Below are 57267 nucleotides of genomic sequence, written 5' to 3' on the forward strand. Positions count from 1 at the left end.
CATCAAGGAGGAACTCGGCGACCGCTCCGGCATCGCCAGCAGCTACCACCAACTCGGCATGATCGCGGAGCTTCGAAGCGACTACCAGCAAGCCGAGAACCACTACCGCGCCTCCCTCGCCATCGACGAGGAACTCGGCGACCGCTCCGGCATCGCCACCAGCTTTGGCCAGCTAGGCGTACTCCGTACCGTGCAGGAACGCCCAGCCGAAGGCGTGCCCTACCTGGTGAAATCTCTGAGCCTGCAACTGGAGATCGGAGTCCCACACGGGACGGTTCTCGCTTGGCTCAGCCAGCAAAGAGCCCTCCTCGGCGACAACACCTTCCGGTCCATCCTCGAAGACTTGCTGCCGGACGGCCCGGTGACCGCGATCATGAACGCCACAGAACCCGAACCCACCCCCGACCCTCCCCGCCCCCACCCCTGACCCCGCCCCAACGCCCGGCGCGCACCCCCTCGCCCCGCTTCACGCCTTCCCAACCCGGCGACACCGCGCCACCCTCCTCAGTGCTCCGAACCCCGCCCATCGCACAACTCGGACAAGGGAGAGGCCATGGCGAAGTGCGGTGCGCGCACGAAGACGGGAGGCCGGTGTCAGCGGCAGGTCGTGACAGGTACCGGCCGCTGCCCGATCCACCAGGGCTCATTCACGTCGTACGGCATAGCCCAGCGCAAGGAAAAGGAAGCCAAGGAGAAGAAGCGCAAGATACGCCGGAAGCGCTGACCCGAAGCCCACCCACCCCGACATCGCTCACACCATCGGCCACCCCTCAGCCACCCCTCGGCCGCCCTCCCCCCCCGTGCCGTATCCTCACCCCACCTGTCGCGCCCATGACCTGGGGGTTCCATGGTCGGCGGCGGACGCGAAGCAAAGTGGTGGGGATTCATGCGTGCAGCAGTCACGGGCACCGTTCTCAGCGGTGCCCTCATCCTTTCCGGCTCTCTTCTCACCGCACCGGCCGCGTACGCCGCGGAGACCGGTGTGACGATCGAGAAGGTGTCGGTGAACAGCGGTAAGTCCATCGTCTTCGGTACGTCGAGGACGGAGTCGTTCACGATCGCGGTGACCGTGTCCGACGACTCGGGGATCGGCAAGGACCTCGCGTTCCTGCAACTGGACCGCGAGAAGGGGGACGACTACTGGTCGTTCCACGGTGAGCCCTCGTGCACCGCCGTCAGCTCGACCACCTCCAGCTGCAAGCTCACGGTGAGGCTGGAGAAGGACATCGACCTGCCCCGCAACACCCTCGCGGGCCCCTGGGACGTGTACGTCCAGTTCCAGGCCAAGGACGGTGACTACTACGGCGGCGTCTACGGCACCCACCCCGTCAAGCGGCGGGCCACGCTCGGTGTCGACGCCTCGCCCGAGCCGGTCACCAAGGGCAAGAGCATCACGGTCACGGGCAAGCTCGCCCGCGCCAACTGGGACAAGTACGTCTACGCCGGCTACACCGGCCAGCCCGTGCGGCTGCAGTTCCGCCCGAAGGGCAGCAGCACCTACTCCACGGTCAAGACGGTGAACAGCGACAGCACGGGCAAGCTGAGGACGACCGTAACGGCCACCCGGGACGGTTACTGGCGGTGGAACTTCGCCGGTACCACCACGACCGCCGCGGTGAAGGCGACGGGCGACTTCGTCGACGTGCGCTGACGCGGGACGGCGCGGACACCGGCAGGGGCCGGTTCGAGAGGCGCACGCCTCTCGAACCGGCCCCTGGCCCTTACCCGGCTAACAGCCCATCGCCCACACATGCGCGTCACCCCGGTCATTGGCCGTCGCGTTGTACGCGACCTCGTCACCAGGCCGCAGACAGATCGTCATCGCACCGCCCGTGGACGGGAATTGGATCGCGGACTCGTACACCTTCACGTGGTCCTTGACTCCGGGTCCCGAGATCCCGTGGTTGGCCCAGGAGGAGTCCTCGTCGGCGATCCAGCTCTCCCACCACTCGTCGTCGCCGGAGGCGTTCATGCGCTGGCCGCCGTAGTTGGCGTCGGTCCAGGCACAGAAGTTGCCGCTGGGGCACTCGGCGGCGGAGGCCGGGGAGGCGGTGGTGAGGGCCGCGGCGGTGGCGAGGAGGGCGGCGGCCAGGAGGGCGGCGGGGTGCTTCATCAAGGGTGCCTTTCAGTCGTTGCGCAGGGGTGAGAGGGAAGAGAGGGATGAACTCTTGTTACGAAGGGTTCTTGTGCGCGTACTCCGAGGCCAGCAGCGTTCGCGCCTCCGTCAGGCCGTGTGCGCGGAGGCTTCGGTACGTCGCCCGGTCAGCCGGCGGTGCCTCGGACTTGAGGTTGTTCACCAGCGTCACCGCCCGGAACCAGCGGCCCTGGTCGCCGTAGAGCCGGCGTTCCGCCGCGGCGAGGCAGCCGTCGGTGTGGTGGGCGATGACGGGGCCGCTGGGGAGCTTCACCGTCAGTTCGGCGTGGCCCGTGCCGAAGAGGGCGCGGTCCACGCGAGGGCCCGGGGCCGGGCCGCCGGGGCGGGGCGGGGTGAGGCCCTGGCGGGCCAGGCAGCGGTCGGTGAGCAGTTGCTGGGCCGCCTTGAGGGTGTCGGCCGGGGTGAGGGACAGCGCGGGTTCGCGCGGCGCTCCGCAGGCCGTCAGGGCGGCGAGGCAGCACACGGCGGCCAGGACGCGTGCCCTCACGCCCACCCCGGCGCTCACCCTCATCCCGCCTCGCGACCCCACCCCGCCTCGCGACCCCACCCCGGCTCCGATCCTCACCCCGGCTCGCAGTCGCTGTGCGGGTTGGTGTCGACGCCGTCGAACTTGTTCCACCACTCCTGCCAGTCCTCGGAGTAGTCGCCGCCGTAGATCGTGCGCTGGAGACAGCGGCCCCCGGAGGGGAAGTGGAGGGCGTAGACCGTCCTGTTGACCTGTGAGCTGAAGGACTTGGCGTGCCGGAGCACCCGGGCCTCGGGTTCGGCGAAGCCGCCGCGCGCGGGGTCGTAGCACCAGGCGCCGCCCGCGCCCGTCTCGCCGACCTCGGGCCAGAAGCAGACGTAGCCGGGGAGGGCCGCGGCGGGCGGCGGTGCCGTGGTGAGGGTGAGCGCCACGCAGAAGAGCACGACGGCGGTGAAGCGTCTCAAGGGGACCTCTGGGGACAGGGGTTGGACAGTGCACGCGCTGCCTTCCCCGCCACCACCGCCGCTACGCACCGTGAGCTTCAGCACCACCCGTTACGGTGAGTAGTCGTATCGCGGTCATCGTCAGAGATGTCAGAGATGCCAGAGACGTGAGAGACGTGAGAGATGCCAGAGACATCAGAGACGTAGGAACGCCATCTCCACGGACGACGCGAAGGACTCGACCGCCGTGCACTTCCAGCCCACCGCCTCCACCGCCGCGATGAGTTCGGCCACCGCGCCGCGCAGGCCGGGTGCGGGGACCCGGGCGCGCGGGTCCATGTCGATGGCCGCCTCGAAGGTCGGGTCGCCCCGGTCGTGGGCGAACACCGCCTCGGTGACGACCTGGTTGACGCGGCGGCGTTGCAGTACGGCCATGTACGGCTCCCGGTAAGGCAGTTGGGGGTGCGCCGGCGGTGTCCGCTCCCCTCCGGTGGCCGCCGCCGGCGCTTGCAAAGGTTCACCGGAGGCGCTGCAATGCTCATGAAATTTCGATGATGCGCGGCGGAGCGGAGGCTTCGGTGGACGGGGGGTCTGCGCACGGGCTGCGGCTCGCGGTGCTGGGGCCGGTGCGGGCGTGGCGCGGTCGTACGGCTCTGGAGCTCGGGCCCGTCCGGCGGCAGGCGGTGCTCGTGGCGCTGGCGCTGCGGCCCGGTGTCCTCGTCACCCATGAGCAACTGATGGACGGGATATGGGGAGTTCAGCCTCCTAACTCCGGGAGCCGGGTGCTGCCGAGTTATGTGTATGCCCTGCGCAAGGCCCTCGATCCGGCGGGCGGCGAGGCGTCCGTCATCCGGGGCGGGCAGGGCGGGTACCGGTTCGTCGCGGACGGCTTACGGACCGATGTCGCCGAGCTCGATGAGGCCGTCGACGCGGGGCGGCGGGCGACGGCCGCGGGTGATCCCGGCTCCGCGCTGGCCCGGTTCTCCGGGGCGCTGGACCTGTTTCACGGGGAGCCGCTGGCGGGGTTGCCGGGGCCGTTCGCCGACGTCGAACGGCAGCGGCTGCTGGAACGGCTGCGGGCGGTACGGACGGGGCGGCTGGAGTGTCTGGTGCTGCTCGGCCGGTACACCGAGGCGCTGGACGAACTCGCCGCGCTGTCGGCGGCCGGACCGTACGACGAGTCGCTGGCGGCGCTGCGGATGCGGGCCCTGTACGGCGGTGGGCGGCAGGCGGAGGCGCTGCGGGTCTACCGGGAGATGAGCGAGCGGCTGCGGGACGAGCTCGGGGTGGATCCCGGGGCGGAGCTGCGGCGCGTCCACGAGGCCGTGTTGCGGCGGGAGGACGTACGGCTCCTCGACGCCGGACCCGTGCGCCGGCGCCGTATGGTCAACGAACTCCCGGGTGACGCCGGACGGTTGGTCGGGCGGGACGGGGAGCTGGCGCGGCTGGTCGCGCCTGCGGCGCCCGGGTCCGTGTCGGTGGCGACCGTCGACGGGCCCGCCGGGGTCGGGAAGTCCGCGTTGGTCGTGCGGGCGGCCCGGGAGCTCAGTGCCGAGCATCCGGACGGCTGTCTGTTCGTGGATCTGCGGGCGCACAGTACTCAGCGGCGGCAGTCGCCGGAGCGGGCGTTGCAGCGGATGCTGCGGTCGCTGGGCGCGGCGAACGGTGAACTGCCCAATGATCTCGACGGGTTGACGGCGGCGTGGCGGGCGGCGACCAGCGGGTTGCGGCTGCTGCTCGTGCTGGATGACGCGCTGGACGCCGAGCAGATACGGCCGTTGCTGCCCGCGGGGGCGGGGAGCCGGGTGCTGGTGGCCGGGCGGCGCCGGCTGGCCGGCTTGGACGCCGATCTGCGGGTCACGCTGGAGCCGCTGGGGAGCGGGGACGCCGTCTCGCTGCTGACGCACATCATCGGCGCCGAGCGGGCGGAGCGGGAGCCGGAGGCGGCGCTGCGGCTGGCGGGGCTGTGCGACGGGTTGCCGTTGGCATTGCGGATCGCCGGGTCGCGGTTGCAGAACCGGGGGGCCTGGACGGTGGAGTACCTGGTGGGGCGGATGGCGGGCGACGAGCGGCGACTGGGGGAACTGAGCGTCGGGGACCGGAGTGTGGAGGCCGCCTTTCGGATGTCGTACGACCAGCTGTCGGGCGAACAGCGCGCCGGGTTCCGGGTGTTGGGGCTGGTGCCGACGGTGGAGTTCGATGTGCTGGTGCCGGCGACGATGCTGGGGTGGCCGGTGCGGGACACCGAGCGGGTCCTGGAGAGCCTGGTCGACGCGAGTCTGTTGCAGGAGCCGCGGCCGGGGCGGTACCGGCTGCACGATCTGGTGCGGGTGCATGCGCGGCGGCTCGCGGAGGAGGTGCCGGAGGGGGCGGGGGCTGCTCGTAGGGCTGCGCTGCGGCTGTTTCTGGAGGCGGCGCGCATGGCCAGCGACTGGAGTCCGGTGGCTTTCGCCAGTGGGCCGGGGCCGTCCGCCGACGTGCCGTTCGCGGACTGGCGGGAGGCGGAGAGCTGGCTGGACTCGGCGGGTGGGGAGCTCGCCGATGTGGTGGGGCACGCGGTGGCGCACGGGGAGATGGACTTCGCTTGCTGGATCGCGCAGGCGCTGTGCGACAGCTTCGTACGGCAGGGGCGGTACCACGAGTCGCAGACGGCGCTGGAGATCGCGTTCGCGCATGTGGGTGAGGCCTCGGACCGGCGGATGGACATCGCCCTGCGGACACATCTGGCGTACACGGCCGTGCACCAGCGCCGGTACCGGGAGGCCCGCGTGCTGTTCGAGGAGGCGCTGGAGCTGAGCCGGAGCCATGGGGATCGGGTCCAGGAGGCACATGCGCTCACCGGGCTGGCGGCTGTCGACCTGAGTGTGGGCCAGGGCGACCTGGCGGTTCCCCGGCTCCTCGCGTCATTGGAGCTGGGCCGGCCGCTGGGCGACGACTGGCTCGCCTGGATCGCCCTCGTCGTCCTCGGTCTCGTCCACCAGTTCGCGCGGCGGAACGAGGAGGCGCTGGCCTGCTTCGCCGAGGCGCGGGTGCATGCCGAGCGGCGGGGTGGCCGGCCTCGGATGCTGGGCAGGGTGCTGAGCTGTGCCGCCGATGTGCATCTCCGGCTCGGCGCGTACGGGGAGGCCAAGAGCCTTCTGAGCCAGGCGGTCAGACTCGCCGGGCAGGTCGGGGACGTCTTCCTGTGCGCCCGCAGTCTGACCCGCCTCGGCACGGCGGAGGAGGCCGAGGGGAACGCGACCGCTGCCCTCACCCTCCACCATCAGGCCCTCCTCCAGCACCAGTTGCTCTCCCCGGTCACGACTCCCGGCTACGACTGGCTGGAGATGGACATCCGAACCCGCCTCGCCCAGACCTACCTCGCGCTGGGCCAAGCCCAGGAGGCCCAACGGCAGTTCCAGGCCGTACTCGCCGTCCGCGACGCCCGTACGACCTCGTAGGCCGCCGCCCGTGGTTCTTGCGACGGTCCGCGAATGGCGCGACGAGGATGGCTGGGGCGTCCTCGACTCCCCCGAGACCCCCGGCTTCAAGCAGGACGGCTACGACTACCGCGCGGTGAAGATCGTCCCCCGTCCTGTCTGACGCTCACTGCCCGAGCGGGGCCGGTGGAGTCGTGTTCGGGATCGCGGATGGGGTCGGGGGCGTCGCCGTCAGAGGGTGGGCTGTCTTGGTGTGTTCCCTGGTCAGGGACTTCGCCACCTTGCGGGCCAGCAGCGGGTCTGCCGGGAGGACGTGGGAGGCGAACCAGCGGGCCGGGGACGGGTCCGGGGAGGGGTCTGCGAAGTCCGGGCCCGCGTAGTCGTCGAGGGGTGGGTCGTAGAGGTAGCCCGTAACCAGGCCGTGGGTGACCAGGCGGTCCACCAGGGCGTCTCGGTTCTCCACCAGCAGGGGGACTCTGAAGAGGGGGAGAGGGCCATCGTGGGCGGCTCGGTCCCGTAGAGCCGGGGAGGCCCAGGGGGTGGCGGACAACAGGGTTACGCCCTCTCTGCGGTGGGCGAGGTTTTCGTCGAGGAGGTTCAGGCGGAGGTTGAGGCCGGCTCGGACCAGGCGGCCGTGGCGGGAGCGGTAGTCGTGGAGGTCGACGCGGATCCAGGGGTCGTAGGCCGGGAGGCTGGGGGCTTCCTTGGCGGACTGGGACAGGCGCTGGGCGTGCAGGGTCATGCGGTACGAATCGGGGTCGCGTTCCAGGAGGCCCAGGCGTTGCATCGTCCGCCAGGTGGGGCGTACCAGGTGCAGGGCGCGGATCGTCGAGCGGGCCAGCGGGCGTAGGGCCGTCGACAGGTCTGCCCTCAGTCTTGCCGGGGTCAGGAGGTCGTCCCGGAGCCGCTCCAGTTCGCGTCTTGTTGTCGCGTCCTCCACCGCCAGGAAGCCGCCCGCCATCCCCGCCACGTGCTTGGACAGGCTGAAGGCCGCCGCCTTGCCGAAGGTTCCGATGGGCTGGCCGTCCACGTGTGTGCCGATCGCGTGTGCCGCGTCCTCCAGTAGCGGGATGCCCAACTGCTCGCAGCGGTCGCGTAGTTCGACTATTCGGTCCGGCATGCCGTACAGGCTCGTAGTCAGCACCGCGTCCACGTTGCGCCAGGTGGATTCCGGTACCGCTGGCGGGTCGATGTTGCCGTCCCAGGGAGACACTGGGGCCATGACCGGGCGCAGGCCCGCCGCGAGGACGACGAAGAGGATCACGTCGTCGTTCACCGGGGACATCAGGATCCGGGCGCCCGGGCGGCACCAGCGCCGTAGGGCGAGGTACAGGGCCAGTCGCGCCGAGGGCGTGTAGACGCACTCCCGTCCCAGCCGCCGTGTCATCGTCGCGGCGAGCCGCGATCCGTACGGCATCGTCACCTCTTCCAGCAAAAGGGAATGAAGGATCAAACGAAGGGCCAAACGAAGGACCGAGTGAAGTTGCGAGTGAAGGAGCAGGGGTGCGGTGGGGCGCCGTTCAGCGTGCCCTCGCCCGGATCCCGCCCACCGTCTTCAGCAGCCGGTCCGCCGGGTCCCGTAGGTGTGGGTGGGCCAGGACCGTGTTCCGTAGGCCCCTCACCGGTCTGCGCCACAGGCGGTGTGCCGCCGACACCGGGTGCGGGCGGTAGGCGAAGCCTTCGCCGACGCGCAGTTCACGGGTCTTGAGCCAGTCCTTGTACTCCTTGTCGCCGCGTCCCAGGTCCATCACGCTCACGCCCTGCCGGCCGGCTGCCTCCGCCATGCGCAGGTGCATGATCAAGCCCGGGGAGTAGTAGCGGAGTTCGGGGTCGTACGCCGTGAACCAGGCCGCGAATACGGTGCGGGAGGTGGGGCCGAAGTGGGCGGCTACGGGGGTGTCGCCGGCGTAGACGACCGAGAGGACGCCGGTGAAGTGTTCCTCGCGGACGTGGAAGAGGTGGTCGGTGAGGGCGACGATCCAGGGGCGGGCGAAGCGGTCCATGCGGCCCGTGCGGCGGTACTGGGCCGACTTCCAACTCATCAGCTGGCGCAGCGCCTTGGGGTCGCGTTCGTCGAAGACGAACCTCAGCTCGCCGTGGTCGCGGGCCAGTCGGCGTTCCTTCTTCAGGACCGTCTTGGCGAGGCCGGGGTAGGCGCCGCGCAGCCACTCGGGGTAGGTGTCCTCGGCGGCCTTGAGGTCGACGACCGGGGAGGCGAAGGTCCCGGTGACGTAGCGGCCGAGAGGTTTCTGCTCGTCGACCAGATGGTCGAACTCGAAGACCGACATGCCGCAGGCCTTCAGCAACTCCCCCATGTCCCAGGTGACTCCGGGGCGATGGACGAGGGCTTGGCAGTCGGAGAGGCCGAGGCCGATGGCCCTGCCCACGCCGAGCGCGTTGCGTTCGTACGGGAAGAAGCCGACGGCCTCTCCGTGCTCGTGCAGGACCGCCACCCGGGCCCCGCCGCGGTACTTGCCCACTCCGGCCGCGAACTCCGGGGCCAGAAACGGGTTTCCGAAGTCGGGCGACTCGTCCATCACCCGGTGCCAGGCCTCGCGGAGCCCGCTGCCGAGTTCGTCCGGTCTGTGGATCGTGATCTGGTTGCTCATGGAGTTGCTCATGGATCGCATGGGCGACCGCTCCCCCCAGTTCCCCCCATGACGCGCCGGCCGCGTCCTGCCACGCGCACATTGTGCGGTGAGGCTCAAACGTCGCGAAACAGTACGCAGACTGTCAAGAGTGCCTGTCGTAACGGAACCGTACGGAGTGGGTGGTTCCGCTCCTTGCCCGCGGGAGCGGCTCTACATTGGCCTTTCTATGGATGACGATGACGGGCGTGTGCTCATCTCGTACTCGCACGACAGCGAGGAGCACCGGATCGCGGTGCGGAACCTCACCCAACGGCTGCGGGACGCGGGTGTGGGCGCCTGGATCGACCAGTTCGACGAGCACCGGCCGCCCGAGTCGTGGTGGCAGTGGATGCGGCAGCGGCTGGAGAAGGCCGAGTTCGTGCTCGTCGTGGTGACGGCCACCTATGTGGAGCGGTTCAACGGGGAGTCGCCGGCGGGCGTCGGGTCCGGGGTCCGGTGGGAGGGCGGCTGGATCACGGCGGACCTGTACCACGGGCGGCGGGACCGGGCGAAGTTCCTGCCGGTCGTCCTGCGCCGGGAGGACCTGGCGCTCATCCCGTATCCGCTGAACGGCACCGCCTCCTACGTCGTCGGTGACGGCGAGGACACCGACTTCCACAAGCTCGTCCGCACCCTCCACCGGACCCCCCTCGCCGTCCCCGCCGCCCTGGGCACCCCCGACTCCGCCGCGCGGTTCGACGGCGACACCTCGGTCCCGGAGGTGGCGGCGGCCCTGGCCGAGGCACGCGCGGGACGCATCGAGGAGGCGCTCGGGCGGCTCCGCGACGCCGGTGCGCGGCTGAGCGGCGAACCGCTGGCCCAGGCCGCCTACCTCTTCGGTGTCCTCAGTCATCGACGCGGCGACGTCGAACTGGCGATGAAGGCCCTCCAGTCGGCGCTCGACGGCACGAACCAACTCGACCTGCACCAGCGCGCCCAGGGCATGCTGGACATCGTCGCCTCGGACTGGAACACGCATCACGGCGAGCAGGGTTCCGGGAGCGCCGCCCGCGACTGGCTGACCCTTCTGCGCCGGAAGTGGAAGACGGGCGAGGTCTGGAAGAGACTCGACGACAACCTCCGGCTGGCCCTCGCCCAGGACTGGATCCTCGCCAACGCGTCACACCCCTGGATTCAAGGGGAGGACCGGGATCTGCTGGTGCGGGTCCTGGCGGAGCCGAAACCGAACCTCCAGGTCTCCAAAACGATGCTGGACGGCCGGGTCGAGGCCCTGCGCGATCACTACGCCGCGTGGGATCCGGGCACCTGGACCATCCCCGAGTTGCCGCGCCGCATCGGCCTCGACTACGAGATCGTCGGCTTCGCCCCACCCGGCGCCGACCCCCCGCAGGGGTTCTCCCTGCTGATGAGAAGGGTGGGCGCCAAATGGCTCGTCGCCAACTTCCAGCCCGCGTACGTGATTCCGGGTTGGCCGCCTCGCCAAGAGGAGATACCGGGGCTGTGAGGACACCGTGCGGGTGGGGGTGATGTGACATGGCGGACGCCGAGTTCGTACAAGGGATGACGCCGTTTCTGAAGGAGTCGCTGGGGGTGTACGGCAACGACGTGCTCACCGGCGGGGCGCGCGCCTCGGAGAGTCCTGCGGCCGGTGTCGGGCGTGGGTTGCTTCAGGCGACGTACCGCCGTGTCGGTCAGCGGGGTCGGGAGGGGCTGGCCGACGCCGTGCGGGAGGCTGTGGCCGAGCCGGGGAACGAGGACGCGGTGGGGGTGTTGCGGCAGGAGATTCGGCGGGCGTTGCGTCAACATCCTGAGCTGGAGGGTGAGTTGGCCGCGCTGCTGCCGGGTGGCGGTGGCCCCACGACGGTCGTTGTCGCGTCCGGGGAGCGGTCGGTCGCGGCGGGCGGCGGTATCGGCATCGCCATCACCGGCGACGGACATGGGCACGGTCCCGGGCACGGACCCGGACCCGGACACGGCACTCCGGCGCCATGAGCGGGATGCGTACCGTCTACCTTCAGAAGTCGCTGAGCATGAACGGCAGGGGCGCGCTCGGCGGCCGGGTCCTGGTGGACCGGCTCCGCGCCGAGTCCGAGGACCTGTTGCTCGGCCATGTCGTGTTCCGGGAGGAGAACGTGCCCCCGGTGGACTCGCCCATCCGACGGGACGTCATCTCCGAGACGGAGTTCCTCGGATTCGCCCCGAACGTCGTGGTGATGGAGGGCGGCCTGCTCACCGGGCGGGATGGCACCTGGCGACTCGTGCGGCCCCTGGCTGAGGAGTTCGTGGAGGACGGGGGGACGCTGATCGTGGCGGACGCCGACTTCAGCGTTCTCCACGGGCAGCAGGCCGGATACCTTGAGGCGGCGGATTTCCTCGGGGCTCGGGCCACTTACCGGGCTGGCTCATGGCCGCTGGTCGGCCAGGACAACATGCGGAATTCGGGCTCCCAGAAGGTGATCCGCTGCCTGCCCGATCGCATGTACGTCAGCGACTGGCTCCGCCCTGTCTATGACGGCATCCCCGAGATCCTCTGCAGCTGGCCGGTGCGGCTGCACTCCTTCAAGGGCCTTCTCGCCTCGTGCAACAGGGACTCCACGACCGTATACGCCGATGGAGGCCCGGAATCCGACCACGTGCCCTGGGCGTCGGTGTGTCAGACCGGGGCCGGGTTCGTCGTGCTGATGGCCGGCCGGGTGACCAATGATGTGTGGCAGGAACGCTGCCCCCACAACACCGCTTGGATGGTGAACGTATGCCGGTTCCTCACCGACGCGGCCGACGTCGAGCGCCGCCGGAACCAGGCGGCGACCAGGTCCCCGGAGTCGCTCTTCCTGAGCCACGCGCACCGGGACAAGGACCTCGTGTCCGCCACGTATCGGCTGTTGAGGGCCGAGCATGCCGTCGGCACCTGGATCGACGCAGAGGAGCTGCTTCCGGGGGACTCCCTGACCGAGCACGTCACCGGGGCCGTCAGCCGGGCTACCGCGTTCGTCCTCTTCTGGTCCGAAGCCGCCGCCACCTCCTCCTGGGTCCGGCGCGAACTCGACATCGCCCTGGATACGCCGACCCCGACCCTGCTCGTCGTACGGCTGGACCACACGCCTCTCCCCGACCGACTGGCCGAGCTCGTGCGAATCGAGGCGGCGGACATATCACCCCTGGAGATCGCCGGAAAGCTGGCGGAGACGATCCGGAAGCGGCGGCGCCGGGAGCGTATCGAGGAGGCACGGCGGCGTGGACACTGACCCGTACAAAATCTTTGTACGGGTGGCAAAGGGTGAACGTACGCCCCTTTATGGGGAGTTCCTCCGCATGAGCAACAAGAGCCGCAGCTCGCGGCAGCGGAAGAACGCGTCCGCCATGAAGATGGTCGGGAGTCTCGTCGGTACGTTCCGGCGGGCGGCGGGGCTGACTCAGGTGGCCCTCGCCGAGCGGGTGGGAGTGGACGAGGAGACGATCGCGTCCATCGAGCAGGGGCGGCGGACCCTGAAGGAGGATCTGGCGGCTCTGCTGGACGAGCTCCTCGACACGAAGGGGGCGTTGGTGGTCGCGCTGGCGCACATGCCCGAGATCGACCTGTTCCCCCGGTGGGCGGAGGAGTACATCGACCTGGAGCAGGAGGCGCTTGCGCTGTCGTCGTTCGAGAACCAGGCCCTGCCGGGCCTTCTCCAGACCCCGGCCTATGCCCGCGCGGTCTTTCTGAACGAGGTGCCCGCCCTGACCGAGGACGAGATCGAACCGCGAGTCGCAGCCCGCATCCAGCGTCAGGAGATCCTGAGTCGCAAGGTTCCGCCGACCGCCACCTTCATCATCTCCGAGATGACTCTGGTAGACCGACTGGGCGGGGACGAGGTGTACTACGAGCAACTGCGGCAGCTCCGGGAGTGGGCCGTCCCGCCCGGGATCACCCTCCAAGTCATGCCCATGGGGCGAGACTTCCACGCGGGGCTGTCCGGACCCTTCGTCCTCGTCGAGACCGTCGACCACCAGCGCCTCGCCTACGTCGAGGGGCAGCGCAAAGGCTGGATGATCGCCGATCCCGACGAGGTCTCCGTGTTGGAACGCAAGTATGCGATGCTGCGGACACAGGCTCTCAACCCCAAGGAGTCCAGAGGCCTGTTGGACCGTTTGCTAGGAGAGCGATGAGCACCGCACCGAAATGGTTCAAGTCCAGCTACAGCACCGAGCAGGGCGGTAACTGCCTCGAAGTCGCCACCTCACCCCGCACCATCCACATCCGCGACTCGAAGAACACCGACGGCCCCAGCCTCACCGTCACCCGCGACACCTGGACGGCGTTCCTCACGCTTACCCGCGACCGCTAGAGCCACCGTCACCGTCACCGACGCGGTGGCCATCGTCGCCATGCCCGTTGCCGGGGACGTCAGTTGGGCCACCGTGCCCGCGAGCGCCGCCGCCACGCCCTGCATCGTGAGCATTCCGGCGGAGCGGAGGCCGAGGGCGTGGCCCGCCATGTCGTCCGGGGTGAGGGACATCAGGCGTTCCTGCTGGACGAGGCTCGCGGCGAAGCCGACGTTGGAGAGGCAGACGGCCATCGCGGCCAGGACCACCCCCGGTCGCAGCGCGAAGAGCAGGTACGGCGTCGCCAGGAGCAGGAGCAGCGGGGTGGCCAGGCGGGGGCGCAGGGCCGGGCTCACGAAGCGGCCGACCAATACGTCGCCCACGAACATGCCCAACGCCCCGCTCGCGAACAGCGCGCCCGCCGCCTTCGGGGCGTAGGAGACGTACAGGGAATCGCAGCCGACCACCAGGCCGTTCGGGAGCCACAGGCCCAAGTACGTCAGACGCCGGCCCCTCGACGACCACAGGAACGCGTTGTTGCGCCAGGTCGCCCTCACCGAGAGGCGGCCCGAGGCGCGGGGTGGGCGGGCGGTCAGGCCGAAGCGGTAGCCGAGGGCCTCCGCCGCGTACAGGGCCGCCGCGAGGAGGAGGCAGGTGCGGGGGGACAGCAGGGTCAGGAGCGCGCCGCCGGTCGCGAAGCCCAGGACCTGCATCAGGCCGGATGCCATGTTGAAGACCGAACGGCCCAGTACGAAGCCGGACTTGGGGAGGATCTCGTTCAGGAGGCCGCCCGTCACTCCGCCGCCCAGCGAGGCGATCAGGCCCTGCGCCACCACGACCACGAAGACTCCCCAGACCGGCAGGTCCGGCAGCGCCAGCACCGCCGTCAGCAGCGCGAAGGCCAGGCCCGTCCAGGCCAGCGTCGCCCTCGGCGGCAGGCGGTCCGCGCCTGAGAGTAAGAAGGTCGCGCCCAGTACCTGTGCCAGTTGTGGGCCGAACATGCTCAGCGCCGCCAGGAGCGGGGAATCCGTGGCCTGGTAGACCATCGTGGCGAGGGAGAGTCCGCCGATCGTCAGGGCCGCGTTGAAGGCGGTGTAGGAGAGGAAGAACGGGGTGAACTCCGGGACGCGGAAGAGCTCGCGGTAGCTGCGCATGGAGGGAGTCTCGGAGCTGGTGGCGGGAAATCGTTAGTGTTTCGCGCGTCAGCGAAAGGTCGGGGGTGCTCATGGGGTGGTGGCAGCTCAACGCCGACACGCTCGCGCGCAGCCGGTTCGCGCTGTCCCCGTTCGCCGAGACCTTCGCGAGCCTGAAGCTCCTGCACGCCGGGACCGGCGCCCATCCGGGCGAGGACGCCTGGCTCCGCGATCATCTGCCCGGCTACCGCGCCCTTCTGGCCGCCGATCCGGTGACCGCGCAGCTCGTGCACGCCGGGCTGGGCAAGTCCTGGATCGCGGACTTCCTGGCGCCCCTCCCCTGCGACGGGGAGCCCCTGGAGGAGACCCTGGCCCAGGTGCGGGCGACCGACCCGGCGGAGGCCCGCGCCAACCTGCGGGTCTCCCTTCCCGGCCCGCTGCCCACCGCCCTGGAGCGCGACGACCTGCCCGAGCGGGCGGCCGCCCTCCTGGAATACGTCTGGACGCGGACGGTACGGCCCTACTGGGACCGTCGGCGGCAGGTGCTGGAGGCAGACGTCGTCGCCCGGACCGCGATGGTGAGCCGGGGCGGCTGGGCGGCGGTGCTGGACTCGCTGAAACCGGGGCAGACGCGCTGGCTGGGCGGCAACCGGCTCCAGGTGAACGTGCACGAATACCCGCCCCGGGACATCTCCGGCGCCGAGCTCGTCCTTGTGCCGGTCACTCCCGGGCACGGCTGGGTGTACTGGGAGATCCCGACCCGCTACGCCATCGTCTACGGCTGCTCAGGCACCCTCGCCGACCCCGGCGCCCGCACCGTCCCCGCAAGCCTCGGCGCCCTGCTCGGCACGACCCGGGCCGGCGTCCTCGTCCTCCTCGGCTCCCCCATGAGCACCAGCCAGCTGGTCGCCGTCACCGGATACGCCCTCGGCTCGGTCGGCCGCCATCTGCGGGTGCTGCTGGACGCGGGGCTGGTGGAGCGGCGGCGGGCGGGGCGGTCGGTGCTGTACCGGCGGACGGCGGCCGGCACCGTACTCGTCGAGGCCTCACACCGGCCCGACACTTACCGGAGTTAGCATCCGGTTATGACCTCTGCTGACAGCACCTCTCCCCTCGCCGTTTCGATCAACACCCTCCAGGGCGGCGCCGCCGACCTCTCCCAGTACGCCGGCCAGGCCGTTCTCATCGTGAACGTGGCCTCGAAGTGCGGGCTGACCCCGCAGTACACCGGCCTGGAGACCCTCCAGAAGGAGTACGCCGACAAGGGCTTCACCGTCCTCGGCGTGCCCTGCAACCAGTTCCTCGGGCAGGAGCCCGGCAGCGCCGAGGAGATCGCGGAGTTCTGCTCGGCGACGTACGGCGTGACCTTCCCGCTGACCGAGAAGGTGGACGTCAACGGGGAGGACCGGCACCCGCTCTACGAGCGGCTCGTCCCCTTCGCCGACGCCGAGGGGCACACCGGCGACATCCGCTGGAACTTCGAGAAGTTCCTCATCGGCCGCGACGGCCAGGTCGTCGCCCGGTTCTCGCCGCAGACCGAGCCGGGGTCGGCGGAGCTGGTGGCCGCGGTGGAGTCCGCGATCAAGTAAGTCGCCCAGCGGCTGACTTCCCGGTCCGTAACTCCCTTGGCGTGTACGGCGGTTGCCCGGCCCTTCTCGGGCCCTCTCGGGCAACCGCCGTCCCCTTCTCAGTCCCTCGCCTCCGCCAGCAGCTTCTGGATGCGCGTCACGCCCTCGACGAGGTCCTCGTCGCCCAGCGCGTACGACAGCCGCAGATAGCCCGGTGTACCGAAGGCCTCGCCAGGTACGACCGCCACCTCCGCCTCCTCCAGGATGAGTTCGGCCAGTTCGACCGAGCTCCGCGGGCGCTTGCCGCGGATCTCCTTGCCGAGGACGCCCTTGACCGAGGGGTAGGCGTAGAAGGCGCCCTCCGGGGTCGGGCAGACCACGCCCTCGATCTCGTTCAGCATCGGGACGATCAGGCCGCGGCGCCGGTCGAAGGCCTCGCGCATGGCGGCCACGGCGGAGAGGTCGCCGGTGAGGGCGGTGATCGCGGCGGCCTGGGCGACGTTGTTGACGTTCGAGGTGGCGTGCGACTGGTGGTTGGTCGCGGCCTTGACGACGTCCTCGGGGGCGATGATCCAGCCGACCCGCCAGCCGGTCATGGCGTAGGTCTTCGCGAGGCCGTTGACGACGATGCACTTGTCGCGCAGCTCGGGGACGAGGACCGGGAGGGACGTGAACTCGGCGTCCCCGTACACCAGATGCTCGTAGATCTCGTCCGTCAGCACCCACAGGCCGTGCTCGACGGCCCAGCGGCCGATCGCCTCGGTCTCGGCGGCGGTGTAGACGGCGCCGGTCGGGTTGGACGGGGAGACGAAGAGGAGGGCCTTGGTGCGTTCCGTGCGGGCCGCCTCCAGCTGCTCGACGGTGACCTTGTAGCCGGCCGTCTCGTCGGCGACGACGTCGACCGGGACACCGCCGGCGAGGCGGACCGACTCCGGGTACGTCGTCCAGTACGGGGCGGGGACGATGACCTCGTCGCCGGGGTTCAGGATCGCGGCGAAGGCGTTGTAGATGGCCTGCTTGCCGCCGTTGGTGACCAGGACCTGCGACGGGGCGACCTCGTAGTCCGAGTCGCGGAGCGTCTTCGCCGCGATGGCCTGGCGCAGCGCGGGCAGGCCCGCCGAGGGCGTGTAGCGGTGGTTGGCGGTGTCGCGGCAGGCGGCGACGGCGGCCTCGACGATGTAGTCCGGGGTGGGGAAGTCGGGCTCGCCCGCGCCGAAGACGATCACGGGACGCCCCTCGGCCCTGAGGGCCTTGGCCTTGGCGTCCACGGCGAGGGTGACGGACTCGGAGATGGCGGCGACGCGGGTGGAGATACGGGCGGAGGTGCCGGTGGAGGTGCGGCTCTGGGGCTCGGGGGTTGCAGCGGTCATGGGCGGCAGCATCGCACCGGGCCGAGAGGGGCGGCAATGGACTGGCACCCCTATTCATCCGCATCCATACCTTTTGCCGGTAACGCCCCTGTGTCGCGTTACGACAGACGCAATCAGGACGGTCGCCGGGCATTGATCTTGGCGCTCCACGGACCGGAACATGAGTGACGTCCGAGCCGGTCGCACATTCCCGCCCCGGGCACTTCCACCCAGTCCTTCCGGGATTTCGCCGTCCCGGTGTCCGCCGTGCCAGAAAGCGAAACACCGCCATGCTCAGCCGTGCCCGTATCACCGCTTTCCTCTCGCTCGCCCTGTCCGCCGTCACGCTCTCCGCGGGGCTGTACGCCTCCTCCGCCGAACTCCAGGACCAGCGGTCCACGCAGGTCAACGTGTCGGCCACGGTGTCCACGAGCGACACCGGCTGGGGCTGAGCCGTATCCCGGAATTACCTATTCCCTTTCTTCCCTGCTCCAGGAATTTCTCCAGGAAAGCGAATCGATGCAGAGCGACGAGACCGGAACAGAAGCACCGGTGGCCGCCACGACTTTCGCGCAGCGCCTCCAGGAACACCGCCGCAATGACGAGTGGAAAAAGGCGCCGCGCCGTATCGAGCAGGCCGAGTGCATCGGCTGCGACTCGTGCATGCGGGCCTGCCCGCCGCAGTTCAGCGCGATCTACAACCACGGCCTCGACGTCGTGATCATCCCCGAGCTGTGCAACGGCTGCGCCAAGTGCGTGCAGGCCTGCCCCGTCGACTGCATCTACCCGGACGACGACTGGCAGCCCACCAGCCAGGCCATGTGGACCTACGTCGAGGGACAGGAGGCGTTCCGTGCAGTCGGCAGCTGAGACCCGGCCGAGCAGGCCCAGGACGGACACCCACAGCAAGCAGCCCGCGCCGGAGAAGAGCCTCAGGCACACAGGGGCCGTGGTCACGGGGACCGCCGCCGCCCCCTCCCCCGAGCCCTCGGCCCGCCCCAAGAGTGCCCGGCGGCTCGCCATGGAGGAGGCCCGGCGCAGCAAGCGGCCCAGTCGGGCGGACCGGCAGGCCGGGAGCACCCCGCAGCCCGACCGGACGCTCGACGACGCCGGGTTCCCGCGGCTGCTCCAGCAGACCCTCACCGCCGCCCGCTCCGCCGCGAGCACCCGCGACATGGTCGACACCCTCGTCACCCTCGGCGGCCGGCTCGACGCCGACACCGCCTGGCGGTCGCTGACCCGCGCGGAGACGGCGGCGGTGCGGATGCTCACCGCGCCCGGTCGCGCGCCCGGCGCCGGTGAACCCGGCGGGCCCGAACAGCCGCCCGCCGACGCCGCGTTCACCAGCACCCTCGCCCTCTCCCCCCAGGGCCGGCTCGTGGTGACCGTGCCGCAGCGCCGGTCGCTGCCCGCCGAGGCCGCCGCGACCGGCGTGGCCGCCCGGATCTCCTGGAGCCCGGAGGATCTCGCCGCGTACGCCGGGCTGTTCACGGACGTCCGGCGGCGCACCGAGCACGAGGTCGCCGAGTGCCGGGCGCTGCTCGCGGAACTCGGGCAGGAGGGCCGTACGACCGCTGTCGACGCGATCCGCGGGGCCGTGTTCCTCGTACCGCCGGTCATGCTCTACAAGGACGACTCGGTCTTCTCCAACCTGAAGGACGAGAAGAACCTCACCGGCAAGAGCCTGCTGCCCACCCACCCCGACTGCTTCTTCCACCATCTCGACCGGCTGCCGCTGGAGTTGTGGACGGACGAGGAGGCCGTGGTCGTCACGTGCCTGTGGCTGGCGTACTCCTCGGGCGGCCCCAACCGCGTCGAGAGCTTCAACGGGGTGCAGCTGACCCTGGAGAATGTCGCCGACAACTTCCGTACGACCAGGGCCGTTTACCTGGAGGCGGCTCCCGAGCTGTCGATCGACGAGATCCCGGTCGCGGAACTCCCCTCCGTCCACAGCCTGTTGACGGCCGCCGCGCAGATCGCCGCCGCACGGGCCGTGCTGGTCGCCGAACGCCGCATCCACTACGACATCAACGCCACCATCCGTCGCAAGTCGGAGCGGGCCCTGCCGCGCGCCGAACGCCCCGGCCGTCATGAACTCGGCGTCTGCGAGCGGCTGTCCGACCTGCTGCCCGGGGCCGGACGGGACTTCGCCGCCGTACTGGATGTCCTGGACGACCCCTGGCTGCGGGCCCCGCGGGGCGAGTTCGCGACCGGCTTCGAGGCGCTCGTGCACGCCACCGTGGACGCCTCCGTCGACCTCTTCGGCGCCGACTTCGCGATGAGCCGCGGGATCCGCTCGCTGCCGAAGCTCATCGACGCGCTCGGGCGGCGGGACTGGGCGGAGATCGTCTCCTGGGAACTGCCCGACTTCTACTGCTGTGTCGTGCCGTCCGCCCGCGCCTTCGAGCTGCACGGCGGTGACCGGGTGAAGGTCGCGGACTCGGCGTGGGCGATGTCGGCGCGCATGCAGTACAACACCTGGCACGTCATGCCGGGCAACCTGCCCAAGGACCCCGCCGTGCAGGCCCGGGACTTCCTCGCCCCGCATGTGCTGCCGGACCTCGCCGTCCACTCCGATCTGCACCACCGCGGCCATGTCGCCAACCTGATCCGCTTCTCCGCGCGCAGCCCCGAACCGGTGCGCGTCACCGACGAGATCACCTTCAAGAGCCTCACCGACCTGCGCGTGCTGCGCTGCACCGGGGAGCCCTTCGACCAGGCCGACCTCATCGGGGTCACCCATGTCGCCCGGTTCCTGGCCCAGTTGTCCGAGCGGGTCGCCGCGGCCGCCGTCGCCGGGCGGCCGATCGAGGTCACCTCCTTCGACCACCGCTGGCACCGCACCTCCATCGCCGGTCCCGTCCCCTCCCTGGAGAGCCATGTCTGAGCCGCAGCAGGTCCTCGTCTACATCAACCTCCGCCGCACCCCGCTGGAGCAGCGCTCCGCCCTCTACGCCGCCCACCGCCTCGGCTACGGCGTCGCCCTGATCGCCGACGCGCCCCCGGCGGGGCTGCCGGCGGACATCGTCCGTACGGTCCACCAGGTCGACACCTACGACGCCGCCGCGGTGGACGCCGCGGTCGCCGCCATCACCGCCGAGTTCGACGTCGTGGGTGTCGTCACCTGGTCCGACCCGGCCGTCGAGACCGTAAGCCGTGTCGCCCTCGGGCTCGGCCTCCCGGCCGCGTCGCCGGAGACGGCACGCATCGCCCGCGACAAGTTCCTGATGCGGCAGGCGCTGTCCTCCGTACGCCCCGACCTCTCGCCGCGCTTCGCCCGTGTCATCACCTGGGACGAGACCGCGAAGGCCGCCGCCGACCTCGGCTACCCGCTGGTCCTCAAGCCCGCCACCGGCAACGGCAGCAAGGGCATCTACCAGGTGCACGGCGAGGACGAACTCCGGCCCGCCTTCGAGCAGTTGACGGCGTACGTCCGTCCGGACGTGGACCGCGTCTTCACCGGGCACGCGGGCGAGATCGTCATCGAGCAGTTCCTCGCCGGTACCGAGCACAGCATCGAGGGCTGGGTGCAGGGCGGGCAGGTGCACATCGCGGGCATCACCGACAAGACGACGACCGAGCCGTACCGCCTGGAGGTCGGGCACGCCTTCCCGACGTCCCTTCCGGCGGACGCGGTGGCGGCGGTGCACGAGCTGACGCACGCCGTCGCCGAGGCCTTCGGCATGGACGACTGCACCTTCCACCTGGAGGCGATGGTCGGGCCCGACGGCAAGGCGCGGATGGTGGAGTGCGCGGCACGCGTCGGCGGCGACTTCATCACCTCGCACCTGGTGGGGCTCGCCACGGGCGTCTCCTTCTGCGAGAACACCGTACGGGTCGCGACCGGGCAGCCTCCGCGCGCGGCCGAGGGCCCCTCCCTCCACTCCGGTCTGCGCAAGCTGCTCGCCCCCGCCGACGGTGTCCTCACCGGCATCGAGGGCGTGGCGGACGCGCTGCGGGTGGCGGGCGTCGAGCACATCGCCGTGGAACGGGCGGTGGGGGCGAAGGTGCAGCTGCCGCCCGCCGACTACATGACCGGCACCATCGGCGTCATCCTCGCGACGGGTGACAGTGCGGCGGCGGTGCAGGCCTCGCTGGACGCGGCCGAGGCCGCGATCACGATCAGGGTGTCGGATGCCGACGCCCGCTGACAGCGACGCCGTCCTCGTCGTCGGCTCCACCACCCCCTCCCCCCACGGCCAGGACCAGCTGACCCGGCTCGCCGCCCAGGCCCGCTCCCGTGGGCTGCGGCTCATCGGGGCGGACACGCCCCGGGCGCTGGAGTCCGGCGTGTGGCGGATGCCCGCCGAGGTGACCCTGCCTCTGGAGTACGGCGACCTCGACGCCTGCCGGGACTTCGCCGCCGCGCATCCCGATGTCGCCGCCGTGGTGACCGTCAAGGAGGGCTGTGTGCTCGCCGTGTCCCACCTCGCGCGGGCGCTGGGGGTCGCGGGGAACGAGCCGGAGGCCGTTCGGACCGTACGGACGAAGGACCTTTGCCGGGCGGTGCTCGCGGAGGCGGGGTTCGTGCAGCCCGCCTTCGCCGTGGCGGCCGATCGGGAGGAGGCGGCGCGGTTCCTGGCCGCCACCGAGGGGCCCTGGATCGTCAAGCCGAGGGACGGCATGGGCAGTGCCGGTGTCGCCCTTGTGCGGGACCCCGGCGAGCTGGACGCGGCCACCCGAGGCCTCGAACTCCCCTTCCTCGTCGAGCAGTTCGTCGAGGGGCCGGAGTACTCCGCCGAGGGTGTCATGGTCGGCGGCAAGCCCCGGATCCTCGCCCTCACCGCCAAGCGCACCGGCGCCGGTTTCGTGGAGACCGGGCACCGTACCCCCGCCCCGCTGGACCCGGCCACGGCCGCCGCCGCACGGGACGCGGTGGCCGGCGCGGTCACGGCGACCGGGCTCACCCACGGGGTGCTGCACGCGGAGTTCTGGGTCACGCCGGCCGGGGACATCGTGCTGGGCGAGATCCACGCCCGGCCGGGCGGCGACTTCATCCACGCCCTCGTGGAGGAGACCCACCCCGGCTTCGAGCTCTACGGCACCCTCCTGGACGACCTCCTGGGCCGCCCGGTCCCCGAACCGCCCGCCGCGAGCGGCGCCGCCGGGGCCGACTTCCTGGTCCTGGGCCCCGGCGAGGTCACCTCGGTCACCGGCTGGGACACGGTCACCTCGGACCCCGCCCTGGTCGCCGCGCACCTGTCCGTCCGCGCGGGCGACGTCCTCACGGAGGTCACCAGCTCCGCCGACCGGCACGGGCTGCTCGTCGCCAAGGGGACCGACCTCGCGGCCGTCGACGCCACGCTCACGGCGGCACGGGCGCGGCTGGACGTACGGCTGACGACCGACGTAGGAGAGACCCGATGACGACCACAGCCGACAAGCCGTCCGTCGCCCCAGCCCCCGCCTCCGCCTCCGCTCCCGCCCCCGTCCGCCGCGTCCTCGCCACCATCACCCTCGACTACCTCCTCTCCCACCTCGGTTACTTCACCCTCCTCCCGGTCCTCCCCCTCCTCGTCCCGCGTCTCGACCCCGGCGCGGGGGCCTGGTGGGTCGGTACGGCGCTGCTGTCACTGACGGTCGCCGTGCGGGCGGGGTCGCTGACCTGTGGGGGGCTGTTGCAGCGGATGCCGGTGCGGGCGGCGATGGTCGGCGGGCTGCTGCTCGCGGCCGGGGCGTTCGCCGTGCTGCCGGTGGTGCCAGGGACGTGGGCGGTGGTGCTGTGTCTCGTCGTCGCGGGGTTCGGGATCAGCGTCAACGCGCTCACCGCACGGGCCTATGTGGCCGTCACGCTGGACGCGGACGCCGACCGGTCGACCGTCTTCTCGGCGATCCAGGTCGCCGTGAACATCTCCGCCGCGCTCGGCCCGGTCGCCGCCAACCTGCTGCTCGGCGGCGCCCGTTACGGACTCCTGCTCGGACTGGTCGGCGCGCTGTACGCGGCCGCCGCCGTGGCCGTGGCGTTCACCGTGCCGCGCGGGCTCCGGCTCTCCGACGGCGACACCCGGCCCCCGCTGAAGCTGGGCCTGCTGAAGGTCGTCGTCACCGACCCCGCCGTACGCCGGGTGTCGCTGCTGGCCGCCGCCGGAAGCCTGCTGTACGCGCAGTTCTTCTCGGCGCTGGCCCTCAGGATCGCGGACCTCAGCGACAGCACGGCCGTGCGCGCCGGGTACTTCACGCTCAACGCGGTCCTGGTCGTCGTCCTCCAGATCCCGGTCACCGTGTGGATGAACCGCGAGCTGGCGCGTGGGGTGTCGCCGATGCGCCATCTCCGGCTCGGCACGGCCGTGTTCGCCGTCTCCTTCGTGCTGCTGGGCGCGGACGGCGACGGCCTGGTGACCGCGTTCGCCGCACTCGTCGTCTTCACACTCGCCGAGACCGTGTTCACGCCGACCGTCTCCACCGCGTTCGCCGGGCTCGACGGCGACCGGCCGGTCGTCGAGGTGTTCAACCTGCGCCAAGTCGCCACCGCCACCGGTGAGTCGGCGGGCTCCTTCGCGGGCGGCTCGCTCTTCCTGCTCGCCACCGCGCACGGCCTCGCCGCCGGTTACTGGTTCACCCTCGCCGCCCTCGGCCTGCTGGCCGCCGCCCTCGTCCGTACGGCCCCGAAGGGAGCCCACTGACATGACCACCGAACAGAGTCCTGACCTGCGTCTGCTGCTCATCGGCTACAACGACGGCGTCCTCGCCGCGCTCGACGGCACCCGCCCCGCCGGCAGTGTCACCCTGATCGAGGAGGCCGACCTGTGGGAGGCGAAGGGCCTCGCCGCCCGCGCCGCCGCCCACCCCTGCCTCGGCGAGATCCGCTTCGGCCGCTACCAGCAGGACGAGCAGTTCCTGGACGCCGTACGGGACTTGGTACGGGACTCCGGCCCCGTCCACGCCGTGTTCGCCGGACTGGAGTACGCCGTCGAGGCCGCCGCCCGCGCCGCCGAGGAACTCGGGCTGCCCGGACCGGGGCCCAAGGCCGCCGTCGTCCTGCGCGACAAGCTGCTGCTGCGCGAGACGACGAACGCGGCCGGACTGCCCACCCCGGCGTTCCGCGAGGTCAACTCCCCCGCCGACATCGCCGCGTTCGCGTCCGGCGGCCCCTGTGTCGTCAAGCCCGCCGGCCGTCAGGCCAGCCTCGGCGTCCTCCTCCTCGACGCGGGCGCCGACCCCGAGGCGGCCTGGCGCCACTGCACCGGCGCCAACGAGGGACGCCAGCTCGCCAACCGGCCCATGACCTGGCGCTATCTCGTCGAGGAACGCCTCTACGGACCGGAGTTCTCCACCGAGGGCCTCGTCGACGCCGGGCGGGTCGTCTTCTGCAACGTCACCCGCAAGTACACCCTCGACGGCCCCAACCCGGTCGAGACCGGCCACACCGTCCACACCCAGGAACCCTTCTGGGCACGGGAGTTGCAGGCTCTCGTCGACGCCGTCGGCTACGGCAGCGGCATCCTCCACGCCGAGTGGGTGCTCACCGCCGACGGGCCCCGGCTCATCGAGTGCGCAGGGCGTCCCCCGGGCGACCGGATCATGGATCTGATCGACCTGGCGTACGACGTCGATCTCCACGACCGCTGGATCGCCGGCCTGCTGGGCGAGGAGACGGGCCCGGCACCAACTCCCGTACGGGCGGCCGCGATCCGTTTCCTCACCGCGCCCCGCCCCGGCACGATCGCCGCCCTCGACGGCGCCGACGCGGTGCGTGCCCGGCCCGGTGTGGTCCGCGTGGACCTCACCCGGGGGCCCGGCGACACCGTCACCGACGTCCGCTCCTCCTGGGACCGGCTCGGCTCCGTGATCACCACGGGCACCGACGCCCGGGACGCCGAGCGCGCCGCACAGCAGGCGGCGGACCTGATCACCGTAACCCTGTACGAAGCCCAGGAGCCCGACAGTCATGAACGGTAAGCGACTTGAGATCTGTGTCGTCGGTGCCGGGCCGCGCGGGCTGTCCGTGCTGGAGCGGCTGTGTGCCAACGCGCGTGGCCGGCGGCAGGGCGGGCCGGTCGTCGTGCATGTCGTCGACCCGGACCGGCCCGGCGCGGGGCGGGTGTGGCGCACGGACCAGTCCCGGCATCTGCTGATGAACACCGTGGCCTCGCAGATCACCCTGTTCACCGACGCCAGCGTGCGCATCGAGGGACCCGACGAGCCCGGCCCGAGCCTGTACGAGTGGGCCCGTTTCCGTACCCTCATGGGCCCGTTCGAGGGCACCGAGGACCTGGACGACACCACCGTCGCCGAGGCCCGTGACCTCGGCCCCGACAGCTACCCCTCGCGCGCGCTGTACGGGCACTACCTGGAGTGGGCCTTCGAGCGGGTGGTGCGGCGGGCTCCGGAGCGGGTGAGTGTGCGGGTGCACCGGGCGCGGGCCGTCGCCGTGGACGATGACCCGACCGAACCGCCCTACCAGGACGTCCTGTTGGACGACGGTACGCGGCTCACGCGCCTCGCCGCCGTCGTACTCACCCAGGGCCATGTTCCCGCCCGTATGTCCTCCGCCGAGGAGGAACTCGCCCTCCACGCCATCGACCGCGACCTCACCTACGTACCGCCCGCCAACCCCGCCGACCTCGCCCTGGACCGGCTCGTCGCGCCCGGCGAGACCGTGCTGCTGCGCGGGCTCGGGCTCAACTTCTTCGACCACATGGCCCTGTTCACGGAGGGGCGCGGCGGCACGTACGAGCGGACCGCCGACGGGGCCCTGGCCTACCGCCCCTCCGGGCGCGAGCCGCTGATCCGCGCCGGCTCCCGGCGCGGGGTGCCGTACCAGGCGCGCGGCGAGAACGAGAAGGGCGCGCACGGCCGTCATCTGCCCCGGCTGCTGACGCCGGAGCGGATCGAGCGGCTGCGGGACGGGGACGGGCTGCGGCACGGGGACCGGCTGGACTTCCGTGCCGACCTGTGGCCGCTGATCGCGAAGGAGGTCGAGACGGTCTACTACGAGACGCTGCTGGCCACCCGCGTGCACCGCGCCGAGGCCGAGGCCTTCGCCGCACGGTTCTTGACCGCCGCTCGCGGTGATGAGGAGCGGCTGCTGGCGGAGGCGGGTGTCACGGACGCCGAGCGCTGGGACTGGGACCTGATCCACCAGCCCTACGGCAAACGGGAGTTCACCTCCCACGACGACTTCACCGCATGGCTGCTCGGGCATCTGCGGGCCGATGTGCGCGCCGCGCGGCTCGGCAACCTCAGCGGGCCGTTGAAGGCCGCGCTCGATGTGCTTCGCGATCTGCGCAACGAGATCCGGCTCGCCGTGGACCACGGTGGGCTCGACGGGCGCTCGCACCGCGACGACCTCGACCGCTGGTACACGCCGCTCAACGCGTTTCTGTCCATCGGGCCGCCCGCGCATCGGATCGAGCAAATGGCGGCGCTGATCGAGGCGGGGGTGCTGTGGATCGCGGGGCCGGGGACTCGAGTCACCGCCTCGGCGGAGGGGTTCGTGCTGGAGTCCGATGTTCCCGGGGTGCGGTTCAGCGGGCGGGTGTTGATCGAGGCGCGGCTTCCCGAGCCGGATGTGCGGCGCACGGCTGATCCGCTGCTGCGGCATCTGCTGGCGGGGGGTGCGGGGCGGCCGTTCCGGGTGCGGGCGGCGGACGGTACGTCGTACGAGACCGGCGGGTTGGAGGTCACCGGGCGGCCGTATCACGTGGTCGATGCCACCGGGCGTCCTCATCCTCGTCGGTTCGCTCATGGGGTGCCTACCGAGGCTGTGCATTGGGTGACGGCTGCGGGGATTCGGCCGGGCGTGGACTCGGTGACCTTGGGGGACAGTGACGCGGTGGCCAGGGCGGTACTGGGGCTGGACGTGTACGAAGCACCGGCAACCGATCTCGCGGGAGCAGTCGCATGACCGCCACCGCCGACCACCGCACGCTCACTCCGTCCCCCGAAGCCGACCTCGGGCTCCTCTCCCCCGTTCGTGTCGGCACCCCCGTTGCCGCCGCCGTCGGGGATCTCGCCTGGCTGCAAGCCATGCTGGATGCCGAGGCCGGGCTGGCGCGGGCTCAGGCCCGGCTCGGGACCGTGCCCGCGGAGGCCGCGCGGGTCATCAGTGAGGCCGCTCGGGCCGAAGTCATCGACGCCGTTGCTGTCGCTCGGGCCGCTCGGGAGACCGCCAATCCCGTGGTCGGGCTGGTCGCGGCGTTCACGGACGTCGTCGCCCGGCGGGATGCCGGCGCCGCCGAGTATGTGCACCGGGGGTCCACCAGCCAGGACGTGCTCGACACCGGGACCATGCTGGTGTGCCGGACGGCGCTCGGGCTCATCAGCGACGACCTCGGTCGTGTGGCACGTGCCCTGGGGCGGCTCGCCGTCGCTCATCAGGACACCGCCATGACCGGGCGGACGCTCGCCCTGCACGCCGTACCGACGACGTTCGGGCTGAAGGCGGCGGGGTGGCGGCAGGGCGTGCTCGATGCGCGGGGCCGGGTCGAGCGGATCCTCGGCGAAGGGCTTCCCGTCTCCCTCGGCGGGGCCGCAGGGACGCTCGCCGGGTATCTGGAGTACGCCGGTGCCGGACGGGCCGAGGACTACGACGTCCGGCTCGCCGCCGCGTACGCCGACGAACTCGGGCTGCACACACCGGCGTTGCCCTGGCACAGTCTCCGTGCTCCGGTCGCCGAGATCGCCGCCGCGCTCGCTCTGACGACCGGGGCGCTCGGCAAGATCGCCGTGGATGTGCAGTCGCTGGCGCGTACCGAGGTCGCCGAGGTGTCCGAGCCGCCCGTCGCCGGGCGGGGTGCCTCCTCGGCGATGCCGCACAAGCGCAATCCGGTGCTGTCCACGCTGATCCGTTCGGCGGCGCTCCAAGTGCCCGCGCTCGCCTCGGTGGTGCAGCAGTGCATGCTCGCCGAGGACGAGCGGTCGGCCGGGGCCTGGCACGCGGAGTGGCAGCCGTTGCGGGAGGCCCTGCGGTTGACCGGGGGCGCGGCGGGCTGCGCGGCCGAACTGGTCGAGGGGCTCGTCGTACGGCCCGAGCGGATGCGCCGCAATCTCGAACTCACCGGCAGCCAGGTGGTGTCGGAGCGGCTCGCGGCCGTTCTCACGCCCCGGCTCGGCCGGGCCGCCGCCAAGGCGCTGCTCACCCGGGCCGCCCTGGAGGCCGACCTCACGGGACGGCCGCTGGGCGAGGTGCTCGCCCCCGACCTTCCCGTTCCCCTGTCGGCCGCCGAACTGGCCGACCTGCTCGACCCGACGCGCTACACCGGCGCGGCCGGCCCGCTCGTACGGCGGGAGTTCGGCCCGGCGCCGCAGGAGGAGAACCGATGACCGTCGTGTCCGACCTCACCGTCCCGGACGTCACCGTCCCGGACGTCACCGTCCCGGACGTCACCGTCCCGGACCTCGCCTCGCCCCTCACGCCACCCGGCGTCGATCCCGTCCGCGAGTCCATGCGGCGGCTGCCCCGCGCCCTCCAGTACCCGCTCACCCTCCTGACCGGCAGACCGCTCGCCGGGCAGGCCCCGCTGCGGTGGTGGACGCCCGCTTTCCATCTCTTCTCGGCGCTGTTCTCGATGGCCGCCGGTGTGGTCGTGTCGGTGACCGGCTGGACGCTGGGCGGGAGTTGGCTGCTTCTGCTGCTGCCGGGCTGGGCGATGACCCTGCACGGCATGCGCAATCTGCGGATGATGATCTACCACCAGTGCTCGCACCGGAACATGTTCCGCCGCAAGAAGCTGGACGCGGCGATCGGGCGGGCCGTCTCCAGTCTGCTGATCGTGCAGCACTTCTCCCGCTACAGCGAGGAGCATGTCGCCGACCACCACGCCGCGCACCACATGACGTTGCGCGACCCCACCGTGCAGGCCTTCCTGATCAGCCTCGACCTGCACCCGGGCATGACCCGCCGGCAGATGTGGCGGCGCATGCTGGGCAAGCTGTTCTCGCCGGTCTTCCACACGACGTTCGCGGTGGCGCGGGTGCGGTCCTTCTGGCACGAGGGCTCGCGCGCCGAGCGGATCACCGCGGGTGCGCTGTACGGCGGTTCGCTGCTCGCCGGTGTGCTGACCGGGACCTGGGCGGCGCTGCTGGTCGTGTGGTTCGTGCCGCTCGTGCCGCTGTTCCAGGTCAGCAACACGCTGCGGCTGTGCGTGAAGCACACGTTCCCCGACCCGTCGCTGACCGAGCGGCGCGGCAAGGCGTACTTCGGTTCGCTGACCAACGCGATCTTCATCGGGGAGGCGTTGCCCGCGGCCGGGGGGCGACTGCGCTGGGGTGCGCGGATGCTGTTCGTGCATCTGCCGTCGCGGTATCTGGTGCTCACCGGGGACACCGTCGTGCATGACTTCCATCACCGGCTTCCGGCCGCGCGGAACTGGGCGGACTATCTCTTCGCGCGCCAGGCCGATGCGGAGCGTGGGGGCGGGGGTGGGTGGCCGCCGTACCACCACGTGTGGGGGCTGGTGGCCGCGATCAACCTGGTCTTCGACTCGTTGTCCGTCGCGGACCCGGTGGAGTTCGATGTGCGGCGGATCCGGGATGTCAGTCGACGGGAGTTGTTCGCCGCGTTCGATGACTAGTTCTTCGTCTGCTGGTCCGCTGTGGCTGGTCGCGCAGTTCCCCGCGCCCCTAGAGGGGGGCTGCGCCCCCCTCCACCCCCGCAATCTCATCGGAGCCGCCCCCTATGCACACCCGCACCGTCATCCTCGGCGTCGCCGCCAGTGACAGTCACGCCGTCGCCAATCACCTCATCGCGCACACCCTTCGCGCCCGTGGGTTCCATGTGGTCAACCTCGGTACCTGCACCACCGTCGACGAGTTCGCCGCCGCCCACCGGGCCCACCCGGACGCCGAGGCCGTGCTCGTCGGCAGTCTCAACGGGCATGCGTATGAGGATCTGCGGGACCTTCCCTCGGCCCGTGCCCGGGGTCTGCTGAACTGCCCTGTGATCGTGGGCGGCAATCTCTCCGTGGGGAGTCACAAGCAGTCCGCCGACATCGAGCGGCTGTACACGCTCGGCGTGCACCGGGTGCTGGGCGATGCGTCCGAACTGCCCGCCGTGCTGGATGAGTTGGCGGACCGGGCCACGGCGGGCGCCGTATGACGACCGCCACCGAGCTGCCGACGCTCGATGAATCCGTCGCCTATGTCCGGGAGTTGGGGAAGCCGACCGCCGCCGACGTACTCCGCGAGGCGCGTGCGGCGGGGCGGCTCGCGCTCCAGCCCCGGTGCGGGGTCGGCTCGCACCCCCAAATGGCCACCCTGCTCAGGGACATCGAGCACCACGCCGCGCCCGACGTGCTGTCGCTCACCATCGACGCGCACACCCGGCTCGGCCGCTTCGATCACGCCCGGGCCGCCCTCGACCGCAACCCGGCCGATCTGAACGGCTATCCGCTGGTCACCCACGGCTGGCGGCGCGGCCGGGAGCTCAACGAGGCGGTACGGGCGCCACTGGAGATCCGGCACGGGTCGCCCGACGCGCGCGTGCTGTTCCGCACGGCCGTCGCCGCCGGGATCACGTCCTTCGAGGGCGGGGGGATCTCGTACAACCTCCCGTACTCCAAGGACGTACCGCTGGAACGCTCTCTGGCCGCCTGGCGGGAGGTCGACGCGGCCTGCGGGCAGCTCGCGGAGCTCGGGCTGGTCGTGGACCGGGAGCTGTTCGGCACCCTCACCGCCGTCCTCATGCCGCCCTCGGTCAGTCTCGCCGTCAGCGTCCTGGAGGCCGTCGCCGCCGCCCGCGAGGGCGTGCGCTGCGTCTCGGTCGCCTACCCGCAGGGCGGTCACGCCGAGCAGGACGTCGCCGCGCTGCGCGCCATCCCGCTGCTCGCCGCCCGCCATCTGCCGCCCGGCGTCGAAGTCCACGCCGTGCTGCATGAGTTCATGGGCGTCTACCCGCGCGAACGCGCCCACGCCGAGGACCTCATCCTCTACGGCGCGCTCGTCGCCCGGTACGGCGGCGCGACCAAGCTGATCACCAAGACGTACCAGGAGGCGTACGGCATCCCCGACACCCGCGCCATCATCGACGGCCTGCACCTCGCCGCCCGCGCCAACTCACCCCTGCTGGCGGGCTGGCGGCTCGACGAGGCCCGGATCGCCGAGGAACTGGACTGGATCCTCGCCGAGGTCGACGCCCTGGTCACGCCGGTGCTGGAGAGCCGCCTCGACCTGTACGAGGCCATCGCCGCCGCGTTCGCCGACGGCACCCTGGACATCCCGTTCAGCGCCAGCCGGCACGCCCGCTCGGCGGTGATCCCGGGGCGCGCGGAGGACGGGGCGATCCGCATCCTGTCGGCGGGCGGGCTGCCGTTGCCCCGGGAGCTGCGGGACCGGAACACCGACGCGCTGCGGACCCGGCCGACGGACGTGTACGAGGCGCTGACGAAGGACATCGACCACTTTCCCCGCCTGTTCGGAGAGCCGACCGGGCCGACCGGGCCGACCGGCCCCCGCTGAGCCTCACTTGCTCGGCTCGGCCAGCAGTCCGTGCTTGTGGATGAGATAGCCCGCCTGGAAGCGGCTGCGGGCGCCGAGGCTGTCGAGGATGCGGGAGACCCGGCGCTGGCAGGTGCGCGGCGAGACGCCGAGGCGGCGGGCGATGGCCGCGTCGTCCATGCCGCTGGCCAGCAGCCGCAGCAGCGCCTTGTCGACGTCCTCCGACAGCGACTCGATGTGCTCGCGTGAGGTGTCGACCTCGAACGGATCGGCGTTGAACCACACGTGCTCGAAGGCCTGCACGGCGAAGTGGACGACACTCGGCTCCTCGATGAGCACCGCGCCCAGGCTGTTGCCCGCGTGCGAGATCACCGCGACCCGGCGGTCGAACACGATGAGCCGCATGAACTCGGCGGACGCGGTGCGCACTTCGCCGCCCTGGTGGGTGATCCGCTCGACGTAGGCGGCGGTCGGCAGGCTGAAGCGGGCGCTGTGCTGGTACAGGGTGCGCATCCGTACGCCCCGGCGCAGCATCGCCTCGTCCCGCTCGATCGCCTCCTCCAGGACCTCGGTACGGCGGCCGCCGCCGGGCTGCGCGGTGAGGACCTCCTCCTGGCAGTTGGCGGCGCGCTCGGCCAGGACGTTGCGCACGTCCTGGAGTTCGCTGAGCACCTCGACGCCCTTGGCGCGCTGCCGCCAGGCCAGGCTGTTGTGGTAGACGGGCACCAGGCTCTCCAGGTCCCGGCGCGCGTGCGCGATCAGCTCGGTCTGCTTGCGCAGCTCCGTCTCCAGCGGCAGCAGGGTCAGCAGCGCCGCGGACTCCGGGCCGACCGGGGTGTAGCGGGGGGTGTCCGGGTCCTCCTGGTGCAGCAGGCCGAGGCCCACGAGCCGCTCCAGCGACTCGGTCAGCTCGGCCTCGGTGAGACCCAGTTCACCGGCGAGCGACAGCACGTCCACGGGCGTGCCGTCGAGGACCCGCCCGTATACACGCGCGTCTCCCGGTTGAAGCCTCAGATCGGTCAGCCTGTCCCACACCAAGCGGCCCATGGTGTCCCACGTCCCCGTTCCACCGCACTGCAAAGAACCAGAGGACGGCGCCCTTGCCGTAACCCGGCCGGAACCGTAACAGGCTTGTTAAGCGACCGACCAGTAGGTGCCCACAGGGTGGAACGCCGCCCGGGTCCGACCGCGCGTTTGACCTTGCCCCTGGGGCAGAGCCGAGCGTTCTGCTCACCGGGCGGAGGAAGCCGTCCGGTGACGGAGGATGAACCGGTGACCGACGAACTGCTCACCATCGGCGCGTTCGCCGCGCGGGCCCGCCTCTCGGCCAAGGCCCTGCGGCTGTACGACCGCCTCGGCCTGCTGACCCCGGACCGGGTGGACGAGGCCAGCGGCTACCGCTACTACCGCGCCGCCCAGGTGGAACGCGCCCGGCTCGTGGCGATGCTCCGCCAGCTCGACATGCCGCTCGCGCGGATCGCCGAGGTGGTCGAGGCGGGCGGCGCGGCGGGCGCGGACGTGCTGGCCGCGTACTGGGCGGACGTCGAGGCGCGGGTGGCGGGGCAGCGGACGCTCGCCGAGTACCTCCGTGGACGACTGTCGGGGAGGAGCTCCGAGATGTACGGAAAGTTCGTGGTGGAGACGGTGGACCTGCCGGAGCAGGTGGTGATCACCGAGAAGCGGCACACCCTGGCCGACGAGCTGCCGGCCTGGATCGGCGCGTCCCTGGGACGCCTGGAGGAAGCCGCACGGCAGTGCGGGGGCGTGACGGCTCCGCCGTTCGTCCTCTACCACTCCGAGGTCTCCATGGAGAGCGACGGCCCCGCCGAGTCCTGCGTACCGGTCACCGACGAGACGGCGGCACGGGCGTGGGCGACGGAACACGGTCGGGCCTGGGAGACGAACGTCCGCGTCGACCCGGCCCAGCGGTTCGCGTACACGCGCGTCACCAAGGCGCAAGTGGCCCATCCCCAGCTGATGGCCGCGTTCGAGGCGGTGGAGGAGTGGATGCGCCGGGAGGGTCTGGAGCAGGCGGGCCCGTGCCGGGAGATCTACTTCGCGGACTGGGACGCGGCGGGGCCGGACGACGCGGTGTGCGACGTGGCGTTTCCGGTGAAGTAAGCCTCGCGCCGTCTGCGGGCAGGCGTGCCGCTAGGGGCGGCTCCCGACCCAAAGCGAGGCGGCACCCCGCCAGCGCGGGCAAGCGCACCCACCCGGCCTCAGCCCCGACGTACGGTCACTTCAACTCATCGGGACACGGAGTCCCCCGCGGCAACTGATAAGGCGCCGCCAGCCGGTACGTCCCCGCCTTCGGCGCGAGCAGCTCCGTCCACTTGTCGCCGTGGACGTCCTCCTCCGTCTCCATCAGGCACCCGTTGACGTTGTCGTACGTCTTCGGCTCCCCGTCGGCCCGGTCCTTGGACGCCTCCGTCTCCTGGGGCCCCTTGAGGCTCTTGCCGTCCGCGTCCACGATGCTCAGCCACGGCGAGTAGGGGATGCGGATGAGGATCCGCCCCGGCTTCCTCACCTGGAGCGTCCACTCGCCCTGCTCGGCGCGCTCGACGACCGCGTTGGGCTCGGCGAGCGGGGCGGGGTCGGTCACCTCGAAGAGCTGCCAGTTGGCGTCGCCCCAGACCTGCTTGAGGTACGGCATCCCGCGCTGCACGAGCTTGCGCTCGCGTTCGCCGCCGTCGCCGTCGGGCGCGTCCTTGGGGAGGACGACGAAGTGGACGGCCCAGCGCTCCAGCCACTCGTGGTAGTTCGCGGAGTTGAGGGTGTCGTCGTAGAAGAGGGGGTTGCGCTCCATGTCGGCCTGCCGGTTCCAGCCCCGGGCCAGATTGACGTAGGGGGCGAGCGCGGAGGCCTCGCGGTGGGAGCGCGCGGGCACGACTTCGACGCGCCCCTTCTCCGCACCGACCTCCTGGAGCTCGTTGACGAGCGGGGCCAGTTCACGGGCCCAGGAGGCGGCCGGGGTGGTGTGCACGACGTCGTCGACGGACTTGAACCCGATCCACCCGGCGAACACGGCGATCGACAGGACGATCGCGTACCACTTGCGGGAGCGCGGCACCGCGAACGGCAGCGCCGCCACCAGCGCGACCCCCGCGAACAGCATCGGCAGCCGCGAGATGTTGGTGCCGATCTGCGAGCTGATCAGCCAGACGAGCACGACCCCGAGCGCGTACACCCCGGCCGTCAGCCGGACCGTCTTCCACTCCTTGGGGACGAGGACGCACACCAGGACGCCGTACGAGAACGGCAGGATCACCGAGCCGAACCCCATCGGCTGGGTCCCCGAGAACGGGAACAGCCAGGCCGACACCGCGACGACCGCGGTCGGCGCGAGGCCCAGCGCCCACGCGCCCGGCCGCCGCTTCTGAAGGAACAGCGCGGCGGCCACGATCCCCACGAACAGTCCGGCCACCGGCGAGGACATCGTGGCGAGCGCGGCCAGCGGCGCCGCGCACAGCGCCTTCGCCCACCGCTTGTAGCGCCAGCGGTGGGGCCAGCAGAACACGACCGCGACCGCGCCCAGCGCGAACATCGTGCCCAGCCCGAAGGTGACCCGCCCGGAGGCGGCGTTGCAGAGAAAGGCCACCACACCCGCGAGCGCCGCCCACAGCGGGTTCTTCACCGACCGGCTGCGGAGGAGGATCAGGGTCAGCAGCCCGGCGGAGACCGTACCGGCGATCATCATCGTCGTACGGACACCGAGCACCGACATCAGATACGGCGACACCACGCTGTACGACACCGGGTGCATCCCGCCGTACCAGGCCAGGTTGTACGCCGAGTCGGGGTGCCGGCCGACGAACTCCGCCCACGCGTCCTGCGCGGCGAGGTCGCCGCCGCTGTTGGCGAAGGTGAAGAACCAGACGATGTGGAGGACACCGGACAGCGCGGTGAGGGAGAGCACCGGGTGCCTCAGGAGACGCTCACGCAGAGCGAGAAAGCCGGAGCGGACGGCCGACGGCGTTACCTCCGTAACCTCCGTACGACCGCTCTCGTGCTCCCCGCTGTCACGCGGCGCGGGCACGCGTATTCGCGGGCCGCTTCCTGGGCCCGGATCGGCGTCGTCGGCGCGTGTCGGCTCGGCTGTGGCCACCTTCAGGCACTCCCCGTGTCCCGTCTTCTGTTCTCGGCCGCGTCCCGTTCCGGCCATGTTCACGACCGCGTCCCCGGGACCGGCGACCTGCCCCGATTCGCGACGCTAGCACGCTCCCCCACTCTCGGCTTCGCTCGAGCGGGAGGGACCCCCATCGCCGACGGGCGCCCCGGCGGGTACCCGGCCGGTGGGATGCGTACGGCTACGTCGCCCCGGTTTTCCCTTCTGGCCTGACCTACGGCTCAGGCGATGCGGGTCAGCTTGTCCGTGAAGCCTGGTTCGACGAGGTCCTTCTGGAGGGCGACGGGCACCTTGACGGCACCGGCGGAGTCGTCACCGACGGTGAGCGTGCCCACCTGGGTGCCGGCCTTCGCGGTGTGCGGTACGTCGTCGCCGGCGAACGTCAGCTTCACGGTGAGGCCCGACCAGCCGACGGCGGTGACGTCCTTGGTGGCGACGACGGGGGTGTGGCCCCCGAGGCCGTCGTCCACGTACCCGACGACATCGCCCTTCTTGATGATCGTCGCGGACTCCAGCGCGCCCTGCGCGGCCCGGATCAGCGCGTCGCCTCCGGAGAGGGCGGCGCTGAGGATGGTGTTCTCCGGGCCGCCCGCGGGCTGGCGGATGATCGCGCCGACGATGGTGCGGGTCTCGCCGCCGACCTCCTTCTTCGCCGCGAAGACGAGGTTGCCGAGGGCGGAGGTGGTGGTGCCGGTCTTGATGCCGACGACGTTGTTCTTGCCGACGAGCTGGTTCCAGTTGGAGTGGTTCGTGCCCTTGTAGTCGTCGTACGACATCATCGCGGCGACCTCGCGGAACGCCGGGTACTCCATCGCCTTCTTCGCGAGCTTCACCTGGTCCACGGCGGTGGAGACGGTGGTGTCGTTCAGTCCCGAGGGGTCGGTGTACGTCGTGTTCGTCATCCCGAGGTCCTCGGCGGCGGCGTTCATCTTCTCGACGAACCCCTTCTCGGACCCGGCGTCCCAGCGGGCGAGAAGCCGCGCGACATTGTTCGCGGAAGCGATCAAGATACTTTCGAGCGCCTCCCGCTGGCTGATCTTGTCACCGGCGGTCACGTCGACGGTCGACTCCTGACCGGCCTTCGACTGGTCCTCGGCGGTCTGGTCGATCGTGATGTCCGGACCCTTGGCGCCGCTCTTCAGCGAGTGGTCGCGGAGAATGACGTACGCCGTCATGACCTTGGCGACACTGGCGATCGGTACGGGCTTCTGCTCACCGGACGACCCGAACGAGCCGATGCCCTGAACGTCGAGGGCGGCCTGTCCGTCGGCGGGCCACGGGATGTCGACCTTGCTGCCGTCGAAGGAGTAGGAGTCGCTGGCGGTGAGCTGGAGCGCCGGGGTCGGCAGCGGCCGTACGGCCTGCACAACCGCAAACACGACCGCGAGCAGCAGCACCAGCGGCGTCCAGATCTTCACCCGGCGGACGGTCGTCCTGAGCGCGGTCTCCGGGGGCGGCGGGGTGTTCGTCAGCTCGGCCAGCAGATCGAGCGGCGGCTTCGGCGGCAGCGGCTGCTGCGTCGTGCGCTCGGGGCCGACCTGGGGGACGGGGGTGGTGACGTCGGGCTTGAGCGCGACGAACTTGCTGGTGCGCTCGGGGGCGGTTTCGGGCTTGGCGGCGGCGGGCTTCGGCAGCTTGAGCATGGCGGTGGGCTGATCGACCCCCGACGCCTCGGCTCCGCCTTCGGCCTTGTTTTTCCCACCCGCACCACCCGTGCGGCTCTCGTCGTCGGCTGCGGGTGGCCCTTGTGGGGCGTCCTCGCCGTCGGCGGCTGCGGGGGCGGGGGTGGCGGACTTGCGGCTCTCGTCGCCGGGCGCGGACTGCCCCTGCGGGCCGCCCTTGCCGTCCGCGGCTGCGGGGGTGGCGGGCTCACGGCTCTCGCCGCCGGGTGCGGGGCGAGCCTGCGAGGCGTCCCTGCCGTCGGCGGCTGCCGGAGCGGCGGCACGCTTGTCGCCTTCGGTGCCGGGTGCGGGGCTAGCCTGCGAGGCGTCCTCGCCATCGGCGGCCTCGTCGGCGGTCTCGGGCCGGCCCTTCCTCGCCGCCGCGACGTCCGCGGCGCGCAGGGTGCGCGTGGGCTGGTCGGGCTGGCGGGCGGGCTTCGGAGCCGGTGCGTCGGGCTCGGGCTCGGCGTCCTCGGCGTCCTTCGCGGGCGGTACGGCAGGACTGTCGGTGCCCTCCTCCGCGGCGTCGGCGTCGGCCTCGGTGCTCGTACCCGGGGTGCTCTCGACAGCGGCACCCTCCTCGGTCCCGGCGTCAGCCTCCTCGGCACTGTCCTCGACCCCGGCCTCAGCCTCCGGCTCGGCGTCCGCCTTCCCGGCACCGTCCGTCCGGTCCTCCGGCTCGGTCGCCTCGGCGGTCCCGTTCTCGGCCTCGGCGTCAGCCTCCGGATCGCCGTCCGCCTTCCCCGCAGCATCCGTGCCGTCCTCGGGTTCCGTCGCCTCGGCGGTCCCGTCCTCCGTCACCGCGCTCTCCGACGGCTCCTCCGACTCGGTGCGGCTGTCGTCCCGCGCCGCCGTCTCCCCGTCCCCGGAGTCCGTCGTACCCGCCGCGTCCCCGGTCCGCACCCAGGCCGACACCGCGGCGCGCAGCCTGGCGTCGTCCGCGGGGTCGGTCTTGGCGCCCTCGGCGCCCTCGGCGTCGCCGGACGCGTCCGTGCCGCCCTCCGAGACGGACTCGGAGTCATCCGCTCCGGAACCCTCGGAGCCCTCGGCAGCAGCCTCAGCGGCGTCCTCAGGAGCGTCCTCAGCGCCTTCCCGGCCCTCGCCCGCCCCCGAAGCATCCGCACCCGCACCCGACGAACCCTCGGCCCCGGAACCCTCGGCCTCCGCCACCGCGGCCCGTACCTTCGCCACGTCCCGCGCCGAGAACACCCGCGTCGCCGTGTCCACGCCACCACGCCCCGCCGGCGGCTCCGCGTCCCGTGTCACCGCCAGGCGGGGGTCCCGGGCCTCGGGAACCGGACCCGTGCTCCCCGACGTCGGTTCTGCCGACGACTCGCGCTGATTCGACCTGTCGGGGAACTCGCCCGCCACCGATGCCTCCTAAACCCGTGAACCCGTCTGACCGCCCGCCCTGACACCGCTCCCCCGCGCTGTCCGAACCATGTACCAGTGTCCTGTGTGAGGGCTTGGCTCCTGCGGTAGACGAGAACGACATACCTACTGGTTCCACTACAAACAGGTCACGCACCCTCGACAGACCAATGTGAGAGGGGTCACCCTGTCTTTCATCCACGCGGGGAGGCATGGATGGGCAGGAGCCGCAGAACACTTCCGGAGGAGCTTCTGCTGCTGGCGTTGGACCCGGCCACGGGTACCACCGCACAGCCGCAGTCGCTCGACCTTGGTCTGGCCGGAGCACAGCTAGTGGAGCTGGCGCTGGCCGGACGGATAGCCCCAGACGGGGATCGTATCGCCGTGGTGTCCCCACGGCCGACTGGAGATCCGACACTGGATTGCGCGTTGGAGTTGCTGCGAAGGCGTGGCGCTCCGGTACGCGCCGTCCACTGGATCGGCGGACCCCGCCTGGGGCTCCGCCAGACCTACCTCTCGCATCTGGAGCGGTGCGGCATGGTGCATGCCGTGGCGGGCCAGATGTGCGGAGTGCTGCCGACGACTCGCTACCAGGCGAGTCAGACCGAGATCAGCCGGGAGATCAGAGCCCGACTGGACTCCGCGATCCGCACCGGCGTACCGCCGGACCCGCGGACCGCGGCGCTCGCCGCCCTGGCGCACGCGGTCGGCCTCGGCAAGCACCTGTATCCGGGCAATGAGGGACGTTCGTCCCGCTCCCGGCTGCGGGACCTGATCAGGCACGACCCCATGGGCGGTCTCGTCGCGCACGCCGTGATGGACGTCCAGAACGGCGTGGCGGCCCAGCCACGCCGCAGCCCGGCCCCACCGGCCGGCCGTCCGGCCGGACCAGGAGCCAGGCAGGCAGCGGAACCCGCTCGCGGCGTTCCGGTGCAACCGCGCCGCGGTTCCATGGCGCGTGTCGTGGCCCACTGAGCCGCAGTCCCACGACACGACCGACCACAGAACCGCAGTACGGCAGTACCGCGCAACGCCCGCAGGACCGCACCACAGGCACCACGCACCACACGCACCTCCGGCGCAATCCCAGACCCGGTATCCGGGAGCCGCTGGTCCGCGCGGGGCGACGAGACCGTGTGTCCGGACGACACCACGGCTTCGCCGCCCCGCGCGGCCGTTTTCACCGCCACCTGTTCGGCCACCGGTTCGGCCAACGATTCGCCGTCATCGGCCGAACTGGCGCCTGCCCAGCGCATATCCGCTGTTTCCCAGCGGTAGAAACCACCTTGGTGGCAGTCTGCTCAACAGCAGATACGCAAAGTGGCAATTTCAGAAGGCACGCAGCCGGAGGTGCACGTTCTCGTGGCGTCCAATGTCAATCCCACCGTCAGGCGACGCCGGCTCGGCCAGGAGTTGCGCCGGCTCCGTGAACTCAAGGGCATGACGGCCGAAGAAGTGGCCGAGCGGCTACTCGTGTCGCAGTCCAAGATCAGCCGGCTGGAGAACGGCCGGCGCAGCATCAGCCAGCGCGACGTCCGTGACCTGTGCGGGGTGTACGAGGTCGAGGACCACCGGATCGTCGACTCCCTGATGCAGATGGCCAAGGACAGCCGCCAGCAAGGGTGGTGGCACTCCTTCGGCGACATCCCCTACAGCGTCTACATCGGACTGGAGACGGACGCGGCCAGCCTGCGCGTGTACGACCCCCAGGTCGTCCCCGGTCTCCTCCAGACCCGCACTTACGCCGAGTCCCTCATCTCCGGCGCGCTTCCCGAGGCGACGCCCACCGACATCGACAAGCGCGTCCAGGTGCGGCTGCGCCGACAGGAACGTATCTCTGCCGCCGAGAACCCGCTGCGGCTGTGGGCGGTCCTGGACGAGGCGACGCTGCGCCGCGAGGTCGGCAATCGGCAGGTGATGATCGAGCAGCTGGAGCACCTGGTCGAGATGTCCCAGCTGCCGCATGTCACGGTCCAGTTGATCCCGTTCACGATGGGCGCCCACCCCGGGGTCAGCGGACAGTACGCGATCCTCGAGTTCCCCGACGCCGCCGACTCCAGCGTGGTCTACATCGAGGGCGTGACAAGCGACCTCTATCTGGAGAAGGCGCAGGATGTGCAGAAATACAGCGTCATGTACGAGCACCTGCGGGCACAGGCCCTGAACGCGGACCAAAGCAGGGATTTCATCTCGAAGGTCGCGAAGGAGTACGCACGCTGACCCACTTTGTAAGGCAGGGCGCCGTAAGGTACACCAAAGCCCGGCCGCGATGGAAGACCCCACTGGTATATGCCACCCGGCCGGGTGAATGCACCCCCCGCACTCCGACGTCGGCGAGTAGCGTCGATCACGCCATCGGATAACAACGTTGGCGCAAACTCAGCAACTGGCTACCGGAGTGAAAATGGCAATCAAGCAGGGCGCCGCGGACAAGTGGGTCAAGTCTTCCTACTCCCAGGGCAACGGCGCGTGCGTCGAGATCAAGTCTCCTGTCGTGTCGGCGATGGCCGTCCGGGACTCGAAGGTCGACAACGGCCCGACGCTGGCCTTCCCCTCGGACGCGTGGAACGCCTTCGTCGGCTCGGTCAAGGCGTAAATGCACGAGTGATCAGGCAGTACTACACAACTACACAAGCACCACCGAAGAGCCCTCTCGTCTAGTTCGCCGTCCTTGCCGAGGGGGCTCGGCTTGTGTCCGGAACCAGATCGGGATCCAGATCGGGATCCCCTTCCGACTCCGGTGCACAGGGCGATCGCAGGCGGGCCGCGACCCCCCACCCCGTCGTGAGCACCGCCGCCGTCGTCAGCACCGCCAGCAGCACCGTCGTACGGGATCCCGCGCTGTCCGCCACACGGGCCACGGAGTTGGGCAGGCCGAGGCGGTCGGCCAGCCAGCCGAGGGCCGCGACGCCGGTGAGCACGGCGCCCGTCAGGCGCAGGGCCGGCTGGGCGCGCAGCCGGGCCAGGGCCAGCAGGGACGGCAGGGCGAGGCAGACCAGCAGGAGCTGGACCAGTTCGATGCCGAGGTTGAAGGCGAGGAGGCTGGTCACCAGCTGGCCCGTCGTCAGGTGCATCTCCGCCAGTACGAAGGAGAACGCCATGCCGTGGCCGAGCCCGAAGACACCGGCCACGAGGGCCTCGCGGCCCGGGAACAGCGGGCGGATCGCGTGGACGGCGCCGACGAGGATGCTGGCCGCGATGAACGCCTCCACCGGCCAGGCGGGGATCTCCAGGCGGCCGAGCGCGGAGGCGGCCAGGGCGAGGGAGTGCCCGGCGGTGAAGGCGAGGGTGATCCGGCCGATGCGGGCCAGCGCCGAGCGCGCGCCCACCAGTCCGGTCCAGCGGCCGCCCGTCGCCGACAGGGGCGCCGGGAGCAGGAGGATGAGCAGGAACAGCAAGTGGTCGGTGCCGGTGAGGATGTGCTCGCCGCCGAGTTCGAGCATCGCGACGAAGCCGCGCCAGGCGCTGCCCTCGCCGAGGTCGACCTTCAGGGGGGCGACGGTCATGTGCCGGGTGTCGAGCGCGATCGTGCCGACCTGGGTGGTGCCCTCGCCGTCGACCTGCCCGGCGGCCCAGTCCTGGCGGACCGTCACCAGGGCCGTGTGCGTGACGACTTGGTGGACGATCACGTCGTAGTCGAAGGTGAAGCGTCGTACGTCCGCACCGGCGGGTGGCGTGAGGACGGCCTTCACGACCAGCTCGCGGTAGACACCGGTCGAGGTCTGCTCGGCGCTGCTGAGGCTGAGCGCGCCGATACCGACCCGCCAGGCCTTGCCCGCCTGGCCCGCCTTTCCTGCCGTCGTCGTCGGGTGGATGTGGGCGGTCAGGTAGGCGCGAACGGCCTTGGCCTGAGCGGCTGTTACCGCCTTCCCGCTGGTGTCGGTCAGGTCGATGCCGCTGGCCCGGGCGAGTTCACCCGTGGGCAGTTCCAGGCGGGCGGCGACGGAGTGCTCGTACACGTCGAGTTGTACGACCGAGTGCGGCATCGGGTGCGCGGCGGCCGGCGACGCCCCGAGGAGGAACGTCGCCGGTACCACGATCGCGATCCCGGCCACCAGGCGGAGCAGCAGCACGGTCAGCCAGTTTCGCGGTCCGGTCATGAGAAGGAGAACTCGTTCCCGTAGTCGCGGGTGTGGTCGCGGTAGACCGTGTGGTAGTGGATCTTGTCGCGGTAGACCACGCCGGTCTGGCAGATGAACTCGACCCACACGCTGGGACCGTCGATGCGGACGTAGTCACCGTTGGTGTCCAGGCCGGTGCCGCCGGAGTAGCTGATGTAGGTGTCCTTCAGCTCCTTGGCGTACGTCTTGAGCAGCTGCTTCGCGGTGGCGTCGTCGACGTTGGCGATCCAGGGGTGGATGGCCGCGAGGACGAGCTTCTGCTGCTTGGGCGACAGCTCGCTGACCTTCAGGCCCTCCTTGGTCTCCGGGAACTCGCCGTCGGAGCCGGGGCCGAGGAGGACGTCGCCGAAGGACTCGGAGAGCTTGGCCTCGGCGAGCTGCTCGGTGCTGAGGCTGCCGGTCAGCTTGAGCAGGCCGCTGCGGAACTTCTCCATCGGCGCGTACTCGGTGCCGTCGTCGGCGGTCCAGCTGGTGGGCTCGATGCCGGAGAAGAAGGGGCTGGCGCCGGCGACCTTGCCGTCCTTGTAGGTGAGGTTCACGGCGAGGTGGTGGCCGCCGAAGTGCAGCTGCCAGGTGCCGTCGGCGGAGGGGGTGCCGAGGAACGCCAGGTAGTAGTAGCCGCTGCCGTACGAGAAGCCGCCGCCTCCGCCGCCGGTGCCGCCGGAGGGCGGGGCGCCGGTCGGGACGTCGGTGGGGGTCGCCGAGTCGGTCGCGGTGGCCGTACTGGTGGCGGTGGCTGTGGCGCTGTCGGTGGCCGTCGCGCTCGGGGCCGGTGCGGCGGAGCTGGTGGACTCCGCCGAGGCGAGCACGTCGTCGGCGAGGATCGTCTGCATGACGTGGTCGTAGCCGGTGTCCTTGCCGGACCCGAGGGCGACCTTCAACACGTTCTCGGCGGCGGCGAGTTGCTCCTCGCTCAGCGAGCCGAAGTCGATGCCGGGGCGGCAGGTGCCGGCGCACGGGAGGTTCGACCAGGCGGTCGCGTTCTCCTCGGAGAAGTCGAGCACGGTCTCCGACTGCTGGTCGGAGTCCAGGGTGTTGAGGAACGCGTTGGCGGCGCTGACGACGGCCGCGACACCCTTGGCGTTCTTGTCGACGGGCCGCTTGGCGACCGCCGAGGCCTTGGTCCCACCGGTCGATGTCGATGCATTCGCTACCGCGAATCCACCACCGATGAGCGCCAGGGCCACGGCGGCACCGGCTATGTTCCGCCGGGTCCGCCGGGCACGTACCTGGCGAGTTCTGTCCTTGCTCACGAACCACTCCTCTTACGGGAATCAGGCGTGGGAAGAGGGCACACGTGGGCCTTTGGCCGCTGTCCGTGTGATTGTCACGGACATTACCAGCGGAATTGTTGACAACTCAAGGCGCCAATTGAATTAATTCACTAAGGCAATTGACAGCCTATTCTTGTGTGGATTTCAGTGAGGCCGCGAAAGGCACGTCACACACCTCACCGCAGCCGGTCCACGTACTTGTCCGTCCCCGGCACGGTCGGAATGAAGGGCGCCACCAGCTCGACCCGCCCCAGCCCCGCCTCACCGACGGCCGCGTCCAGCCCGGTGAAGTACTCCTCCCAGCACTCCCGCGGATCCACCTCCAGGAACCACAGCAGCGTCAGCCGGGTGTCGACCCCCTCGACCTGCTTCACGTACGTCATCCGGTCCCCCGGCAGCGGCGTCGGCCGGAAGACGGTCACCATCGCCACCGGCGACCCCGCGACCCGCTTCGGCAGATGCCGGGAGCGCAGCCACTCCAGCAACTCGGCCCGCTGCTCGGTCGATTCGGCGTCGATGACCTCCACCACCAGTCCCGCGTAGGGGTGGTCGAGGGCATGGAAGTCGCGCGGCCCGGCGGCCCCGTCCCGGTACACGGTCGCCTCGTGGTCCTGGAACGCCGTGAAGACGTGGGTCCGCTGCTGGAAGACACGACCGTCCCGATTGAGTCGTTTGTTGATCCCGACGGTCCACCTCATGTGCTCTTCATAGCGACCGGAGGTCATCCAGTAGACCGTGATGTAACAGCCTGCCGCGACCGGCTGGGCAACGGCCGAATCACTCGGGTATCGCAGAAGCTGAAGGTCGCGCGTGGCCACCCAGCGGCGCCCCGCATACATCCAGGGCATGGCCATCGCTCCCGCGATGAAGTGATCGTCTTCGTACCATCTGTGGTAGGCGCGCTCGTAACCCGGATGAGGTTCGACCATCGTGATCAGCGCATGCCCGACCTCCACTCCGTAGGGCCCGACCGAGGCCAGTTCGCCGTACAGATCCGGATGGGTTGCTTCGCGTCCGGCGTCCCGCATCAACGCTCCCCGCCTCTCCCGAAGTCGCCTCCAAAACGATTCTGACGATACGTCAGATCCAGAACGGCGGGAATGAGTGTGCGACAGATCGCCCGAACAAGTGATCGGCATCCAATGCACCGAAACGTCCCCTGGAAGTAACTACGTTCAGGGGTGCATCGCACCGCTTCGGGAGGACACATGGCCACACCCAGTACCGCGGCAACGGAAGGAGCCGATGTCAGGTCATGGGATGAAGTGACCATCCCGGAGCGGGTGCGCAACCGGACTTCGATCGCACTCGCGGTCGGAGGGCCGCTGGGCGCCTACAGTCCACGGCGACCCGGCTGCTACCTGCGCACTTCTCGTGACCGTCAAGGCGACGAGAAGAGTATCGGCCTTCAGCTCGACGATGCCGAGGCGAGGCGCATCACCCTGCGCTGGGCACCATTTGCCGAGATCTACCGGGAGAACGACACCAGCGCGTTCACGAAGAAGCGGACGACGCGGACGAACGGCTCAATCGACTGGATCGTCGTCCGCCCGGAGTTCAGGCGCATGCTCGACGACCTCCTGGCGGGGCGGATCGACGGCGTCGTCTTCCACGACACCGATCGACTGGCCCGTCAGCCAAGGGATCTCGAAGACCTGATCGACGTCATCGAGTACACGAAGCGCCCTGCCGTAGGTGTCACGGGCGACCTCAACCTCATCTCTGACGCGGACAGGCACATGGCGCGAATGCTGTGCGTCATGGCGCTCAAGTCGTCACAGGACACATCGCGGCGCGTCGCACGAAACCATCTGGCCGACGCGGCAGCGGGTGAACTCACCGGCAGGACGCCCTACGCATGGAACTCGGACGGCACCCTCAGGCCCGACCGCGCACGCGTCGCCCGACGCATATACGAACGGTTCACGGAGGGCGCATCCATCACAGGTATCGCCCGCGAACTCAACCGCGACAAGATCCCGTCACCGCGAGGCGGGAAATGGGCTCAACCGACCGTGAAGGCCATCCTGACCAACCCCCGCTATTGCGGCTTCGTCTCGTACGAGGGGAAGCACCGTACCGAGAACCAACGTCAGCGAGATGGCTGGGGGCGCGTACTCATCGGGCAGGACGGCCTGCCTGTCGTCGGCAAGTGGGAACCGGTCGTCTCCCGGAAGCTGTGGGCGGACACACAGCTTGAGCTGGACCGCCGCAGGGTGGTCAGCGCAGAGAAGGGGATCCTCCGCAACGACGAGGGGGTGAACCGCCGCAAGTACCTGTTCACGGGATACCTGCGGTGCGGACTCTGCAAGGCCCCGATGAGCGCGAAACGGGTCGCGCAGCGCGGGCACGTCATCTACTACTGCCCGGGCCGAGCCCGCAACGCCTGTGGCAAGGTCAGCCGCCGCGCGGAGCCGGTGGATCAGCATCTCGAGAAACTGGTCGCCGAGTGGGTGCGCGGGCGTACGGAACCCGGCCTCGGCGACAGCGCCGCAGGCCCGGAGGACCCGCAGGACACACAGGCCCGGATCTCGGCGATCAGTGCCCGCAAGCGCACCCTCATCACCGCATGGGCCACAGGGGACGAGTCAGTATCCGACCTGCGTCCGGACGACTACTACCAGACGCTCTCCGCCATGAACGCCGAACTCGACCTACTGGAACGGAAAGCCGCTGAGCAAGCGCTGGCGACAGAGGCAACTCGGCAGCGCGACTACGCGGCCAAGTGGAGAGACGGTGGCTTCGAGCAGCGCCGCGCACTGATCAGCGAGATCTTCGCGGCCGTTCATGTCATGCCGTCCGGCAAAGGGCGAGCCCCGTTCGACCCGGCTCACATCTGTCCCGTCTACGCGAACTGAGCAACGCGCGCAAGCCGCTGGCCTTCTCCTTCGGCCCCCCATACTCTGACGCTCCGTCAGATGACGCGCCAGGGTCAGGAGGGGCATCGATGTCACTGCTCGCAGGGAAGACCGTCGTGGTGTCGGGTGTCGGGGCCGGCCTCGGACATCAGGTCGCCGCAGCCGTCATACGGGATGGCGGGAACGCCGTGCTCGGGGCGCGCACGGAGGCGAATCTGGCGAAGTCCGCCTCCGACATCGATCCGGACGGCGCGCACACCGCGTACCTCTCCACGGACATCACCGACGAGCAACAGTGCGTGGCGCTCGCGGAGTTGGGCCTTGAGCGGTTCGGGCGGATCGACGCGGTGGTCCATGTGGCCGCCTGGGACAGCTACTTCGGCGGTCTGGAGGACGCGGACTTCGCCACCTGGCAGTCGGTGATCGACGTGAATCTGCTGGGGTCGCTGCGGATGACGCGGGCGTGCCTTCCGGGGCTCAAGTCCCGTGGCGGATCAGTGGTGTTCATCGGTACGCAGTCGTCGGTGGCCGCTCCCTCGCAGGTGCGGCAGGCGGCGTACGCGGCGTCCAAGGGGGCGCTGACGAGCGCGATGTACTCGTTGGCGCGGGAGCTCGGGCCGCACCGGATCCGGGTCAACACCGTGCTGCCGGGGTGGATGTGGGGGCCGCCGGTGCAGGCGTATGTGCAGTTCACGGCGCACACGGAGGGGGTGGAGGAGTCGGAGGTGCTGGGGCGGCTGACAGAGCGGATGGCGCTGCCCGATCTCGCCACGGACGCGGACGTGGCGGACGCGGCGGTGTTTCTGGCCTCGGACCGGGCACGATCCATCACGGGACAGTCGCTGCTGGTCAACGCGGGGGAGTTGATGCGGTGAGGGGCGTGGAGCCGATGCGGTGATGTTCATGTAGATGAACGAAGGCCATCATGCCGAATGAATTTACCTCCCCTTGACCTTACGCCCGCTTGTCGTGTTCACGCGAGAGCGCCCACGATGAGCGCCGGGTCGACCCCTGGGAGGACGCACATGAACGGTCTCGACTGGGCCGTGCTCATCGGCTACTTCGGCGTGATGGTCGCGATCGGCGTGTGGTCGCACAAACGCGTCGACAACGTCAGCGACTTCTTCACGGCCGGCGGCAAGATGCCCTGGTGGCTCTCCGGCATCTCGCACCACATGTCGGGCTACAGCGCGGTGATGTTCACCGGGTACGCGGGCATCGCCTACACCTGGGGTGTCACCTCCTTCGTGACCTGGTCCTTCCCCATCGCCCTCGGCATCGCGATCGGCTCGAAACTCTTCGCGCCCCGCATCAACCGCCTGCGCTCCCGGCTCCACGTGGCCTCCCCGCTGGAGTACCTGAAGAACCGCTACGACCTCAAGACGCAACAGGCGCTGGCCTGGTCCGGCATGCTGCTGAAGATCGTGGACGTTGGCGCCAAGTGGGCCGCGATCGCGACCCTGTTGTCCGTCTTCACCGGCATCTCGCTCAACCAGGGCATCCTCATCACCGGCTCCATCACCGCCGTCTACTGCACGATCGGCGGCCTGTGGGCAGACGCGCTGACCGAACTCGGCCAGTTCGTCATCCAGTTGCTCGCCGGTGTGGCCATGCTGATCGCCGTGGTCCTGGAGCTGAACGACAAAGGCATCGGCTTCTGGGGTGCCTGGGACGAGCCGCAACTGAAGGGCCACGGCGAGCCGTTGGTCGGCCCGTACGGCACGGTCTTCCTCCTCGCCTTCCTCTTCATCAAGCTCTTCGAGTACAACGGCGGCATGCTCAACCAGGCCCAGCGCTACATGGCCACGGGCAGCGCCCACGAGGCGGAACGCTCGGCACGCCTGTCGGCGGCCCTGTGGCTGATCTGGCCGGTGGTCCTCTTCATCCCGATGTGGCTCTCCCCGCTGCTGGTGCAGTCCCAGAAGCCGGACGGCTCCGACGCGTACGGCCTGATGACCGAACAGCTGCTCCCGCACGGCCTGTTGGGCCTGGTCATCGTCGGCTTCTTCTCCCACACCATGGCGATGTGCTCCTCCGACGCCAACGCGATCGCGGCGGTCTTCACGCGGGACTGCGCACCGGTGATCTGGCGCAGGGCCCGGGCGTGGAGCGAGGGCCAGGGTCTGAGGGTCGCCCGGGTGACGACGGTGGTCTTCCTCGGCCTGTCGATGGCGGCGGCGACCCAGGTCAACTCCCCCACCTTCAAGGACATCATCACGGTCGTCATCAAGTGGGTGGCGGGTCTGATGGGCCCGATGGCCATCCCGATGATGCTCGGCCTGCTCCGCCCGTTCCGCCGCTCGGGCCCCACGGCGGCCCTGACGAGCTGGTCGATGGGCCTGCTGGCCTTCTGGCTGGTCAACTACCCGATCAACTGGAACGTCGAGGGTGGGGTCCCGCTCCAGTACCAGGTGTCGATCCCGCTGGCGGTCTCGCTGGTCCTGTACATCCTCATCGGCTTCATCAAGCCGGAGGACACCCCGGAGCGGCTGGCGATCATCGAGAAGATCAACACGGACGGAGATGGAGCGGGAGCGGCGGCGATCCCGACACCGGCGGGCCCGGTGGACCGTACGCCGGTGAAGGACTGACCACTCGCGGGACTTGGGACTTCAGCCCCGGGGATAGCGGGCGAGCCACCCGGGTGCGGATCCCGCGGGGCCGTGAAGGGCGGGCCCCTGGGTCATCTCCATGGCGAAGTCGTCCGCGAGTTCCAGGAGTGTGGGACGGCCCTCCAGTTCGGCCAGCCAGGCCGGCGGGAGGGCCGTTTCGCCGTGCAGGGCGCCGAGGAGACCGCCGGTGAGCGCGCCGGCGGCGGCGGAGGGCCCGTCGTGATTGACGGCGAGGCAGAGCCCGTGCCGTACGTCCTCCCCGACGAGCGCGCAGTAGACGGCGACGGCGAGCAGCCCTTCCGCGGTCCCCGCCCCCATGAGCTCCCCGACCCGCTCGGGCGTGGGCATCCCCTGCCGTACGGCCCCGAGGGCCCGCTGCAACGCGTCGGAGACGGCCTGATGCCCCGGCCGCACGGCCAGCAGCGCCAGCGCCCGCTGCACGGCCCCGTCGAGACTCTCGCCCCGGGCGAGCGCGTGCACGATGACGGCGTACGCCCCGGCGGACAGGTAAGCGACGGGATGCCCGTGCGTCTGCGCCGCGCACTCCACCGCCAGCTGTACGACGAGCTGCGGCTCCCACCCGACGAGCAGCCCGAACGGCGCGGACCGCGCGGCGGCCTCCGGCCCGGCCTCGCCGGGATTCTTGGGCGAGTCGAGGGTGCCCATGCTGTCGTCCCCGAACCCGAGGAGGAGCGACCGGGAGGGATCCCGCCGGGCGTACAGCCACTCCTCCCTGGCCAGCCACCCGTCGTCCTTGCGCCGCTCGTCGGGCCCCCAGTCCCGCTGGGTGGCGGCCCACCGGAGATACGCCCGGTGCAGATCGGTGGGCGGATGCCAGGCGCCGATGTCCCGCCGGACCTGGGCCCGTATGAGCCCGTCGACGGAGAAGAGGGTGAGCTGGGTGAGATGGGTGACGGCCCCGCGCCGCCCGTAGGAGGCGCCGAGGTCGACGACCCCTTCGGCGCCGTAGGCCTCCCGTATCCGCTCCAGGTCGAGCGGGTCGACGGGCGCCCCGAGCGCATCCCCCACGGCCGCCCCGAGCAGCGTCCCCCGCACCCGGCTCCGAAAGTCCTGCTGTTCGACCCGTCCCCAGACGGCCCCGGCTGTCGCACCCACCAAGACCTCCCCAAGAGCACCGCCCGGACACACGACCACTCGGCACTGTAATCGACCGGGAACGGTCGGTTCTGGGGGTGGATCGGTATGCGGGATGTGCGGAGAGTGGTCGGAAATGGGCGCGAGTGGTCAGCTATCGGCCGTCCCAGGTGACGTCGGTCTCCCTCTCGGCCATCGTCCTCTCGGCCATCGTCCGGATCCCCTGGATCTCACCGATGGCTGCCGCGGGGTCCTGCTCTCCGGCGTCCACGATCCGCTCCAGTTCCCGCAGTCGCGCGGCGCGCTCCGGATGCCGCTCGATCGCTACGAAAACGGCCCATGAGTGCACGAACGCTCTCAGCGGAGCCAGGCTCTGTGTCTGCTGGGCGTTCGTCGTGGCCTCGAAGAGATGCTGGGTGAGGGCCGGGATCCTGCTCGGCGCGATACGCGCGACCGCTGCCCGCAGCGCGTCCGGGGTGAGTTCGGGCATGGGGATCAGCGGTCCGTACGGGCCGTCGGTCTGGGCGCTCACGATGACCTCCGGTGCGGGTGACGGGGCTTGTCACGGCGGTTCCTCCCCGCTCTAAGCGCTCCGCTGGATGTGCGGCGACGTGTCGGCGTTCGTCTGCGGCGCCGTCGTGGCTGGTCGCGCAGTTCCCCGCGCCCCTTAGCGGCGCTGCCGTACCGCAGCCGACTTCACCGGGTCCGCTTAGGCCGCCGCCGCGGCCGTACGGCAGTCGCGGCACCGGCCCGGCTGTGGGGAGCGGAAGCCACGGTCGCAGCCGTCGCAGTTCCGGAGCGGGTCCGGGCGGACGGGGACCGGGGGGCTTGCCGGGTCCGGGGCCGGGTGAGGTGCCGAGAACGGGAGCGCCGGAGGCAGCAGCTCTCGGAGGCGGTGCGCCAGGAACGCCGCCGGGTGCTTGATCGGGTCCTGGGGCAGGCCGCTCGTCAGGGCCCGCTCCACGACCGTGGCGGACACCCCGCGCTCAAGCCACGCCGACACGTCCGGGATCAGCCGTCGGACGTCCCGCTCGGACAGCAGCAGGCGGGAGTCGTAGGTGCGCAGGCGGGTCAGGAGATCGGCGGCCGGTGTCTTCTTCGGTGCCGCGGGACGCGACGCGGCCTGTTTCGGCTCGGGTTGCGGCGCTGGTTCCGCCGCCGCGCGGAGCACCGTGAGGCGCGAGCTGTTGCGTGAGGTCGTCCGGGTGATCACTCGCCCCGATTGAAGACGCTCCCTGGCACGCGTGAGATAGCCGTGTTGCTCCAACTCCCGCAAGGCGGCGGCGATACGGATCTCGCCCTCGGGGAACTTTGCCGTCAGCGCCTTGATGCCGACGGGGCTACCGGCGGGCAGCGACTGGATGTGGACCGCCAGTCCGATCGCCGTCAGGGACAGCTCGGGGTGCTGGGCGAGCTGATTGCCGACCACCGTGAAGTTTTCGGTGATCGGTTCATTCTCGTGGATGACACCGGAGTGGGAACGCCGGGTCTTCGCGGGCGTGGGCGCGCTAGGCTGCTTGTCAGTCATCGGAAAGCCGCTGCTTTCTTCCAGTCATCGGGAAGCAGTGCTTCCTCGATGATCAGGCCCTCGCACTGGGATGCCAGTCCCGGCGAGGGCCGAAGCATGTCTGGGGTTGTTGTCGCAGACGCTGCACCACAACCACCCCGCCGCGCCAGCTGAGTTGGGCATATTCACTCCGGAGAGTGATCGACGGGGACGGCAGGGGTGGGTTCGGTTCTTTCCCCGGTTCTTTGGTCTTTGGTGTCGGGACCGACCGGGTCACGTATCCCCACGATCCGGTGCCACCTCGGCCCACACCGTCTTCCCGCCCGCCGGAGCCTCCGCCACGCCCCAACTCTCCGCGTACGCCTCGACGATGCGCAGCCCCCGGCCCGATTCCGCGTCGCCCGCCACCGGGTCGCGGGTCTGCGGGATCCGGTCGCCCCGGGCGTCGGTCACCTCGATACGGAGGGTGTGGCGGTCGGCGTACAGCTTCAGTCTCAGCCGGAAGTCCCGTCCGGGGACGCGGCCGTGGAGCACGGCGTTCGACGCCAGCTCGGCCACGACCTGCTGCGCGGCTTCGGACGGCACACCCCAGGCCCCGAGCTGACGCACCGTGTGCTCGCGGGCACGTCGAGCACCTCTTCGATTAGCGGACAACAACACCGTGAAGTAGTGCGTCGGAGCGGTGACTTGGGGGAGGTAATTCGCATTCATGTCACCCAGAGTGGTCGCCCGTACCTACGCTGAACAGCAGTGACTCCGGTACGGAGCGGATCTGTCCGGGTGCGGGGCGCAGTCGTACCGCTCGTACGTGAGGAGGGGTGAGGTGGAGGACGAGGAAGCGGCGGCCGTGCTCAAGACGGTCGGGCGGCAGATCAAGATGTGGCGCGAGGCCGCTGGGCTGACCCAGCCGGAGCTGGGGGAAGCGATCGGGTATGGCGGGGAGATGGTCTCGTCGGTGGAGCGGGGGCGGCGGAGTCCCAAGCCGGATTTTCTCGACAGGAGCGATGAGGTGCTCGGCGCGGGCGGGAAGAGCTCCGCGATGAAGAAGGACCTGGAGGAGGCGCGCTATCCGAAGAAGGTTCGGGATCTGGCCAAGTTGGAGGGCGAGGCCGTCGAGCTGGGGGCCTACGCCAATCACTACGTACATGGCCTGTTGCAGACACCGGAGTACACAAGAGCGCTGTTCACCATGCGGCGCCCCTCGTACACGGAGGACGAAATCGACAGCCACGTCAACGCGCGTATGGCACGCCAGAGCATCTTCGAGCGGGTGCCCCGTCCAACGCTGACCTTTGTCCAGGAAGAGGTGACGCTGTCGCGCCCCATCGGGGGCAGACTGGTACTGCGCCAACAACTCGAACGTCTCCTGGAGATCGGCAGCTTGAGGCACGTGGAGATCCAGGTGATGCCGACGGATCGTGAGGACCATGCCGGTATGGGCGGGCCGATCCGGCTGCTGAAGCTCCAGAAGGGCCAGACGGTGGCTCACGAGGAGGGGCAGACCTTCAACCGCCTCATCAGCGATCCCAGAGAAGTTCAGCCCCTTGAATTGCGCTATGGGATCATCCGATCCCAGGCTCTCCCCCCTCGGGAGTCGCTGGCCTTCATCGAGAAAGTACTGGGAGAGACATGACCGCCCATGCCTGGTTCAAGAGCAGCTACAGCAGTAATGAGGGGCCTGATTGCGTTGAGGTCGCCATATCCCCCGCCGCCCCCAACACCACCACCGTCCACGTCCGTGACTCCAAGGACAAGGACGGTGCCCGGCTGACGTTCGCCGACGACGCCTGGTCGACGTTCATCGGCAGCTACTCCGCATAACGCCTCTGGAAGGCGTCCCGTGCCGCCGTCGCGCGGGCCAGGCGGGGGCCGAAGAACGCCGGGTCCGCGTCGGGGGAGCGTGCCAGGAGCGTGAGGCTCGCCACCGCGTCGGCCAAATCCCCCCAGCCGTGGGGCGCGGAGAGAATCCCGGAGAGCAACCGGTCGGCTTCGCTGTGGTCACCCCGCGCGTAGGCGATCAGCATCCGGTCGTTGGCCGTGGTTCTCCCGTCCGGCGTGAAGCCGCGCCACATGGGCTCGGCGACGCGCAGGCCTTCCTGGACCGCGACCGTCAACGCCGACGCGTAGAGCCCTACCTCGGGGCTGGTCCGACGCAACCAGTCGACCGCCTGCCCCGCGAGGTCCCAGCGTCCCTTCACGACGTCTCCGAACCAGCACGTGTGCATGACCTCGGCATCACCATCCCGGTCGGCCTTGTCCCGCAGGCCGTCGAGGAGACGTACCGCTTCGTCGTCCCGCCCTTGCCACAGCAGTACCTCGGCGGCCTTGCAGCTCGCCAACACGGACAGCCTGCCGTCGTCCAGGTCCTTGGCCACCTCGAGGTCCACGAGCGCCTCATCGAGCCGTCCCATGGCGATGCAAACACGAGCGCGCTCCGGGTAGAGCCCTGCCACGTCCTGGCTGAGGCGGATCGCCCGGTCCAGGTCCTGTAGCGCTTCGCGGTAGCGGCCCAGTTGGCGTCGGGCCTGGCCCCTGACGGCCAACAGCCACCCGGTGTCGGGGGCACTCTCCAGGACGCGGTCGACATCGGCGACCGCCTCCTCGTAGCGGCCCGCACCGTTGTACGCGAGCGCTCTCATCCAGTGGGCCCACCACACCCGATGCCCGCCCACCGCGACGGCCCGGTCCAGGTCCTCGAACGCACCGTCCTCGTCCCCCGTGCGCTGCCGCAGGTCAGCGCGGTTCACGAGGGCCCACGCATAGTCGGGTTGCAGCTCGACGGCACGGTCGTAGGCCGCGCGCGCCTCCTCGACACGGTTCAGACGATCGAGCGCGTACCCCCGCCCCGCGTGGGCGGAACTACGGTCCGGGGCGAGCTGGCAGGCCCTTCCCAGTTCCTCGACGGCCTCCTCGTACCGGCCGGCCAAGCGGTAGGCGTCCCCGCGCTCGGAGGCGATCCACGCGTTGTCGGGGGCGATCTCCACGGCCCGGTCGAGATCCGCGAACGACGCGTCGAGCCGGCCCAGGTCCCGGTACAGCTTCGCCCTGTGGATCAGAGCCCACAGATACCTCTCGTCGATCTCCAGCGCCCGCCCGAAGTCGGCGAGCGCCCCCTCGGTATCGCCGCGTGCGTGCTTGCCGCTGGCTCGGCTCGCCCACGCCTTCGCGTAGGCGGGGTCCAGGGCCAGGGCACGGTCGAAGGTCTCGACGGCCTCCGTGAGGCGACCCGTGACCCGCAGGCTCTCGCCCCATTCGAAGAGGATCTCGGCACTGTCGGGCCGCAGTTCGGCCGCGCGCTCGAAGTCGCCGAGAGCCGTCTCGTCGTCTCGCATCCGCGCGCGCGTGAAGGCCCGCCCGTAGTACGCGTCCGCCGAGGCGGCGAGTTCGACGGCCTTGTCGTACTGCGCGAGAGCGCGCTCGTACTCCCTCTTCCTCCGCAACTCCTGGCCCCACAGGCAGTGCGCCTCGGCGCAACCGAACGTATCGAGGCCCGCCCGGTCCAGAAGGAGCCCCAGCAGTCCCTCTGTCTCGTCCGAGAGCGCCTCAAGAAGGTCCCGTCCCCACGCGCGTACGACGTCGGCGTCCGCGTGCTCACCCGCGTCGACGAGCACCTGCACACACCCCCGGACCGCCGCCTCCCCCGCCCGGCAGGAACCGACCACCTCCCTGAGCACCTCACCGAGCACGCCCTGGGGCCGGGCGCACAGCAGGTGGTACAGCTCCTCCAGCCGCAGCTCCCGCCAGGCCTCGTCGGACCACAACTCGCTTGCTTCCAGGCCCACTTCCGCCTCGGCCCGCCACTCCCCGAACGTCTCCGCGAGCCGTGCGTGCCGGTCCGCCCACTGTCGCGGGGACCGGGTCCGCTGGAGCCGCAGCATGGCCGTACGGACGACGTCGTGGAAGTGGACGCGCCCCGCTCGCTCGCTCACGAACGGCAGTCCGCGCAGCCACGCGTACAGCCCGTCGGCGTCCCTGCCCGCCACGGCCGCCCGGAAGACGTCCTCGTCCAGCTTGCGTGGGAGCGCGCACAGGAGGGCGACGTCCCGCCGTGCCGGATCCCGCTCCCACTTGAGGAAGCGTTCGACGGCGGTGGCGGTGGGGTCGTCGACCGCGCCCGGGTTCTCGGCGAGGGTGGACACCAGCACGGGGAGGCCCCCGGACAGCCGCAGCACCTCCCGTACGACGGTCTCGTCCACCAGCCCTTTCGCGGCGAGGAGTTGACGCGCCTCGGACTCGGTGAACGGCTCCAGGGCGAACTCGGTGACGAACGCGGCGTAGTCCGTCCAGCGGGCGGGGTCGGGGCCGTGCTGCCCGGCGAGGGTGATGACGGCGTTGGCGGGAAGGGCGCCGTAACGGTCGGTCGTGATGAGGTCGAGCAGCCAGGGGTCGAGGAAGGGTGAGGTCCGCTCGTAGGTGTCGAAGAAGAGGGCGATCCAGGGGGTGTCGGCGGCGACTCGGCTCAGTTCCTCGACGAAGACCGGGGTGAGGACCTTCAAGGGCTCCAGGACCAGGCGCACGTCGTCGTGGTTGCGGAAGCGGGCGCTGAGGGCGGCTCTCAACCGGTCGGTGCTGTGGGCTATTTGGGCCGGGTCGACCGCGCCGGCGAAGGCCCCGAGGACCGGCACCATGCCGAGGCCGATGAGGCCCGCCTGCGACACGGCCATGCTGCCCGCCGAGGGCGGTGGGGGCGGGCCGGGCTGTCCTGGCTGTCCCGGTTGTCCTGGATCCATCCCGGTCTCCAGCGCGGCCGAGGCCGTCTCCGCCTCGTGGCGGCGTTGGCGGTAGGTGGTGAGGAGCCGGTCGAGGGACTTCAACTCGGCACCTTGCCGGGCGAATTGCG

The 57267-nt window shown here is 70.6% G+C and carries 51 protein-coding genes and 1 pseudogene (1 of these 52 running past the window's edge); 33 read left to right on the forward strand and 19 right to left on the reverse strand.

Translation table 11 applies throughout. The features are described 5' to 3' along the window. The 3 genes from ABZ928_RS14420 to ABZ928_RS14430 form a co-directional block, all read left to right on the forward strand. On the forward strand, window positions 1-427 hold a 427-nt coding region (locus ABZ928_RS14420; RefSeq protein ID WP_361518076.1), incomplete at its 5' end, for a tetratricopeptide repeat protein. A gap of 126 nt (window positions 428-553) precedes the next feature. Continuing rightward, the gene (locus ABZ928_RS14425) at window positions 554-724 is read left to right on the forward strand and encodes an HGGxSTG domain-containing protein (RefSeq protein WP_361518077.1); all 171 of its coding nucleotides are present in this window, start codon (window positions 554-556) and stop codon (window positions 722-724) included. A 162-nt stretch (window positions 725-886) separates the two neighbouring features. Then, window positions 887-1651, forward strand: a complete 765-nt coding sequence (locus ABZ928_RS14430; protein ID WP_361518079.1) for a hypothetical protein — start codon at window positions 887-889, stop codon at window positions 1649-1651. 78 nt (window positions 1652-1729) lie between these two features. Here ABZ928_RS14430 and ABZ928_RS14435 read toward each other — a convergent pair whose 3' ends face one another. From ABZ928_RS14435 to ABZ928_RS14450, 4 genes are all read right to left on the reverse strand, one after another. Beyond that, entirely contained in the window at window positions 1730-2113 is a 384-nt protein-coding gene (locus ABZ928_RS14435; RefSeq protein ID WP_361518081.1) for a peptidase inhibitor family I36 protein, read from the reverse strand. A 58-nt stretch (window positions 2114-2171) separates the two neighbouring features. Then, window positions 2172-2642, reverse strand: coding sequence for a hypothetical protein (locus tag ABZ928_RS14440; RefSeq protein WP_361518083.1), 471 nt, complete (start codon window positions 2640-2642; stop codon window positions 2172-2174). Between the two features lie 74 nt (window positions 2643-2716). After that, on the reverse strand, window positions 2717-3085 hold the full coding sequence (locus tag ABZ928_RS14445; RefSeq protein ID WP_361518085.1) for a hypothetical protein: 369 nt from the start codon (window positions 3083-3085) through the stop codon (window positions 2717-2719). 174 nt (window positions 3086-3259) lie between these two features. Continuing rightward, window positions 3260-3499, reverse strand: coding sequence for a hypothetical protein (locus ABZ928_RS14450; RefSeq protein WP_361518087.1), 240 nt, complete (start codon window positions 3497-3499; stop codon window positions 3260-3262). 143 nt (window positions 3500-3642) lie between these two features. On the opposite strand from ABZ928_RS14450, the gene ABZ928_RS14455 reads away from it, so the two are divergent. Next, window positions 3643-6504 (forward strand): BTAD domain-containing putative transcriptional regulator, encoded by a 2862-nt coding sequence (locus ABZ928_RS14455; protein ID WP_361518089.1) that lies wholly within the window; start codon window positions 3643-3645, stop codon window positions 6502-6504. Between the two features lie 10 nt (window positions 6505-6514). Next, complete coding sequence (locus ABZ928_RS14460; RefSeq protein ID WP_361518091.1) at window positions 6515-6646, forward strand: hypothetical protein; 132 nt, start codon at window positions 6515-6517, stop codon at window positions 6644-6646. 3 nt (window positions 6647-6649) lie between these two features. Here ABZ928_RS14460 and ABZ928_RS14465 read toward each other — a convergent pair whose 3' ends face one another. Next, window positions 6650-7900, reverse strand: coding sequence for a DegT/DnrJ/EryC1/StrS family aminotransferase (locus tag ABZ928_RS14465; protein WP_361518093.1), 1251 nt, complete (start codon window positions 7898-7900; stop codon window positions 6650-6652). A gap of 103 nt (window positions 7901-8003) precedes the next feature. Then, window positions 8004-9113, reverse strand: coding sequence for a GNAT family N-acetyltransferase (locus ABZ928_RS14470; RefSeq protein WP_361518095.1), 1110 nt, complete (start codon window positions 9111-9113; stop codon window positions 8004-8006). Between the two features lie 187 nt (window positions 9114-9300). On the opposite strand from ABZ928_RS14470, the gene ABZ928_RS14475 reads away from it, so the two are divergent. The 5 genes and pseudogenes from ABZ928_RS14475 to ABZ928_RS14495 form a co-directional block, all read left to right on the forward strand. Further along, the gene (locus ABZ928_RS14475) at window positions 9301-10578 is read left to right on the forward strand and encodes a toll/interleukin-1 receptor domain-containing protein (RefSeq protein ID WP_361518096.1); all 1278 of its coding nucleotides are present in this window, start codon (window positions 9301-9303) and stop codon (window positions 10576-10578) included. Between the two features lie 29 nt (window positions 10579-10607). Then, window positions 10608-11066: a hypothetical protein gene (locus tag ABZ928_RS14480; RefSeq protein ID WP_361518098.1), complete on the forward strand. Its 459-nt coding sequence runs from the start codon at window positions 10608-10610 to the stop codon at window positions 11064-11066. After that, window positions 11063-12319 carry a toll/interleukin-1 receptor domain-containing protein gene (locus tag ABZ928_RS14485; protein WP_361518100.1) on the forward strand — a complete coding sequence of 419 codons (1257 nt, stop codon included), beginning with the start codon at window positions 11063-11065 and terminating at the stop codon, window positions 12317-12319. The genes ABZ928_RS14480 and ABZ928_RS14485 overlap by 4 nt, the downstream gene beginning before the upstream one ends. Before the next feature lie 67 nt (window positions 12320-12386). Then, entirely contained in the window at window positions 12387-13220 is an 834-nt protein-coding gene (locus ABZ928_RS14490; RefSeq protein WP_361518102.1) for a helix-turn-helix transcriptional regulator, read from the forward strand. Continuing rightward, window positions 13217-13321: pseudogene (locus ABZ928_RS14495) on the forward strand (DUF397 domain-containing protein); the annotation flags it as partial. The gene ABZ928_RS14490 and the pseudogene ABZ928_RS14495, both read left to right, overlap by 4 nt. Here ABZ928_RS14495 and ABZ928_RS14500 read toward each other — a convergent pair. Then, complete coding sequence (locus ABZ928_RS14500; protein ID WP_361518103.1) at window positions 13292-14530, reverse strand: MFS transporter; 1239 nt, start codon at window positions 14528-14530, stop codon at window positions 13292-13294. The pseudogene ABZ928_RS14495 and the gene ABZ928_RS14500 sit on opposite strands and share 30 nt — an antisense overlap. 71 nt (window positions 14531-14601) lie before the next feature. On the opposite strand from ABZ928_RS14500, the gene ABZ928_RS14505 reads away from it, so the two are divergent. Both ABZ928_RS14505 and ABZ928_RS14510 read left to right on the forward strand, forming a co-directional pair. After that, window positions 14602-15585, forward strand: a complete 984-nt coding sequence (locus ABZ928_RS14505) for a winged helix-turn-helix domain-containing protein (RefSeq protein WP_361518105.1) — start codon at window positions 14602-14604, stop codon at window positions 15583-15585. A 9-nt stretch (window positions 15586-15594) separates the two neighbouring features. Continuing rightward, the gene (locus tag ABZ928_RS14510; protein ID WP_361518107.1) at window positions 15595-16098 is read left to right on the forward strand and encodes a glutathione peroxidase; all 504 of its coding nucleotides are present in this window, start codon (window positions 15595-15597) and stop codon (window positions 16096-16098) included. A gap of 98 nt (window positions 16099-16196) precedes the next feature. On the opposite strand, the gene ABZ928_RS14515 is transcribed toward ABZ928_RS14510, so the two are convergent. After that, entirely contained in the window at window positions 16197-17447 is a 1251-nt protein-coding gene (locus tag ABZ928_RS14515; protein ID WP_361518108.1) for a pyridoxal phosphate-dependent aminotransferase, read from the reverse strand. A 269-nt stretch (window positions 17448-17716) separates the two neighbouring features. On the opposite strand from ABZ928_RS14515, the gene ABZ928_RS14520 reads away from it, so the two are divergent. The 12 genes from ABZ928_RS14520 to ABZ928_RS14575 all read left to right on the forward strand — a co-directional run bounded on the left by ABZ928_RS14520 (window position 17717) and on the right by ABZ928_RS14575 (window position 31823). Further along, window positions 17717-17878, forward strand: coding sequence for a hypothetical protein (locus ABZ928_RS14520; protein WP_361518110.1), 162 nt, complete (start codon window positions 17717-17719; stop codon window positions 17876-17878). Window positions 17879-17945: 67 nt separating this feature from the next. Beyond that, the gene (locus ABZ928_RS14525) at window positions 17946-18296 is read left to right on the forward strand and encodes a 4Fe-4S dicluster domain-containing protein (protein ID WP_361518111.1); all 351 of its coding nucleotides are present in this window, start codon (window positions 17946-17948) and stop codon (window positions 18294-18296) included. Beyond that, window positions 18280-20313, forward strand: coding sequence for a hypothetical protein (locus ABZ928_RS14530; protein ID WP_361518113.1), 2034 nt, complete (start codon window positions 18280-18282; stop codon window positions 20311-20313). The genes ABZ928_RS14525 and ABZ928_RS14530 overlap by 17 nt, the downstream gene beginning before the upstream one ends. Then, a complete protein-coding gene (locus ABZ928_RS14535; RefSeq protein WP_361518114.1) occupies window positions 20306-21577 on the forward strand; it encodes an ATP-grasp domain-containing protein in 1272 nt (423 codons plus the stop codon). Before ABZ928_RS14530 ends, ABZ928_RS14535 begins: the two co-directional genes overlap by 8 nt. Continuing rightward, window positions 21561-22793 (forward strand): ATP-grasp domain-containing protein, encoded by a 1233-nt coding sequence (locus ABZ928_RS14540; RefSeq protein ID WP_361518116.1) that lies wholly within the window; start codon window positions 21561-21563, stop codon window positions 22791-22793. The genes ABZ928_RS14535 and ABZ928_RS14540 overlap by 17 nt, the downstream gene beginning before the upstream one ends. Continuing rightward, the gene (locus ABZ928_RS14545) at window positions 22790-24049 is read left to right on the forward strand and encodes an MFS transporter (RefSeq protein ID WP_361518117.1); all 1260 of its coding nucleotides are present in this window, start codon (window positions 22790-22792) and stop codon (window positions 24047-24049) included. The genes ABZ928_RS14540 and ABZ928_RS14545 overlap by 4 nt, the downstream gene beginning before the upstream one ends. A 1-nt stretch (window position 24050) precedes the next feature. Further along, window positions 24051-25325, forward strand: coding sequence for an ATP-grasp domain-containing protein (locus tag ABZ928_RS14550; protein ID WP_361518119.1), 1275 nt, complete (start codon window positions 24051-24053; stop codon window positions 25323-25325). Then, window positions 25315-27273, forward strand: a complete 1959-nt coding sequence (locus ABZ928_RS14555; protein ID WP_361518121.1) for an FAD/NAD(P)-binding protein — start codon at window positions 25315-25317, stop codon at window positions 27271-27273. The genes ABZ928_RS14550 and ABZ928_RS14555 overlap by 11 nt, the downstream gene beginning before the upstream one ends. Then, window positions 27270-28691 carry a 3-carboxy-cis,cis-muconate cycloisomerase gene (pcaB, locus tag ABZ928_RS14560; RefSeq protein WP_361518122.1) on the forward strand — a complete coding sequence of 474 codons (1422 nt, stop codon included), beginning with the start codon at window positions 27270-27272 and terminating at the stop codon, window positions 28689-28691. Before ABZ928_RS14555 ends, pcaB begins: the two co-directional genes overlap by 4 nt. Beyond that, complete coding sequence (locus tag ABZ928_RS14565; protein WP_361518124.1) at window positions 28688-29941, forward strand: fatty acid desaturase; 1254 nt, start codon at window positions 28688-28690, stop codon at window positions 29939-29941. The genes pcaB and ABZ928_RS14565 overlap by 4 nt, the downstream gene beginning before the upstream one ends. 104 nt (window positions 29942-30045) lie before the next feature. Then, on the forward strand, window positions 30046-30465 hold the full coding sequence (locus tag ABZ928_RS14570; RefSeq protein WP_361518126.1) for a cobalamin-dependent protein: 420 nt from the start codon (window positions 30046-30048) through the stop codon (window positions 30463-30465). Continuing rightward, complete coding sequence (locus tag ABZ928_RS14575) at window positions 30462-31823, forward strand: methylaspartate mutase (protein WP_361518127.1); 1362 nt, start codon at window positions 30462-30464, stop codon at window positions 31821-31823. The genes ABZ928_RS14570 and ABZ928_RS14575 overlap by 4 nt, the downstream gene beginning before the upstream one ends. A 3-nt stretch (window positions 31824-31826) precedes the next feature. Here the strand turns inward: ABZ928_RS14575 and ABZ928_RS14580 are convergent, their stop codons facing one another. After that, window positions 31827-32837, reverse strand: coding sequence for a LuxR C-terminal-related transcriptional regulator (locus tag ABZ928_RS14580; protein ID WP_361518923.1), 1011 nt, complete (start codon window positions 32835-32837; stop codon window positions 31827-31829). Between the two features lie 219 nt (window positions 32838-33056). Between ABZ928_RS14580 and ABZ928_RS14585 the strand changes: the two genes are divergently transcribed. After that, the gene (locus ABZ928_RS14585; RefSeq protein ID WP_361518129.1) at window positions 33057-33923 is read left to right on the forward strand and encodes a MerR family transcriptional regulator; all 867 of its coding nucleotides are present in this window, start codon (window positions 33057-33059) and stop codon (window positions 33921-33923) included. A gap of 115 nt (window positions 33924-34038) precedes the next feature. Here ABZ928_RS14585 and ABZ928_RS14590 read toward each other — a convergent pair whose 3' ends face one another. After that, on the reverse strand, window positions 34039-35907 hold the full coding sequence (locus ABZ928_RS14590) for an MFS transporter (protein WP_361518131.1): 1869 nt from the start codon (window positions 35905-35907) through the stop codon (window positions 34039-34041). 242 nt (window positions 35908-36149) lie between these two features. Further along, window positions 36150-38960, reverse strand: a complete 2811-nt coding sequence (locus ABZ928_RS14595; RefSeq protein ID WP_361518132.1) for a serine hydrolase — start codon at window positions 38958-38960, stop codon at window positions 36150-36152. Between the two features lie 216 nt (window positions 38961-39176). On the opposite strand from ABZ928_RS14595, the gene ABZ928_RS14600 reads away from it, so the two are divergent. From ABZ928_RS14600 to ABZ928_RS14610, 3 genes are all read left to right on the forward strand, one after another. Next, window positions 39177-39935, forward strand: a complete 759-nt coding sequence (locus ABZ928_RS14600; RefSeq protein WP_361518134.1) for a GPP34 family phosphoprotein — start codon at window positions 39177-39179, stop codon at window positions 39933-39935. A 387-nt stretch (window positions 39936-40322) separates the two neighbouring features. Next, window positions 40323-41180, forward strand: a complete 858-nt coding sequence (locus ABZ928_RS14605) for a helix-turn-helix transcriptional regulator (RefSeq protein ID WP_361518135.1) — start codon at window positions 40323-40325, stop codon at window positions 41178-41180. Window positions 41181-41364: 184 nt separating this feature from the next. Then, a complete protein-coding gene (locus ABZ928_RS14610; protein ID WP_361518137.1) occupies window positions 41365-41556 on the forward strand; it encodes a DUF397 domain-containing protein in 192 nt (63 codons plus the stop codon). Window positions 41557-41617: 61 nt separating this feature from the next. On the opposite strand, the gene ABZ928_RS14615 is transcribed toward ABZ928_RS14610, so the two are convergent. From ABZ928_RS14615 to ABZ928_RS14625, 3 genes are all read right to left on the reverse strand, one after another. Next, window positions 41618-43060, reverse strand: a complete 1443-nt coding sequence (locus ABZ928_RS14615) for a HupE/UreJ family protein (protein ID WP_361518139.1) — start codon at window positions 43058-43060, stop codon at window positions 41618-41620. Beyond that, window positions 43057-44334, reverse strand: a complete 1278-nt coding sequence (locus ABZ928_RS14620) for a DUF3500 domain-containing protein (RefSeq protein WP_361518141.1) — start codon at window positions 44332-44334, stop codon at window positions 43057-43059. Before ABZ928_RS14620 ends, ABZ928_RS14615 begins: the two co-directional genes overlap by 4 nt. Before the next feature lie 197 nt (window positions 44335-44531). Continuing rightward, complete coding sequence (locus ABZ928_RS14625; RefSeq protein ID WP_361518142.1) at window positions 44532-45383, reverse strand: hypothetical protein; 852 nt, start codon at window positions 45381-45383, stop codon at window positions 44532-44534. 180 nt (window positions 45384-45563) lie between these two features. Between ABZ928_RS14625 and ABZ928_RS14630 the strand changes: the two genes are divergently transcribed. From ABZ928_RS14630 to ABZ928_RS14640, 3 genes are all read left to right on the forward strand, one after another. Next, window positions 45564-47213 (forward strand): recombinase family protein, encoded by a 1650-nt coding sequence (locus ABZ928_RS14630; RefSeq protein WP_361518144.1) that lies wholly within the window; start codon window positions 45564-45566, stop codon window positions 47211-47213. Between the two features lie 89 nt (window positions 47214-47302). Continuing rightward, window positions 47303-48088 carry an SDR family oxidoreductase gene (locus ABZ928_RS14635; RefSeq protein ID WP_361518146.1) on the forward strand — a complete coding sequence of 262 codons (786 nt, stop codon included), beginning with the start codon at window positions 47303-47305 and terminating at the stop codon, window positions 48086-48088. Window positions 48089-48238: 150 nt separating this feature from the next. After that, window positions 48239-49804 (forward strand): sodium:solute symporter family protein, encoded by a 1566-nt coding sequence (locus ABZ928_RS14640; RefSeq protein ID WP_361518148.1) that lies wholly within the window; start codon window positions 48239-48241, stop codon window positions 49802-49804. Window positions 49805-49825: 21 nt separating this feature from the next. Here the strand turns inward: ABZ928_RS14640 and ABZ928_RS14645 are convergent, their stop codons facing one another. The 4 genes from ABZ928_RS14645 to ABZ928_RS14660 form a co-directional block, all read right to left on the reverse strand. After that, window positions 49826-50941 (reverse strand): ADP-ribosylglycohydrolase family protein, encoded by a 1116-nt coding sequence (locus ABZ928_RS14645; RefSeq protein ID WP_361518150.1) that lies wholly within the window; start codon window positions 50939-50941, stop codon window positions 49826-49828. Window positions 50942-51074: 133 nt separating this feature from the next. Next, window positions 51075-51452: a DUF6247 family protein gene (locus tag ABZ928_RS14650; RefSeq protein WP_361518152.1), complete on the reverse strand. Its 378-nt coding sequence runs from the start codon at window positions 51450-51452 to the stop codon at window positions 51075-51077. A gap of 177 nt (window positions 51453-51629) precedes the next feature. After that, on the reverse strand, window positions 51630-52448 hold the full coding sequence (locus tag ABZ928_RS14655; RefSeq protein ID WP_361518154.1) for a helix-turn-helix domain-containing protein: 819 nt from the start codon (window positions 52446-52448) through the stop codon (window positions 51630-51632). Between the two features lie 252 nt (window positions 52449-52700). Continuing rightward, window positions 52701-53138, reverse strand: a complete 438-nt coding sequence (locus ABZ928_RS14660) for an ATP-binding protein (RefSeq protein ID WP_361518156.1) — start codon at window positions 53136-53138, stop codon at window positions 52701-52703. A gap of 112 nt (window positions 53139-53250) precedes the next feature. On the opposite strand from ABZ928_RS14660, the gene ABZ928_RS14665 reads away from it, so the two are divergent. Then, window positions 53251-54060 carry a helix-turn-helix transcriptional regulator gene (locus tag ABZ928_RS14665; RefSeq protein ID WP_361518158.1) on the forward strand — a complete coding sequence of 270 codons (810 nt, stop codon included), beginning with the start codon at window positions 53251-53253 and terminating at the stop codon, window positions 54058-54060. Then, window positions 54057-54248: a DUF397 domain-containing protein gene (locus ABZ928_RS14670; protein ID WP_361518160.1), complete on the forward strand. Its 192-nt coding sequence runs from the start codon at window positions 54057-54059 to the stop codon at window positions 54246-54248. Before ABZ928_RS14665 ends, ABZ928_RS14670 begins: the two co-directional genes overlap by 4 nt. Here ABZ928_RS14670 and ABZ928_RS14675 read toward each other — a convergent pair. After that, on the reverse strand, window positions 54236-57267 hold the 3' portion of the coding sequence (locus ABZ928_RS14675; RefSeq protein ID WP_361518162.1) for a tetratricopeptide repeat protein. 316 nt of this gene lie beyond the right edge of the window; the window shows 3032 of its 3348 coding nt (coding positions 317-3348); its start codon lies off the right edge, out of view — the gene reads right to left on this strand; the stop codon is at window positions 54236-54238. The two genes, ABZ928_RS14670 and ABZ928_RS14675, sit on opposite strands and share 13 nt — an antisense overlap.

It is taken from the genome of Streptomyces sp. NPDC046909 (genome assembly GCF_040644695.1).
GTDB lineage: Bacteria > Actinomycetota > Actinomycetes > Streptomycetales > Streptomycetaceae > Streptomyces.

Coding starts and splice junctions, on each gene's coding strand:
- ABZ928_RS14470 (WP_361518095.1), bottom strand. CDS start 9,113: ATGCGATCCATGAGCAACTCCATGAGCAACCAGATCACGATCCACAGA.
- ABZ928_RS14480 (WP_361518098.1), top strand. CDS start 10,608: ATGGCGGACGCCGAGTTCGTACAAGGGATGACGCCGTTTCTGAAGGAG.
- pcaB (WP_361518122.1), top strand. CDS start 27,270: ATGACCGCCACCGCCGACCACCGCACGCTCACTCCGTCCCCCGAAGCC.
- ABZ928_RS14475 (WP_361518096.1), top strand. CDS start 9,301: ATGGATGACGATGACGGGCGTGTGCTCATCTCGTACTCGCACGACAGC.
- ABZ928_RS14630 (WP_361518144.1), top strand. CDS start 45,564: ATGGCCACACCCAGTACCGCGGCAACGGAAGGAGCCGATGTCAGGTCA.
- ABZ928_RS14570 (WP_361518126.1), top strand. CDS start 30,046: ATGCACACCCGCACCGTCATCCTCGGCGTCGCCGCCAGTGACAGTCAC.
- ABZ928_RS14520 (WP_361518110.1), top strand. CDS start 17,717: ATGCTCAGCCGTGCCCGTATCACCGCTTTCCTCTCGCTCGCCCTGTCC.
- ABZ928_RS14525 (WP_361518111.1), top strand. CDS start 17,946: ATGCAGAGCGACGAGACCGGAACAGAAGCACCGGTGGCCGCCACGACT.
- ABZ928_RS14550 (WP_361518119.1), top strand. CDS start 24,051: ATGACCACCGAACAGAGTCCTGACCTGCGTCTGCTGCTCATCGGCTAC.
- ABZ928_RS14425 (WP_361518077.1), top strand. CDS start 554: ATGGCGAAGTGCGGTGCGCGCACGAAGACGGGAGGCCGGTGTCAGCGG.
- ABZ928_RS14515 (WP_361518108.1), bottom strand. CDS start 17,447: ATGACCGCTGCAACCCCCGAGCCCCAGAGCCGCACCTCCACCGGCACC.
- ABZ928_RS14540 (WP_361518116.1), top strand. CDS start 21,561: ATGCCGACGCCCGCTGACAGCGACGCCGTCCTCGTCGTCGGCTCCACC.
- ABZ928_RS14660 (WP_361518156.1), bottom strand. CDS start 53,138: ATGAATGCGAATTACCTCCCCCAAGTCACCGCTCCGACGCACTACTTC.
- ABZ928_RS14535 (WP_361518114.1), top strand. CDS start 20,306: ATGTCTGAGCCGCAGCAGGTCCTCGTCTACATCAACCTCCGCCGCACC.
- ABZ928_RS14510 (WP_361518107.1), top strand. CDS start 15,595: ATGACCTCTGCTGACAGCACCTCTCCCCTCGCCGTTTCGATCAACACC.
- ABZ928_RS14575 (WP_361518127.1), top strand. CDS start 30,462: ATGACGACCGCCACCGAGCTGCCGACGCTCGATGAATCCGTCGCCTAT.
- ABZ928_RS14615 (WP_361518139.1), bottom strand. CDS start 43,060: ATGACCGGACCGCGAAACTGGCTGACCGTGCTGCTGCTCCGCCTGGTG.
- ABZ928_RS14670 (WP_361518160.1), top strand. CDS start 54,057: ATGACCGCCCATGCCTGGTTCAAGAGCAGCTACAGCAGTAATGAGGGG.
- ABZ928_RS14450 (WP_361518087.1), bottom strand. CDS start 3,499: ATGGCCGTACTGCAACGCCGCCGCGTCAACCAGGTCGTCACCGAGGCG.
- ABZ928_RS14635 (WP_361518146.1), top strand. CDS start 47,303: ATGTCACTGCTCGCAGGGAAGACCGTCGTGGTGTCGGGTGTCGGGGCC.
- ABZ928_RS14600 (WP_361518134.1), top strand. CDS start 39,177: ATGGGCAGGAGCCGCAGAACACTTCCGGAGGAGCTTCTGCTGCTGGCG.
- ABZ928_RS14565 (WP_361518124.1), top strand. CDS start 28,688: ATGACCGTCGTGTCCGACCTCACCGTCCCGGACGTCACCGTCCCGGAC.
- ABZ928_RS14545 (WP_361518117.1), top strand. CDS start 22,790: ATGACGACCACAGCCGACAAGCCGTCCGTCGCCCCAGCCCCCGCCTCC.
- ABZ928_RS14485 (WP_361518100.1), top strand. CDS start 11,063: ATGAGCGGGATGCGTACCGTCTACCTTCAGAAGTCGCTGAGCATGAAC.
- ABZ928_RS14555 (WP_361518121.1), top strand. CDS start 25,315: ATGAACGGTAAGCGACTTGAGATCTGTGTCGTCGGTGCCGGGCCGCGC.
- ABZ928_RS14505 (WP_361518105.1), top strand. CDS start 14,602: ATGGGGTGGTGGCAGCTCAACGCCGACACGCTCGCGCGCAGCCGGTTC.
- ABZ928_RS14465 (WP_361518093.1), bottom strand. CDS start 7,900: ATGCCGTACGGATCGCGGCTCGCCGCGACGATGACACGGCGGCTGGGA.
- ABZ928_RS14435 (WP_361518081.1), bottom strand. CDS start 2,113: ATGAAGCACCCCGCCGCCCTCCTGGCCGCCGCCCTCCTCGCCACCGCC.
- ABZ928_RS14430 (WP_361518079.1), top strand. CDS start 887: ATGCGTGCAGCAGTCACGGGCACCGTTCTCAGCGGTGCCCTCATCCTT.
- ABZ928_RS14610 (WP_361518137.1), top strand. CDS start 41,365: ATGGCAATCAAGCAGGGCGCCGCGGACAAGTGGGTCAAGTCTTCCTAC.
- ABZ928_RS14640 (WP_361518148.1), top strand. CDS start 48,239: ATGAACGGTCTCGACTGGGCCGTGCTCATCGGCTACTTCGGCGTGATG.
- ABZ928_RS14625 (WP_361518142.1), bottom strand. CDS start 45,383: ATGCGGGACGCCGGACGCGAAGCAACCCATCCGGATCTGTACGGCGAA.
- ABZ928_RS14500 (WP_361518103.1), bottom strand. CDS start 14,530: ATGCGCAGCTACCGCGAGCTCTTCCGCGTCCCGGAGTTCACCCCGTTC.
- ABZ928_RS14655 (WP_361518154.1), bottom strand. CDS start 52,448: ATGACTGACAAGCAGCCTAGCGCGCCCACGCCCGCGAAGACCCGGCGT.
- ABZ928_RS14490 (WP_361518102.1), top strand. CDS start 12,387: ATGAGCAACAAGAGCCGCAGCTCGCGGCAGCGGAAGAACGCGTCCGCC.